This window comes from Spirillospora sp. NPDC048911, assembly GCF_043198015.1.
Classification (GTDB): Bacteria; Actinomycetota; Actinomycetes; order Streptosporangiales; family Streptosporangiaceae; genus Spirillospora.
Genome location: NZ_JBICUD010000011.1, coordinates 200378 through 258048, shown reverse-complemented (window position 1 = coordinate 258048; position 57671 = coordinate 200378). Strand labels below are relative to the sequence as shown.

At 72.9% G+C, this 57671-nt stretch carries 44 protein-coding genes (1 of these 44 cut by a window edge); 19 read left to right on the top strand and 25 right to left on the bottom strand.

Annotated elements, in window-relative coordinates; all coding sequences use genetic code 11:
• The 3 genes from ACGFNU_RS40375 to ACGFNU_RS40365 all read right to left on the bottom strand — a co-directional run.
• Positions 1-1100 carry the beginning of a DUF6493 family protein gene (locus ACGFNU_RS40375; RefSeq protein ID WP_392601897.1) on the bottom strand. Its footprint begins 1456 nt before the window's first position, so 1100 of the gene's 2556 nt are visible here — the first part of the coding sequence; the start codon lies at positions 1098-1100; its stop codon lies off the left edge, out of view.
• The gene (locus tag ACGFNU_RS40370; protein WP_392601896.1) at positions 1097-2458 is read right to left on the bottom strand and encodes an SWIM zinc finger family protein; all 1362 of its coding nucleotides are present in this window, start codon (positions 2456-2458) and stop codon (positions 1097-1099) included. Before ACGFNU_RS40370 ends, ACGFNU_RS40375 begins: the two co-directional genes overlap by 4 nt.
• A 64-nt stretch (positions 2459-2522) precedes the next feature.
• Entirely contained in the window at positions 2523-3749 is a 1227-nt protein-coding gene (locus ACGFNU_RS40365; protein WP_392601895.1) for a LeuA family protein, read from the bottom strand.
• A gap of 84 nt (positions 3750-3833) precedes the next feature.
• On the opposite strand from ACGFNU_RS40365, the gene ACGFNU_RS40360 reads away from it, so the two are divergent.
• From ACGFNU_RS40360 to ACGFNU_RS40345, 4 genes are all read left to right on the top strand, one after another.
• Positions 3834-5090, top strand: coding sequence for a citrate/2-methylcitrate synthase (locus ACGFNU_RS40360; protein WP_392601894.1), 1257 nt, complete (start codon positions 3834-3836; stop codon positions 5088-5090).
• A gap of 48 nt (positions 5091-5138) precedes the next feature.
• Entirely contained in the window at positions 5139-5501 is a 363-nt protein-coding gene (locus ACGFNU_RS40355) for a hypothetical protein (RefSeq protein WP_392601893.1), read from the top strand.
• Between the two features lie 35 nt (positions 5502-5536).
• The gene (locus ACGFNU_RS40350; protein ID WP_392601892.1) at positions 5537-5848 is read left to right on the top strand and encodes a DUF3817 domain-containing protein; all 312 of its coding nucleotides are present in this window, start codon (positions 5537-5539) and stop codon (positions 5846-5848) included.
• A 77-nt stretch (positions 5849-5925) separates the two neighbouring features.
• Entirely contained in the window at positions 5926-6861 is a 936-nt protein-coding gene (locus tag ACGFNU_RS40345; protein ID WP_392601891.1) for a GNAT family N-acetyltransferase, read from the top strand.
• 138 nt (positions 6862-6999) lie between these two features.
• Here the strand turns inward: ACGFNU_RS40345 and ACGFNU_RS40340 are convergent, their stop codons facing one another.
• The 9 genes from ACGFNU_RS40340 to ACGFNU_RS40300 form a co-directional block, all read right to left on the bottom strand.
• Positions 7000-8076 (bottom strand): chaplin family protein, encoded by a 1077-nt coding sequence (locus ACGFNU_RS40340; RefSeq protein ID WP_392601890.1) that lies wholly within the window; start codon positions 8074-8076, stop codon positions 7000-7002.
• Positions 8077-8157: 81 nt separating this feature from the next.
• Entirely contained in the window at positions 8158-8529 is a 372-nt protein-coding gene (locus tag ACGFNU_RS40335) for a hypothetical protein (protein WP_392601889.1), read from the bottom strand.
• A 233-nt stretch (positions 8530-8762) separates the two neighbouring features.
• Positions 8763-9515, bottom strand: a complete 753-nt coding sequence (locus tag ACGFNU_RS40330) for a hypothetical protein (RefSeq protein WP_392601888.1) — start codon at positions 9513-9515, stop codon at positions 8763-8765.
• 98 nt (positions 9516-9613) lie between these two features.
• A complete protein-coding gene (locus tag ACGFNU_RS40325) occupies positions 9614-9928 on the bottom strand; it encodes a hypothetical protein (RefSeq protein WP_392601887.1) in 315 nt (104 codons plus the stop codon).
• A gap of 39 nt (positions 9929-9967) precedes the next feature.
• On the bottom strand, positions 9968-11035 hold the full coding sequence (locus ACGFNU_RS40320; RefSeq protein WP_392601886.1) for an ABC transporter permease: 1068 nt from the start codon (positions 11033-11035) through the stop codon (positions 9968-9970).
• Positions 11032-11916 (bottom strand): ABC transporter ATP-binding protein, encoded by an 885-nt coding sequence (locus ACGFNU_RS40315; RefSeq protein WP_392601885.1) that lies wholly within the window; start codon positions 11914-11916, stop codon positions 11032-11034. The genes ACGFNU_RS40320 and ACGFNU_RS40315 overlap by 4 nt, the downstream gene beginning before the upstream one ends.
• Positions 11913-12305: a GntR family transcriptional regulator gene (locus ACGFNU_RS40310; protein WP_392601884.1), complete on the bottom strand. Its 393-nt coding sequence runs from the start codon at positions 12303-12305 to the stop codon at positions 11913-11915. The genes ACGFNU_RS40315 and ACGFNU_RS40310 overlap by 4 nt, the downstream gene beginning before the upstream one ends.
• Positions 12306-12377: 72 nt before the next feature.
• Complete coding sequence (locus ACGFNU_RS40305) at positions 12378-13172, bottom strand: phosphatidate cytidylyltransferase (RefSeq protein WP_392601883.1); 795 nt, start codon at positions 13170-13172, stop codon at positions 12378-12380.
• Positions 13169-14833: an aminotransferase class I/II-fold pyridoxal phosphate-dependent enzyme gene (locus tag ACGFNU_RS40300; RefSeq protein WP_392601882.1), complete on the bottom strand. Its 1665-nt coding sequence runs from the start codon at positions 14831-14833 to the stop codon at positions 13169-13171. The genes ACGFNU_RS40305 and ACGFNU_RS40300 overlap by 4 nt, the downstream gene beginning before the upstream one ends.
• A gap of 196 nt (positions 14834-15029) precedes the next feature.
• Here ACGFNU_RS40300 and lon point away from each other — a divergent pair, with 196 nt between their 5' ends.
• Both lon and ACGFNU_RS40290 read left to right on the top strand, forming a co-directional pair.
• Entirely contained in the window at positions 15030-17426 is a 2397-nt protein-coding gene (lon, locus tag ACGFNU_RS40295; protein ID WP_392601881.1) for an endopeptidase La, read from the top strand.
• A gap of 379 nt (positions 17427-17805) precedes the next feature.
• On the top strand, positions 17806-20682 hold the full coding sequence (locus ACGFNU_RS40290; protein ID WP_392601880.1) for a BTAD domain-containing putative transcriptional regulator: 2877 nt from the start codon (positions 17806-17808) through the stop codon (positions 20680-20682).
• A gap of 7 nt (positions 20683-20689) precedes the next feature.
• On the opposite strand, the gene ACGFNU_RS40285 is transcribed toward ACGFNU_RS40290, so the two are convergent.
• Both ACGFNU_RS40285 and ACGFNU_RS40280 read right to left on the bottom strand, forming a co-directional pair.
• On the bottom strand, positions 20690-21178 hold the full coding sequence (locus tag ACGFNU_RS40285; RefSeq protein ID WP_392601879.1) for a nitroreductase family deazaflavin-dependent oxidoreductase: 489 nt from the start codon (positions 21176-21178) through the stop codon (positions 20690-20692).
• Positions 21179-21240: 62 nt separating this feature from the next.
• Positions 21241-22266 carry an NAD-dependent epimerase/dehydratase family protein gene (locus tag ACGFNU_RS40280; protein ID WP_392601878.1) on the bottom strand — a complete coding sequence of 342 codons (1026 nt, stop codon included), beginning with the start codon at positions 22264-22266 and terminating at the stop codon, positions 21241-21243.
• A gap of 158 nt (positions 22267-22424) precedes the next feature.
• Here ACGFNU_RS40280 and ACGFNU_RS40275 point away from each other — a divergent pair, with 158 nt between their 5' ends.
• Genes ACGFNU_RS40275 through ACGFNU_RS40240 form a run of 8 tightly spaced genes read left to right on the top strand, consistent with a single transcriptional unit; the run spans position 22425 to position 30939 of the window.
• The gene (locus ACGFNU_RS40275) at positions 22425-23435 is read left to right on the top strand and encodes a Gfo/Idh/MocA family oxidoreductase (RefSeq protein ID WP_392601877.1); all 1011 of its coding nucleotides are present in this window, start codon (positions 22425-22427) and stop codon (positions 23433-23435) included.
• Positions 23432-24319, top strand: coding sequence for a TIM barrel protein (locus ACGFNU_RS40270; protein ID WP_392601876.1), 888 nt, complete (start codon positions 23432-23434; stop codon positions 24317-24319). The genes ACGFNU_RS40275 and ACGFNU_RS40270 overlap by 4 nt, the downstream gene beginning before the upstream one ends.
• 26 nt (positions 24320-24345) lie before the next feature.
• The gene (gene iolC / locus ACGFNU_RS40265) at positions 24346-25263 is read left to right on the top strand and encodes a 5-dehydro-2-deoxygluconokinase (RefSeq protein WP_392602068.1); all 918 of its coding nucleotides are present in this window, start codon (positions 24346-24348) and stop codon (positions 25261-25263) included.
• Positions 25260-26105: a 5-deoxy-glucuronate isomerase gene (gene iolB, locus ACGFNU_RS40260; RefSeq protein ID WP_392601875.1), complete on the top strand. Its 846-nt coding sequence runs from the start codon at positions 25260-25262 to the stop codon at positions 26103-26105. The genes iolC and iolB overlap by 4 nt, the downstream gene beginning before the upstream one ends.
• Positions 26102-27991, top strand: a complete 1890-nt coding sequence (locus tag ACGFNU_RS40255; RefSeq protein WP_392601874.1) for a 3D-(3,5/4)-trihydroxycyclohexane-1,2-dione acylhydrolase (decyclizing) — start codon at positions 26102-26104, stop codon at positions 27989-27991. The genes iolB and ACGFNU_RS40255 overlap by 4 nt, the downstream gene beginning before the upstream one ends.
• Positions 27992-28044: 53 nt before the next feature.
• Positions 28045-29034 (top strand): sugar ABC transporter substrate-binding protein, encoded by a 990-nt coding sequence (locus ACGFNU_RS40250; RefSeq protein WP_392601873.1) that lies wholly within the window; start codon positions 28045-28047, stop codon positions 29032-29034.
• Positions 29034-30086, top strand: coding sequence for an ABC transporter permease (locus ACGFNU_RS40245; protein ID WP_392601872.1), 1053 nt, complete (start codon positions 29034-29036; stop codon positions 30084-30086). The genes ACGFNU_RS40250 and ACGFNU_RS40245 overlap by 1 nt, the downstream gene beginning before the upstream one ends.
• 25 nt (positions 30087-30111) lie before the next feature.
• Positions 30112-30939, top strand: coding sequence for an ATP-binding cassette domain-containing protein (locus ACGFNU_RS40240; RefSeq protein WP_392601871.1), 828 nt, complete (start codon positions 30112-30114; stop codon positions 30937-30939).
• Here ACGFNU_RS40240 and ACGFNU_RS40235 read toward each other — a convergent pair.
• The 10 genes from ACGFNU_RS40235 to ACGFNU_RS40190 form a co-directional block, all read right to left on the bottom strand.
• Positions 30936-32585: a serine/threonine-protein kinase gene (locus ACGFNU_RS40235; RefSeq protein ID WP_392601870.1), complete on the bottom strand. Its 1650-nt coding sequence runs from the start codon at positions 32583-32585 to the stop codon at positions 30936-30938. The genes ACGFNU_RS40240 and ACGFNU_RS40235 overlap by 4 nt on opposite strands.
• A 42-nt stretch (positions 32586-32627) precedes the next feature.
• The gene (locus ACGFNU_RS40230; RefSeq protein ID WP_392601869.1) at positions 32628-34289 is read right to left on the bottom strand and encodes a serine/threonine-protein kinase; all 1662 of its coding nucleotides are present in this window, start codon (positions 34287-34289) and stop codon (positions 32628-32630) included.
• 51 nt (positions 34290-34340) lie between these two features.
• Entirely contained in the window at positions 34341-37649 is a 3309-nt protein-coding gene (locus ACGFNU_RS40225; protein ID WP_392601868.1) for a hypothetical protein, read from the bottom strand.
• 62 nt (positions 37650-37711) lie between these two features.
• Positions 37712-38287: a Uma2 family endonuclease gene (locus ACGFNU_RS40220; protein WP_392601867.1), complete on the bottom strand. Its 576-nt coding sequence runs from the start codon at positions 38285-38287 to the stop codon at positions 37712-37714.
• Between the two features lie 9 nt (positions 38288-38296).
• Positions 38297-41383: a chromosome partitioning protein ParA gene (locus ACGFNU_RS40215; protein WP_392601866.1), complete on the bottom strand. Its 3087-nt coding sequence runs from the start codon at positions 41381-41383 to the stop codon at positions 38297-38299.
• The gene (locus tag ACGFNU_RS40210) at positions 41380-42027 is read right to left on the bottom strand and encodes a hypothetical protein (protein ID WP_392601865.1); all 648 of its coding nucleotides are present in this window, start codon (positions 42025-42027) and stop codon (positions 41380-41382) included. The genes ACGFNU_RS40215 and ACGFNU_RS40210 overlap by 4 nt, the downstream gene beginning before the upstream one ends.
• Entirely contained in the window at positions 42020-42547 is a 528-nt protein-coding gene (locus ACGFNU_RS40205) for a hypothetical protein (protein WP_392601864.1), read from the bottom strand. Before ACGFNU_RS40205 ends, ACGFNU_RS40210 begins: the two co-directional genes overlap by 8 nt.
• Positions 42544-43770, bottom strand: coding sequence for a hypothetical protein (locus ACGFNU_RS40200; RefSeq protein ID WP_392601863.1), 1227 nt, complete (start codon positions 43768-43770; stop codon positions 42544-42546). Before ACGFNU_RS40200 ends, ACGFNU_RS40205 begins: the two co-directional genes overlap by 4 nt.
• 85 nt (positions 43771-43855) lie before the next feature.
• The gene (locus ACGFNU_RS40195) at positions 43856-45406 is read right to left on the bottom strand and encodes a serine/threonine-protein kinase (protein ID WP_392601862.1); all 1551 of its coding nucleotides are present in this window, start codon (positions 45404-45406) and stop codon (positions 43856-43858) included.
• 82 nt (positions 45407-45488) lie between these two features.
• A complete protein-coding gene (locus ACGFNU_RS40190) occupies positions 45489-47342 on the bottom strand; it encodes an N-6 DNA methylase (protein WP_392601861.1) in 1854 nt (617 codons plus the stop codon).
• A 176-nt stretch (positions 47343-47518) separates the two neighbouring features.
• Here ACGFNU_RS40190 and ACGFNU_RS40185 point away from each other — a divergent pair, with 176 nt between their 5' ends.
• The 4 genes from ACGFNU_RS40185 to ACGFNU_RS40170 all read left to right on the top strand — a co-directional run bounded on the left by ACGFNU_RS40185 (position 47519) and on the right by ACGFNU_RS40170 (position 53416).
• Entirely contained in the window at positions 47519-48079 is a 561-nt protein-coding gene (locus ACGFNU_RS40185; RefSeq protein WP_392601860.1) for a DUF4352 domain-containing protein, read from the top strand.
• 153 nt (positions 48080-48232) lie between these two features.
• On the top strand, positions 48233-50785 hold the full coding sequence (locus ACGFNU_RS40180) for a LuxR C-terminal-related transcriptional regulator (protein ID WP_392601859.1): 2553 nt from the start codon (positions 48233-48235) through the stop codon (positions 50783-50785).
• A gap of 109 nt (positions 50786-50894) precedes the next feature.
• Positions 50895-52394 (top strand): AMP-binding protein, encoded by a 1500-nt coding sequence (locus ACGFNU_RS40175; protein ID WP_392601858.1) that lies wholly within the window; start codon positions 50895-50897, stop codon positions 52392-52394.
• Between the two features lie 65 nt (positions 52395-52459).
• Positions 52460-53416 carry an AMP-binding protein gene (locus tag ACGFNU_RS40170; protein ID WP_392601857.1) on the top strand — a complete coding sequence of 319 codons (957 nt, stop codon included), beginning with the start codon at positions 52460-52462 and terminating at the stop codon, positions 53414-53416.
• A gap of 99 nt (positions 53417-53515) precedes the next feature.
• On the opposite strand, the gene ACGFNU_RS40165 is transcribed toward ACGFNU_RS40170, so the two are convergent.
• Positions 53516-55777 (bottom strand): SpoIIE family protein phosphatase, encoded by a 2262-nt coding sequence (locus tag ACGFNU_RS40165; protein ID WP_392601856.1) that lies wholly within the window; start codon positions 55775-55777, stop codon positions 53516-53518.
• A 101-nt stretch (positions 55778-55878) separates the two neighbouring features.
• Here ACGFNU_RS40165 and ACGFNU_RS40160 point away from each other — a divergent pair.
• Positions 55879-57671, top strand: a 1793-nt coding sequence (locus ACGFNU_RS40160) for a HAMP domain-containing protein (protein ID WP_392601855.1), incomplete at its 3' end; no start/stop codon positions are given.

The following is a 57671-nucleotide window of genomic DNA, read 5'->3' as shown; positions in this document are numbered from 1 at the left end:
GCCCGCGTCTCGGCGCTCGCCTTCGGGCCGTGCTTGGCCGCCATCTTCGCCGCGCGTTCGCGCAGGTCCAGATCGTCGGCGTCGAGCAGCACGGTGACGGCGCGCAGGGTGGCGTCGACACGATCACGCTTGCGGGCCGTCCGGTCGAGCCAGATGAGCGCGGCGCGGACGAGCTTCTTCTCCGGGCGGAAGAGCACCGCGTCCGCGACCTCGGCGAAGACGTCCGCGGCCAGCGGCTCCGTCTCGTCCACCCGGCGGATCTCCCGCAGCGCCAGCTCGGCGACCGGGGCGGGGGCGGCGGGAAGCACGCGGACGAGGTCGCGGAGCCGGGCCGCCGCCTCGTTGACCGCCGGTTCGAGCGACTCGTACAGCCGGACGAACCAGCGCAGGTCGGCGGCCTGGCCGCCGCGCAGGAAGCGGGCGACGCAGCCGTCCAGCAGCGCCTCGCGTTTGATCCGTCCCTCCCGCGCCAGCGTGACGAGCGTGCCGTGGAACGAGAGTTCGGACCCGAGCCCGTCGACCTCGAACAGCCGGGGCAGCAGGGTGTCCAGGAACGGGTCGCGCTCCAGCGGGACGCGCCACTGGCTGTCCCGGGCCCAGGAGAGCACGAACGCGTCGTCCGTGGGCGGCTCCTCGCCGAGCTCGCGGATCAGCTCGGCCGCCAGCGCCCAATACGCGTACTCGCGCCAGCGTGTGCCGTTGACCCGCAGCCGCGCGGCGACGCGCCGGGCGAAATCGGACCGCCAGGCGTCCGGCCGGTCCGCGACGGCGTCGCGGATCAGCGCCCCCGGGGTCCGCAGGTCGCGCGGCCCCCAGGCCGCCGACTGCAGCTCGGTGCGCCACACCCAGGCGGCGGCGCCCGCCGCGCCGCCGATCGTCGCCGCGCCGGCGACCAGCAGCGGCGTGGTCACGTCGTCCCCCAGCCACCGCCACTCGGCCGCGTCGCGGCGTTCCCGCAGGTACCGGGGCAGGTCGAGGGCGACGGCGCGGCGGCCGGCCGGAGCGAGGGCGCGGGCGCGGCGGATCACCTCGGCCGGATCGCCGAGCGCGACCCACTCGTCCAGGGTCTCCCGCGCGTTCATGGTCTCCTGAGCGTTCACCGCGCCGTCTCTCCCGCCGCTTCGAGGGTCTTGGCGCGGACGATGCGGGCGGCGAGGACGTGCTTGCACGGCCCGCGCCCGCCGCGATGGTCGGCCCACCAGGGGCAGGTGCACGAGACGCGGTCGCCGTCGAAGCGAACCTGGCGCGGCCTGCCGTCGACCGTGACGACGGCGAGGCCGTCGGCGGTGAAGTCGACGGCGCCCTCGTCCACCAGGGCGTGCGCCGACCGCAGGCGCGGGTTCATCGCGGCCACGCGATCGGGGTCGTACGGCAGTTCGCGGTGGAAGTGCGCGGCCTCGGCGGTGTCGTAGCCGACGCGGCCCGACGTGCCCAGCTGCGTCAGCGCCGCCTTGACCCGCGCCCGGTCGACGCCCGCGCGTTCGGCCAGCAGGTCGGGCTCGACGCGCGGCTCGAACGCCAGCAGCGCGCCGATCAGGTCGGCGTCGCCCGCCGCCTCGTCGGTGATGAGCGCGTCCAGGACCGCGCCCTCCCCGGAGAAGCCGCGCCGCACCTCGGGGGAGAGCGTCAGCACGTACCGCATGCCGGGCAGCTCCAGCTCCCACGCGCTCGCGACCGGCCCGCTGCCGCCCGCGACGGCCGGGCCGTACGTGCGCAGCGCCCGCGCGAATCGCAGCAGCGGAAGCATCGTCCGCAACCGCTCGGGCCCGGGCAGGCAGACCGAACCCGGCGACGGACGGGACGACAGCCGCAGCCCCCGCCCGGCGGGAGTCGCCCACAGGACGTCCCGCGCCCCGCGCGGCAGCGACCGCAGGAACCGGATCGCCTCCGGGCCCGTCAGCTCGGCCCGCAGATCGAACCCGGCGGCGATGACCTGCACCTCGGCGAAGCCGCGCAGCCAGCGCTCGGGCAGCGGCACCTTCTTCTCGACCACCGCGCCGTCGAGCGTGGTGACCGCGAGCCCGTCGTCGCCGACCGCCAGATGCAGCGGATCGGCGCCGCCGACGCGGGCGAGCGCCTCGCGCAGCGGGCCGTTCACGTCCACGTTGGTGGTGCCGAGCGCGACGACGTCCCCGTCCAGCGCGCCTTCGAGGACGTCGAGCCGCGCGTAGACGCCGCAGCAGGCCGAGAACGACTCCATCCGGAGCCGGTCGCCGTTGCACGTCACCACCGGGTCGCGCATCGCGGTGAGCTGCGGCTGGTAGTAGCGGGCCTGCGCGACGTCGGCGAGGCCGATCAGCGCGGCGGCGGCCGGCGCGGCCTGGGTGAGCAGGCCGCTGAAGAAGTGGGGGTGGGCGTCGGGCCCGGCGGCGGTCGTGCCGCCGGAGGTCGACAGGCCCAGGGCGTCTCCGGCGAGGGCGGAGGGGCGCGTGTAGGCGTATGCCTGTGCGGTAGCCATGCCCCCGGAAGGTAGACCTGTCGACCGACATTTCCGGACGTTTCAAGGATCTTGGCCGGCCGGCTCAGCCGAGGAGATCGGGGAAGAGCGGCTCCAGCTCGCGGGGGTACGCGCCGATCAGCCGCAGTTCGTCGTCGGTGAGCGGCCGGCCGGTCATCGCGTTGCACAGCTGGACGAGCTTGAACGAGAGCTCCCCGTCCACCGGCTCGATCCCGAGGCCGTCCATGACGTGCCGGAACCCGGCCTTGCCGCCGTACTCCCCGGTGAGCACCACCCGTCCCGGCCGCGCGTGCCAGTCGTCGGGGAAGGGGCCGAGCGTCGCCTCGTCGTACAGCTCGTAGTTGCCGTGGTCCTTGAGCGCGCCGTCGGCGTGGATGCCCGACTCGTGCGCGAAGGCGTTGCGGCCCGCGCCGACCTGGTTGTACGGCAGCGGCTGGCCGAGGGCGTACGAGGCCCACAACGCGAACCGCCGGGCCCACGACAGGTCGATCGGGTCGCCGATCCGCGCCCCGTGCTCGTCCAGCCCGAAGCCGTGGCGGAAGGCGAGGATCGTGGAGAGCAGGTCGGCGTTGCCCGCGCGTTCGCCGACGCCGTTGATACAGGTGTTGATCCACGCGTCCTGCCCGGCCTCGAGGTCGCCCAGCGCGCCGGAGACCGAGTTGGCCACCGCGAGACCGAGATCGTTGTGGCAGTGGGTCTCGACGGGCATCGCCACGGCGGCGGCGAGCTTGGCGAAGCGCTCGCGGATCCGGTCCGGGGTGTCGCCGCCGATGGTGTCGCAGTAGCGGACCCGGTCGGCGCCCGCCTCCTTGGCCGCGAGGGCGAACTCGGTGAGGAACTCGTCGTCGGTGCGCGACCCGTCCTCGGCGTTGACCCCGACCGTGGCCGCGCCGCCCGCCTTGGCGGCCCGGACGGCGGCGGTCATCTCCCGGATGATCGTGTCCCGGTCGAGCCGGCCCCGGAACTTGTTGGCGATCATGTAGTCCGAGGTCGAGATCGACAGGTTGTAGTGCGCGAGCCTGAGCGGCAGCGCCTTCTCCACGTCCTGCGCGACGCCGCGGCACCAGCCCGACAGCCGGAGCTCGCCGAACGCCCCCGCCTCGGCCAGCGCGACCTGCGCGCGGACGTAGGGCACCTCGTGGAACAGGAACGGGAAGCCGATCTCCGACTGGGCCACGCCGAGCTTGCCCAAGTAGAAGTTCACCATCGTCTTGCCGAACTTCGACAGCCCGGTCCGGGCCGTCTGCACGCCGTCACGGTTGGTGACGTCAAGGAAATGAATCTGAGGCATGCGCCCAGATTGACACCTGCCTCAACATGTATCAATATTGACTAAAATCAATGTTAGGGCTGGTCTGAGACAAAGGAACGCCCGGTGGGGGAGTGGATCGACGCCGCGGTGGCGGCGGAGCGGCTCGGTGTGAAGCCCGCCACGTTGTACGCGTACGTGAGCCGTGGCGTGTTGCAGCGGCGGCGCGACGCGGACGGGCGGCGCAGCCTGTTCGACTCCGACGAGATCGAGGAACTGGCCCGGCGGGGACGGCCGCGCCGCCCGCCGAGCCCGACCGAGCTGGCGATCGAGTCGGCGGTCACCGCGCTCGGCCCGGACCGGCACTACTACCGGGGGCGGGACGCCACCGAACTCGCCGCCACGAGCACGTTCGAAGAGGTCGCGAACTGGCTCTGGTCGAGCGGGCAAGAGCCGGGCGGGCATGAGGCGGGCGGGCATGAGGCGGGCGGGGGCTGGCGGGCGCCCGAGGACGGGCTCACCGCCGCGGTCGCCGCGCAGTCGGGGCTGCCAGGCGACGTGCTGCCGCTCGACCGGCTCCAGGTGATCACGATGGCGCTGGCCGCGACCGACCCGCTCCGGTTCCAGCTCGACCGGGAGGGGGTCGTCACCACGGCCCGCGCGCTCATCGCCGGTCTCGTCGACGCCCTGCCCGCCGCGGACGAGGGTGTCGGCGAGGAAGGCGGCGACACGATCGCCGGGCGGCTGTGGGGACGCTTCAGCCCGCGCCCACCGGAGCCGGGCCTGCTGCGGGCGGCCGAGGCGGCGATGGTGCTGCTCGCCGATCACGAACTGGCCGCCTCCACGCTGGCCGCCCGCGTCGCCGCGTCCGTCCGGGCCGACCCGTACGCCGTGGTCGCCGTCGGGCTCGGCACGGTCGGCGGCCCGCTGCACGGCGGCGCCTCGTTCGGCGCGGAACGCCTGTTCGCCGAGATCGGCGAGCCGGGCCGGGCGAGCCGCGTGATCGGCGAACGGCTGCGCGCCGGGCAGCGCATCCCCGGCTTCGGGCACTCGGTCTACAAGTCCGGCGACCGGCGCTTCACCGTGCTCTTCGACCTGATCGGCGACGTGGCGGCGGACCATCCGCGGCTGGCGGTCGCGCACGCCGTCCGCGCCGAGGCGGCACGCCGGCGCCTCCCCGAGCCGAACGTCGATCTCGCCCTCGCCACCCTGACCTCGGTCGCCGGGATGCCGCCGGGGTCGGGCGAGGTGTTCTTCGCCGTCGCCCGCACCGCGGGCTGGATCGCGCACGCCCTCGAAGAGTACGAACGTGCGAGCCCGCTGCGTCCCAGGGCCGTCTACACCGGCCCGCCGCCGCCGGCGGCGAAGGGACGGGCACGGTAACCCGGGGTTGTGCGTGGATCGCCGGAGACCGGCGGTAGTCTCGGTGACGTGCGAAGGTTCCTCACCCCCGGCTGGCTCGGTCTGCATGCGGTGGCGATCGTGCTGTGCGCCTCGTTCCTCGGGTTCGGGTGGTGGCAGTACGACCGTGCCCAGGCGGGCAACGACCGCAGCTGGGCCTACACCTTCGAGTGGCCGATCTTCGCCATCTTCGTGGTCGTGATGTGGATCAAGATGATCCGGGACGATCTGAGCGGCGACGAGACCCGGCAGGCGCCCAAGGTGATCGAGGAGCCCGCCGCGGCCGCGGTCAAGCGCGAGATCATCGCGCGGCAGGAGGAAGAGGACCCGGCCCTGGCGGCCTACAACCGCTACCTGGCCCGCCTCAACTCCGAGAGCCACCGGCGCGACTGACCCCGCGCCGTCCTCCCCTGCGAAAGGTGTGATCTGTGGAAGCGGCCATCGGCCGGTACCGCCTCATGGCCATCGTCGTCGGCGTGATGCTGCTGCTCGTGGTCTTCGTGGGCATGCCGGTCCGCTACATCGGCGGCAACGGGACCCCGTCGGCGATCATCTCGCCGATCCACGGCGCGCTCTACATCGTCTACCTGGCGATCGCGTACGACCTGTGGCGCAAGACCGGCTGGCCGCTGAAGCAGATGGCCCTCATGGTCTCCGCGGGCCTGATCCCGTTCCTCGCCTTCTTCATCGAGCGGAAGATCGTCCGCGAGGCGCGCGAGCTCGCCGCCGTCCGCGCCTGATCACCGCGCTTCCTGGACCGCGGTCCCCCTCCGGCGTTATGTTTGACTGAGTCAAACAAATCGCGAGGAGGTGAGCCGTGGACGCCATCGCGGGCGAGATCGCCACGGTCCGGTCGTTCAACCGCTTCTACACCGGTGTGATCGGAGTGCTCGGCGAGGGCCTGCTGGAGACGCCGTACTCCCTCACCGAGGCGAGGGTGATCTTCGAGCTGGCCCAGCGCGACGCGACCGAGGTGCTGGCGCTGCGCCGCGCGCTCGACCTGGACGCCGGTTACCTGAGCCGCATGCTGGCGCGGTTCGAGAGCGACGGCGTCGTCGCGCGGGAGCGGTCGGTGGCCGACGCGCGCCGCCAGGTCGTCCGGCTCACCCCGCGAGGCCGCGAGGTCTTCGCGATGCTGGACGACCGTTCCGCCGGCAGCGTCCAGGCGATGCTGGAACGGCTGCCCGGCGAGCACCGGCGCCGGCTGGTGACGGCCATGGACACGATCCGGGGCGTGCTGGACGAGGCGCCGCCGTCCCGCGCGGCCCCCGTCCTGCGCCCGCTGCGGCCCGGCGACCTCGGCTGGGTCGTGCAGCGGAACGGCGCGCTGTACGCCGAGGAGGTCGGCTGGGACCGCACGTACGAGGCGCTCGTCGCGAAGATCGTCGCCGGGTACGGGGAAGGCCACGACCCCGCGCGCGAGAACGCCTGGATCGCCGAGGTGGACGGCGAGCCGGTGGGCGGCGTCTTCTGTATGAAGAAGGACGAGACGGTCGCCCAGCTGCGGCTGCTGCACGTCGAGCCGCACGCTCGCGGGCTCGGCGTCGGCGCCGCCCTGGTCGGGGAGTGCCTGCGCTTCGCGGCGGCGGCGGGCTACGCGGAGATCATGCTCTGGACGACCGCGCTCCAGCGGCCCGCGCACCGGATCTACCGCGCCACCGGGTTCGAACTCGAACTGGAGGAGGAGCCGGTCGAGCGGTTCGGCGACGTCATTCACGGACAGTACTGGCGCAAGAAGTTCCCGACGTCCTGACGCCGGGCCTGCCTCGCGCCGTCGCCACGGCCCGTGGTGGCGGCGTGCCTCCACGGGCCGGGCGTCGCAGCGGTGCTCATCGTCGACGGGACGGACCGGGACGGGGTCGGGACAGATCCGGCCCGCCCGTCGGACCGATCAGCTCTCGTTCCCACCCCCCTTCGCGAGCGGCCCGGTCACGGGGCCTCCGTGACCGGTCTGCCGGTTCCGGCGCCGGCCGGCGAGCAGCAGGCCGGCGCCGAGCGTGAGGGCCGCCCCCGCGGACGCGCCGAGCAGCCAGAGGGGAGCGCCGGTGCGGGGAAGCCAGGCGGGCCCGCCGGTCTGGTATCCGGCGGCGAGCCGAACCGGGGCGGCGCCGTTCCCCGAGCCCGGACCGCCGTTGCCGGTCAGCACGACCCGGCTGTCGTGGCGCGACGCGTGCTTGGTGGTCTTCGGCTTGGCCTTCCCGTGCTTCCTGGGCTTGCCGTGTTCCTTGGGCTTGCCGTGCTTCTTGGTCTTGACCGTGACGCTGCCGGTCGCACCGCCCCCGCCTGACGAGGCCGCCACGCCGGCTTTGCAGCCCGCTTCGGCGACGCCCGGCACGCCGACCGCGTTGCCGCAGGCGGTGATCGGCGCCGTGATCGGTGCGAGGACCTGGTTGCCGCTGAGAACCCCGCCCCTGCCGGACGTCCTCGGAGCATGCCCGCCGCCGGACGAGGCGTTGACGTTGGCCTTGCAACCGGCCCTGCCGACGCCGAGGATCGCGACGGCGTTGCCGCAGGCGGTGATCGGGGCGGTGATCGGTGCGAGGACCTGGTTGCCGCTGAGCACTCCGCCCGCGCCGGACGTCCTTGGCCCCGCGCCGTCGCGCACGACCACGTCCGTGCGCGTGATCTTGACCTTGTGCACGCCCTTCCGGGGCTTGTGCGCGCCCGGGCGGCCCTGCCGCGGGTGCGCGGCCTTGGTCGTCGTTTTCCTGATCACCTTCGGCGCGCCCGTGCCCGCGTGGGACACGGACCTGACATCGGACTCCGCCTCGGCGTTGCCGGCGGCCGCCACCGCGTTCCCGGTCAGGTCGACCGGCAGGTTGATCGGGAGGACGACCTGGTTGCCGCTGAGGACCCCGCCCTCGCCGTCGGTGTCGGCCGTGGCCATCCCGTTGCAGGCGGGCATCAGGCCGGCGGTGACCGCCGCGGCGACCGCCAGGGCGCGTGTGGTGAGCGTGCGTGCGTGCATGGGAAGATCCCCCGCTTTCTCATGATCTTTATCGGGAACTCGGTGTGCGGCCGGATGGGGGAGCCGGCCGCGGGCCGCCGGTCAGCCGGGACGCGGCGGCCGGGTGGCCGGGCCGGCGGCACTGCTCGAAGGCGCCGCCGGCCCGGCGGTGGGGAACGCCGGCGCCGCGGGGGCGTACGGCATCGACGTCCGGTGGTGGTCGGTCCGGCCGGCCGCCGCCGGTGCCGGCCGGCGACCTGCCGCCACTCCGCGCTCGCGTGGCGGCAGGCCGGTCGGCTCCGCACCGGCCGCCGCGCGCGGTACCGGACGGAGTGCGGGGGCCGGTCCGGAACGGCCGAGGACCCGAGGTGTGTCGCCCGGCGCGCCGGGCACATCCTCGGCCGTTCGGACCGGGCCATGCGGAGAGTCGTCGGTGAGATCGTCGACACGGCCGCCCGCTGTCCAGCACCGCATGTGCCCCCCTCGATCGGCTGAGTTCAGGAGCCGGACCTTGACCGGTCCGGGAGGTTCTCCTTTACTCTGTGTCACGATCTCGTTGCGGTAAGTACCCGCACGTCATGGGCCCGTAAACCCAGGTCAACGAAGAATTGACGGACGGGGGTCCAAGGTCACGCGACGGAGGGTGAGCGCGCGAAAGGCCGGTGCCGCGCTCCGGCGGCACCGGCCTTTCGCGTCGCGTTCAGGCGTCAGTGTCTCCGTGTCACCACGGTGGAGTTGAACGGGAGGACCAGAAGCGGCCCGGTGACCACCACGCGGTCGGTGCCGGGGCCCCACTTGAGGTCGGCGGTCTGGTGGCAGGTGCCCCGGTCCTCGATCCAGTGCCGGGCGTTCGCGCCGTCCGCCCCGGACTTGAAGCGGCCGAGGAGCGAGATGCGGTCGCGCACCTTGCCCTTGCCGTCCACGATCAGCCCGTGGATCGGGTACGTTCCGCGGAACCCGCCGTTCCTCGTCTTGGCCTCGTATCCGAGGTCGGAGACGAGGACGCGCAGCGTCTCACCGGCGGCGTCGGTCACCGTCGCGTCGATCTCGCCGAGGAACGGCGTCACGAAACCGGGGAAGGCGGTCTGGAACTGCTCGGGGTAGATCGGAGGCCGCCGCTCCAGCGCCGAGAACCGCCAGACCCGCTTGAACGTCCCGGCCTTGATCGTGTACGTCCCGTTCTCGCACACGAACGGCCGCAGGGTGCGCCCGGCGAAGTCGATCACCTGCCGGACGATCGGGTTGCCGGTGCCCGGATCACCGAACTCGTCCTCGTTCACCCGCGTGACGAGGCCGTCCCTGGTCAGCTTCAGCGTGAAGCCCGGCCCGAACGCCTTGAGCCCTCTCCTGCTCTCCTTCACCACGATGTCGTGCCGGACACCGCCGCCCGCCGCGTGGGCGACGGGAACGGACACCAGGCCCGCGGCCATCGCCACGCCGGTCACGGCGGCGAATCGCATTCCAACCTTCACAGAACCTCCAGTACCGCGCACCTCGTCGTACGGAGGACCATGATCACCTAAAAGCCGCGAAGCGCCCAGACCCCGGCCGTGATCGGTCAGCCCCCGATGAGGCGCAGCCGTACCTCCTGGAGCAGCCGCTGGCGCTGGAGCTCCTCCCGCCGGTCCCGCGGCTGGAACATCACCAGGCCTTCCTCCAGCACCTGCCAGTACTGCGGGTGGGGCGTCACCATGCCCTGCCGCAGGAGGCCGTGGATCTCGGCGAGCTCCAGCCGGCCGACCTCGGCCGCCACCCGCCGCTGCGCCCGCAGCTGACCCTGTTCCTGCTTGATCGCCGTGATCACCGCCGCCACGCCGAAGAGCGCGACCGCCACCACGGTGACGATCGTGTGCGACGCCAGTCCAAGATCCATAATGCCGACCCTAACGCCGCCGTCCCGCCCGCGACAGGCCTAGGAGAGCCGGCGGCGGACCAGCCATGTGCAGAGCCCGGCCAATCCCAGCGAGAGGACGAGGTAGAGGGCGGTCTCGTACCACTGGAGGGTCCAGAAGCGGCTGGCGGGCTGGTAGGTCAGCTCCTGCCGGTAACCGAGGCGCTTCAGCTCGTTCATGCACGGCGACATCATCCGCTCGGGCCGCTCGCCGGCGCGCGGGGGTCCCGGCGGCGCGCAGGGTCCGGACGACGTCGGCACGGGGACGGACCCCGTGACGGTCTTTCCCGAGGGGCCGACGAGCCGGCTGGACAGGACCCAGGCGCCCGGATCGGTGGGCACCAGCGGTTCCAGGGTCACGGTCAGCGGCCCGCCGGCACCCCGGATGCCCAGCATGTCGATCTTCGCCTCGGTCAGCTGGACGGTCCTGTCGACCGGTGCGATGAGGTGGGGCCTGACCAGCAGCGGCACGGCGATCTGGACGGCGATGAACACGGTCAGGGTGAGGGCCATGGCGGGCAGGGTGCGGCGGACGAGGATGCCGAGGGTCACCCCGAGGGCGAAGGCGAACGCCGCGTATCCGATGGGCACGACGCCGCGGGCGTCGAACAGCAGCGGCGTCATGCGCGGCAGGCTGGGGGAGTTGCCCGCGGCCGCCTTGTCGAGGGGGCCGGCCCACCACGTCACCGTCAGGCTGCCCAGCCCGGCGGCGGCCATGGCCGCCAGGCCGACGAGCCCGAGCTTGGCCGTCAGCCAGCGGGTGCGGGTGATGCTCTGGTTCCACACCAGCCGGTGCGTGCCGGCCTCCAGCTCCCGGGTGATCAGCGGCGCTCCCCAGAACAGCCCGATGAGCGCCGGCAGGACCAGCACGGCGGAGCTGAAGGCGAGGAAGGTCACCTGGTGCTCGTGGAAGAACGATTCGAGGTATTTGGAGCAGCCGCCGGGCTGAGCGGCGCAGGAGGCGATGCCGGACGTGTAGTCGTCCGCCATGCCCGGGCCGGTCAGCGCCAGCACGGCGGCGAGCGCGGCGAGGGCGGCGGCCATCATCGTGGCCGCGGCGCGGAACTGCCGCCAGGTCAGCCAGATCATCGCTGGACCTCCAGGGTGGGCCGGTGGCCGGTCTCGGTGCGCTCGTCCATGTAGGCCAGGACGAGGTCTTCCAGGTTGAGCCGCGTGACCGTCCAGGCCGGGTCGTGGATCGGGCCCTCGGTGCGGACGATGAAGGTGCTCTGGCGTTCGGTGTGGCTGGCGGTGACCACGTGCTGGCCGGCCGGGAGCCGGTCGCGTCGCGGCCCCGCGAGCCGGTGGTGCGTGGCCAGCAACTCGTCGACCTCGCCCGCCACCCGGACCCGGGAGCCGACGAGGACGATCAGGTAGTCGCAGACCCGTTCGAGGTCGGACACCAGGTGGGAGGAGAGCAGCACGCTGAGCTCCTGCTCGGCGGCGGCCTCCATCAGCCCCTGGAGGAACTCCCGCCGCGCGAGCGGGTCGAGCGCGGCGACCGGCTCGTCCAGGATCAGCAGCTCGGGCCGCTTGGCGATGCCCAGGGTCAGCGCCAGCTGCGCGCGCTGCCCGCCCGACAGCTTGCCCGCCTTCTGGGCGAAGTCCAGGCCGAGCCGCTCGATGCGCCGGCGCGCAAGGCCGTCGTCCCAGCCGGGGTTGAGCCGCGCGCCCAGCCGCAGATGGTCGGCGATGCTCAGCCCCGCGTACGTCGGGGTGTCCTGGGCGACGAACCCGACCTTGGCCAGTTGCGCCGGACCGGACCCGGGCCTCTCTCCGAGCACCGTGATCTCGCCCGCCGTGGGGGTCAGCTGCCCGACGGTCAGGTTGAGCAGGGTGGTCTTGCCGGCGCCATTGGGGCCGACGAGGCCGACCACATGCCCGGCCGGGATGTCGAGGTCGCAGTCCCGGAGCGCCCAGCGGTTCCCGTACTTCTTGCCCAGCGCCTGGGCTCGCACGACGGCGGTCATGCTATGTCCTCCTCAGCGGCGGCCCGAAAGGTCGTCATGAACAGGGCCTCGATGCTCTCCTCGTCCAGCCCGGCCAGCCGGGCCTTGGCCAGCCAGCGCCGCAGGTCCTGCCGCAACGGCCCGTGCGCGGCCAGCGAGGCGTCGGTCAGCGTCGCGGTCACGAACGTGCCGACCCCCGGCCGCGCCGCCACCAGCCCCTCGTGCTCCAGCTCGCGGTAGGCCTTCAGGACCGTGTTGGGGTTGATCGCCAGCTTGGCCACGACCTCCTTGACCGTGGGCAGCTGGTCACCCTCCCGGACGAGCCCGAGCCGGAGCGCCTGCCGTACCTGGCGGACCAGCTGCAGGTACGGCGACAGCCCCGACCGCTCGTCCAGATGAAACTCGATCATGTGCACTCCATTTATCTAGCTACCTAGTACTCTAAGAGTCTAGGTATCAGGAGTGTCAACCCCCGGCGCGGCTCAGTGACCGAGCACCAGGGCGATCAGGAGGGAGAGCAGAAGGGAGTCGAGCCGGTCGAGCAGCCCGCCCGCGCCGGCCAGCCAGGAGGCGGAGTCCTTGGCCTTGACGCCCCGCTTGACCATGGACTCCAGGAGGTCGCCCAGTGGGGCGCCGGCCGCGACCGCGATGGCCAAGGCGGGAGTGAACGCCCCCAGGACGGCCAGCGTGCCCAGACCCGCGACCGTCCCTGCAAGCAGGCCGCTCCAGTGCTTGGCCGGCGACAGCGGGGAGAGGGACGGCCCGCCGAGGAGCCGGCCGCCGAACGAGGCGGTGATGTCGGCGATCGACACCGCGGCGAACAACGCCAGGACCGCCGGGCCGAGCAGGACCACCCCGGCCAGCGGCGCGAACCAGATCACTCCCAGCATCCCGAAGCACAGCCTGGACAGCCCGCCGGTGGCGTCACCGGCCAAGACCGGCACCAGTGCGACCGCGACAAGGGCGAGGATGAGAACCTGGGGCAACTGAGCGGGTGCCACCCAAGCCGTCACCGGGACCATGGGCACGGCGACGGTGAGGACGGCGCGATCAACCCAGGGAAGGCGGGTCAGCCCGCCGTACTCCAGGGCGCAGGCCACTCCCGCCGCTCCCGCGAGGACGGCCGCACCGCCGGGACCTGCCCGGAGGGCGGCGAGCACGACCGGCACGCCCACCGCCCAGGCGCACCACCGCAGCACGTACTCCCGCCGCCTGGACAGTCCGGCCGCGACGCCGCCGGCGAGCAGCACACCGGCGATGATGGCGACGTCGGTCACGCGACGTGCAGCGCTTCGGCGACGGCCTCGACCACACGGGCGTTGGCCTTGGCGTCGCGTACCGCGATCCGCACCGTTCTGCCCTCGAACGCCGGGGACAGCGGTGACAGGTCTCGCAGGAACACCCCCTGCCGCCGGCACCGGTCGACAAGCCGGGCCGCCCCCTGCGGCAGCGTGAGCAGGACGAAGTTCGCCACCGCCTCATCGACCTGCAACTCCTCATGGATCCCAGCCAGCCCCGCGGCCAACTCGGCGCGCAGCGCCACCGTCTGCGCCCAGCGGGCGGCGTAATACTCCGGATCACGCAGCGCGTTCACCGCCGCGATCTGGGCGGGCAGGCTCACCGCCCACGGCGGGGTCCAGCGCCGCAGTTCGGCCGCGATCGCCTCCGGCGCGGTGAGATAGGCCGCCCGCAGACCCGACAGGGCGTACATCTTGGACAGCGATGTGCAGATGACGGCGTTGTCGGCAGGTTCCAGCGACCGCCCGGCATAACCGGCGTACGCCTCGTCGATCCAGAACCGCGTGCCCGGAGCTCCCGCCATCACCTCCCGCAACTGATCCGCGTCGAGATGCACCCCCGTCGGATTGTTGGGATTGACAATGACCACCAGGTCATAACCGGCTCGCAGAGCACCCGCCAGGCGTTCGGGATCGATCCGCCACCCCTCCTCGCGCCGCAGCGGGAACCGGTCGGCCCGGCAGCCGATCACCCGCTCGACCACGTGCGCGTACTCGCCGTAGCAGGGATCGATCAGGAGCACCCGGCTGGACGCGTCCAGCCAGCTGCGGAACGCACGAAAAATGAGATCGGAAGAGCCCGCGCCGAGAACAACGGCTGCCTCGGGCACACCCCGGCGAAGCGCGATCTCCTCGATGAGCCCACCGCCCTGCGCCGGGGGCGAGGTCCGTGCGATCCAGTCCTGCCCGTCGAGAGCCGCGACCGCACCGGGAGCCGGCGGAAACCAGGCGTCGAGCACGTCCGCTGGAACAACATCCCAGCGCGCGTCCAAAGTCTCGAACCCGCGTCCCAGCGCCCCGATGGAAGCGCCCCCATGCCCGCACTCGTCCGCAGGAAGAAACGAGACCTCCAACTCCCAGCGCACCGTCCCCCGGAGTTCACGCAGCACCGCGCCGTACCGCTCCAAGACCCCATCGGTGAGCTCGGCCACGTCCCCGGTCAGAAGCTCATACTCAACGGCCCCCGACCGCACCGCCACGTCACCAGGCGTCAGCCCCAGCTCCAGGTACATCGGCAAAAGCTCGGCGCGGCCCAAGGCCACGATGCTCCTGCCCCCGTGCGCCATCACCCAGCGAAGCGCCGCGTACATGAGCAGCTTGCCGAGCAGCTCCCCCCGCCGCTCCAGGTCGACGGCCAGAATCCGGATCTCGAAGAGCCCGTCCCCCAACCCCGGATGCTCGTCCCTCCGCAGGTACTTGTCGATCGAGTAACGGCCCGCCCAGGGAGGCGTCACGCTGATGAACCCCGCCGGTTCGCCATCGCGAATCGCCACGATGTAGACCCCGTCAAGGTCATCGCTGAGAACCCCGGCGGCATTGGGGACGTGCTGGCCGAGCTCTCGCGCGTACACCTCATGCCTGAGCCGATGGATCCACTCAAGGTCCGTCTCCGACGACAGACGTAGTTCCAGTTGTCGCATCCCGCAACCCTGCCCGCGCCTTCGAGCGCCCGCCTGAGTACCAGTACTCACCAACCCGGGCCCCCGTACTCAGCGTCACCCGGGTGGGTGATCGCTGAGAGCGAACGTTGCTGAGGAAACAAACTCGTGCTCCGTTTTCTTGAGTGAGTATGACTCAACCTTCGGGTGGGGTTCCTACGAGACTTTGGAGCTGAGCATGAGCGAGACCCTGACGCTGCCGGTGCTGCCCCTGGACGACGGGGTCGTGCTGCCGGGCATGGTCGTTCCGCTGGACCTGTCGGAGAGCTCGGAGGTGCGGGCGGCCATCGAGGCGGCTCGGGCCGTGGCGCAGTCGAAGGGGCCGGGCATCCGGTCCGCCGTCAAGCCGCGGGTGCTGCTGGTGCCCCGGCTCAACGGGCAGTACGCCGCGGTCGGGACGCTGGGCGTGATCGAGCAGGAGGGGCGGCTGCCCGGGGGTGAGCCCGGGGCGGTCGTCCGAGGTGTCTCCCGCGTGCAGATCGGCACCGGGACCACGGGGCCGGGCGCGGCGCTGTGGGTCGAGGGCACCGAGATCGAGGTGCGCGGTGGCGGTGCCGAGGAGCTCGCCAAGGAGTACAAGGGCCTGGTGAGCGCGATCCTGCAGAAGCGGGGCGCCTGGCAGGTCGTCGATGTCGTTCAGCAGATCGATGATCCTTCTGCTCTGGCGGACAACTCGGGGTACGCGCCCTACCTGTCGATCGAGCAGAAGATCGAGGTGCTCGAGACGCCGGACGTGGTGGAGCGGCTCGAACTCGTCATCGGGTGGGCCCGGGATCACCTCGCTGAGCTGGACGTCGCGGAGACGATCCGCAAGGACGTCCAGGAGGGGATGGAGAAGACCCAGCGGGAGTTCCTGCTGCGGCAGCAGTTGGAGGCCGTCCGCAAGGAGCTGGCCGAGCTGAACGGCGACCCTGCCGACGAGGAGGACGACTACCGGGCCCGGATCGAGGCCGCGGACCTTCCGGAGAAGGTGCGCGAGGCCGCGCTCAAGGAGGTCGACAAGCTGGAGCGCTCGTCGGACGCCTCGCCCGAGGGCGGGTGGATCCGGACGTGGCTCGACACGGTGCTCGATATTCCGTGGAACGAGCGGACTGAGGACTCCTACGACATCGCGGGCGCCAGAGAAATTCTGGACGCCGACCACGCTGGGCTTGGCGATGTGAAGGAGCGCATCATCGAGTACCTCGCCGTCAGGAAGCGGCGTGCGGATCGCGGGCTTGGCGTTGTTGGCGGGCGCAGGTCCGGTGCTGTTCTGGCACTGGCCGGGCCTCCTGGAGTCGGCAAGACCTCCCTTGGCGAGTCCGTGGCGCGGGCCATGGGGCGCAAGTTCGTGCGCGTCGCCTTGGGCGGTGTGCGAGATGAGGCCGAGATCCGTGGACACCGGCGTACGTACGTGGGTGCTCTGCCGGGACGGATCGTGCGGGCCATCCGCGAGGCCGGGTCGATGAATCCCGTGGTCTTGCTGGATGAGGTCGACAAGGTCGGCGCCGACTACCGGGGCGACCCCACGGCGGCGCTGCTCGAAGTCCTGGACCCCGAGCAGAACCACACGTTCCGCGACCACTACCTGGAGGTCGAGCTCGACCTCAGCGACGTGCTCTTCCTGGCGACGGCGAACGTGATCGAGGCGATTCCCGGGCCGCTCCTGGACCGCATGGAGCTGGTCCAGCTGGACGGCTACACCGAGGACGAGAAGGTCACGATCGCCCGCGACCACCTGCTGCCGCGCCAGCTGGAGAAGGCCGGGCTGGAGGCCGCCGAGGTCGTGTTCGAGGACGGCGCGCTGCGGCTGCTGGCGGGCGAGTACACCCGCGAGGCCGGCGTGCGGTCGCTGGACCGGTCGATCGCCCGCGTCCTGCGCAAGGTCGCGGCGAACGTGGCGCTGGAGAAGGCCGAACTGCCGATCACGGTCGGTGCCGAGGACCTGAAGGACTACCTGGGACGGCCGCGGTTCACGCCGGAGGTCGAGCTCAGCAAGTCCGAACGGCGGACGGGCGTTCCGGGGGTCGCGACGGGCCTGGCGGTCACCGGCGCGGGCGGCGACGTGCTCTACATCGAGGCGTCGCTGGCCGACAAGGAGACCGGCGACACCGGGGTCACCCTGACGGGCCAGCTCGGCGACGTCATGAAGGAGTCGGCCCGGATCGCGCTCAGCTACCTGCGCTCGCGGGGCGCCGAGCTCGAACTGCCGGTCGGCGACCTGAAGGACCGCGGCGTGCACGTCCACGTGCCCGCCGGCGCGATCCCGAAGGACGGGCCGAGCGCGGGCATCACGATGACCACGGCGCTGGCGTCGCTCCTGTCGGGGCGGCCGGTCCGGTCGGACGTCGCGATGACCGGTGAGGTCTCCCTGACCGGGCGGGTGCTGCCGATCGGCGGGCTCAAGCAGAAGCTGCTCGCGGCCAGCCGCCTCGGCATCACGACCGCGATCGTGCCCAAGCGGAACGAGCCGGACCTGGAGGAGGTGCCGGCGGAGGTGCTGGAGAACATGACGGTCTTCGCCGTCAGCGACGTCCGTGAGGTGCTGGACCTGGCCCTGGAGCCGGCCACCACCGACACCCCCGTCACCGTCTGATCGTTCGACGAACGGAACGCCCGTGCCGAGGCACGGGCGTTCTGTCGTTGTCGGCGGATTGTGGCGCTTAGCGGATTGTTAGCGGCCCGCGAGATGCTCTGTGCGCACGGCAAGACGGGGCGTCTTCGCGGGGGCGGGGTCACGTTGCGGGTGCGCGTCACCGGAGGGGTCCGGTGCGCATCCGGGTCGCGAAGACGCCCGATCGTTCGCGGGGACGTCCACGTTCTGGCCACGGCCCCGCCTCGTACGGCGGCCGAGGCGGGGGCAGGAGAGAGGTGAAGATCACCGGCGCGTAGGCAGAACTCCGGCATAGCGGGAGCGGAGCGGTTACAGTGGGCGCCTCCGCGCCCCTTTTCCGCATGCCGTGAGGTCGACGCCGATGCCCGGTGGGCTGTACTTCCGCGTCCTCGGCCCAGTGGTCGCCGAGCGCGACGGCGTGCCGCTGGACGTGGGCGGCCCCCAGCCGCGCGCCGTGCTCGGCCTGCTCCTGCTGGAGGCCGGCCGGGTCGTGTCGATGGACCGGCTCGCGCGGGCGCTGTGGGAGGACGAGCCGCCCAACTCGTGGCGGGTGCAGCTCCAGGGCATGGTCTCCCGCCTGCGCCGCAACCTGGGCGCGGGCGGCGAACGCACGTCCGCGCCGATCGACACGATCCCGCCCGGATACCGGTTGCGGCTGTCGGACGACCAGCTGGACCTCTCGGTCTTCCGGCGCGAGGTCGAGCGGGCGAGGCGGCACATGGCGGCGGGGGAGCACCTGCTCGCCGCCGGGCTCCTGCACGCGGCGACGGCCCGGTGGCGCGGTCCGGTGTGCGCCGACGTGGCCTCGCCCTACGTACGGCGCGCCGCGCTGGACTGGGAGGATCTCCGGCCGGCCGCGCTGGAGGACCGGATCGACGCCGACATCGCCCAGGGCCGGCACGACGAGCTCGTCGCCGAACTGCACGCGCTCGTCCGGGAGCATCCGCTCCGGGAGCGCTTCAGCGGCCAGCTCATGACCGTCCTCTCCCGCGCGGGCCGGCCCGCCGACGCCCTCGCGGTGTTCCGGGACGCCCGCGAGCGCATGGTGAGCGAGCTGGGGATCGAGCCGTCCACCAGGCTCCAGCAGCTCCACCGGGCGATCCTGACGGGTGTGCACGGCGCGGAGAACGCCGACGCCGTGCGCGGCCTGCCCTACGTCGTGCCGCGCCAGCTCCCGGCCGACGTCGCCGATCATGTGGGCCGGGAAGACCTGCTGGCGGAGCTGGACGCCGTCCTGGCGTCGGGCGGGCCCCGGGCGGCCCCGCCGCGCATCGCGATCACCGGGCCGGGCGGCATCGGCAAGACCGCGCTCGCCCTGCGCCTCGCCCACCGCAACCGGCAGGTCTACGCCGACGGCCAGCTCTACGCGCGGCTCGGCACGGCCGACGCCGCCGACGTGCTGGCGGCCTTCCTGCACGCGCTCGGCGTGCCGCCGGCGGGCGTGCCGCAGGCGGCCGACGAACGCGGCTCGCTGTTCCGCGAGCTGCTGGCCACCCGCCGCGTCCTCCTCGTCCTGGACGACGTGACGGACGAGGAGCAGCTGCGCCCGCTGGTGCCCGCCGAGCCGCGCTGCGCGGTGCTGATCACGAGCCGCCGGCGGCTGGCGGGCGAGGGCGCGCTGCGGGCCGTGCCGCTCGACGCGCTGCCCGCCGACGAGGGCCTGCGGCTGTTCGGGGCCATCGCGGGCCCAGGCCGTGTCACGGCCGAGCCGGCCGCGGCGGCCGAGATCGTCCGGCTGTGCGGCGGGCTGCCGCTGGCCGTCCGGATCGCGGCCGCGCGCCTGCGCACCCGGCCCGACCTGACGGTCGCGGACCTGGCCCGGCGCCTGGTCTCCCAGCGTGACCGGCTCGACTGGTTAAAGCAGGGCGACGCCGGCGTCCGGGCGAGCTTCCAGGACTCCTACGCCGCGCTGAGCCCCGATCAGCGGCGCCTCTTCCGCCGGCTCGGGGCGTTGGAGATCCCAGAGTTTCCTTCGTGGGTGCCCGCCGCCCTGCTGGCCGACGTCGGCGCGGACGCGGGCGCCGCCGAAGGCCTCCTGGACGACCTCGTGGACGTTCACCTGGTCGAGCCCGCCGGACGCGGCGTGACCGGGCCGCGCTACCGCGTGCACGACCTGATCCACCTCTTGGCCGCCGAGCTCACAGACTCGGCCGACCGGATTCCCGCGCTCCGCCGTGTGCTCGGCGGATGGCAAGACCTGGCCGCCGCGGCCGACGCCGAACTCCCGCACTGGTACGGCCTCGACCCGGCCCCGCCGCCGGTCTGGCGCGCGCCCGCCCACCTGCGCGAGGCCGTCCGGGGCGCGCCGTTCAGCTGGTTCGACGACGAACGCGTCCTGCTGTCCGGCCAGGTGCGCTCGGCCGAGGAGCATGACCTCGGCGCCGTCTGGCCGTTGGCGCAGAGCATGACCACCTACTTCGACCTGCGGGGCCGGTTCGACGAATGGAGCGCGGCCCTGCACGCCGGGCTGCGGGTGGCCGAGAAGGCCGCGGACCGGCTCGGGCAGGCCTGCATGCTCGGGCTCCTCGTCGATTGCGAGTCGAGCCGGTTCGAGCTCGGCGCGGGACTCCAGTACGCCGAACGCGCGATGACCGCCTACCAGTCACTCCCGCCGTACAAGCACGAGCCGCTGCCCACGACGCCCCTGGACGAGCATGACCGGCCGCTCATCGAGGCCAGGCAGGCCGAGGATCCCCTCGGCGTCGGCCGCTTCGCCTTCACGCTGAGCCTGCGCGGCCGCGAGGCCGGTGAACGCGGCGACTACCTGTCGCTCCTGGAGGAGGCCGCGGCGGCGTTCCAGGCCTGCGGCGCTCCCATGGCCGAGCTGTGGACGCTCAAGACCGCGTGGCTGGCCTACCTCAAGCTCGGCCGGATCGACGACGCCGTCGCCTCCCTCGAACGGGGCACAGCGATCATCATGGGGGTCGGGGACGACTTCGAGAGCACCTCGGTCGTCGGCGAGATCGGCACGCTGCTGGTCACCGCGGGCCGGCTCGGCGAAGCCGGCGAGCTGGCCCGCGAGACGCTGCGGCGCGCCCGCGCGCAGGGCCATCGGTGGGACGAGGCCGCCGCGCTCGACATCCTGGCGACGATCGCCGAGGCCTCCGGCGACCGGCACGCCGCCGTCGATGCCCGGCTGCGGGCCCTCGCGCTGTGGCGGCGGCTGAACGTCGCCGCCCGCGTCTCCGACACCATGGCGAGGCTCGCCGCCGACCTCGGCGTCAGCACCCTTCCGTAGAACCGCGTCAGCCCTTGGGCGTCAGCCGGAAGATACGCAGCTGACGGTCCACGCGCTCGACGTAACGGTCGTACACCGGCCAGACCTTGAGGAGGTTCGGCCACACTTCGGCGCGCTCGGCGTCGTCGAGCAGGTGCGCGGTGACGGTCACCGTCTTGCCGCGGAAGCTGATCTCGGCGTCGGGGTTCTTGAGCAGGTTGCCGGTCCAGGCCGGGTGCTTCTCGCGGCCGAAGTTGGAGCCGACGATCACCCAGGTGCCGCCCGGCTCGGGCATGCACGCCAGCGGCGCCTGCCGGGGCTTGCCGCTGACCGCGCCCGTGGTGGTGAGGACGAGGCTGGGCACGAGCGCCTGGCCGAGCAGGAAGCGGCCGCCGGTGGCCTTGTGCAGGGCGCGGTCCAGCGGCGGCACGATCTTCGGGGCGACCTTGGCGAACGCGGGGGAGCCGGAGACGCGCTGCATGATGGGGCCCATCGTGCGCTGGATGAGGGTGGGCATCTACTGCTCCTTGGCGATGTTCGAGGGGGGTTCGAGGGGTCCGGGGGGAATGTCGGGGGAGGTCAGTCGCCGTTCGGGGCGAGCCGTCCGGCCTTGCGCGGATCGAGGTGGCCCTCGGCGGCCAGCCAGCGGAGACCGTCCTGGACAGACTCCCGGACGGGCCGCAGGGTGAGGCCGAGGGCGTCGAGGGCGGGCCGGTCGTCGGTCGGCACGAGCCTGACCATGAACTCGGCGGCGTCCCGGGTCAGCGGGTAGTCGAACGTCCTGACGCGTTTGGCCAGGTCGATCAACGAGCCGAGGCCGAGCATGACCGAGTCGGGCACGGTGAGGCGGCGGCACTTCACGCCGGTCAGGTCGTCGCAGAGGTCGGCGTACTCCGGCCAGGTCAGGTAGTGACCGCCGAGCAGCCAGCGTTCGCCGCTCCGCTTGGCGGTCACCGTGCGCGCGACGGCCTCCGCCAGGTCGCGCACGTCGATGACCGAGCAGCCTCCGCGGGGCATCGGCCACGCCTTGCCGAGGGCCCCGGCGAGCCCCTCCATCAGGGCGTCGAGCGTCGGCTGGTGGGGGCCGCAGACGCCGCCGGGATAGAGGATCGTGACGGGCGCGCCCTCGTCCTGCAGACCGCGGACGTAACGTTCGGCCGCCAGCTTGGACTTGCCGTAGTCGGTCCGGGGTGAGGCGAACGGGTCGTCGGCGGTGATGACCGGCCCGGACGGCGGGACGAACACGGCGATGGTCGAGATGTGCACCACGGGGTCGAGCCCGCGGGCCACGGCACCGCCGATGATGTTGCGCGTCCCGTCGACGTTGGTCGTGACGATGTTTGCCTCGGTGCCGGTGACGCCGATCGCGGCGGCGGTGTGGATCGCGGCATCGCAGCCGTCCATGCCCTCGGCGACGGCGGCCTCGTCGAGCATGTCGCCGGGGACGAGCTCGACGTTCTCGGCGGGGACGCCGATGGTGTTGAGGACCTTGGCGGCCTTGCCCGGGTCGCGGACGAGAGCGCGCGGGCGGTGCCCGGCCGCGAGCAGTGCGGCGACGGTGTACGACCCGACGAAGCCGGACGCGCCGGTGAGGAAGACCCGCATGCGATCAAACTAGCGTTTGGTCGGGTGGGGAGCAATCGGGCGGATCTCCCCGATTTCGGTCTTCATCTTTTGCCGTCAATGTGGCCCCTGGCCGTTGACGGCCCTGGAACGCTCCATCACACTCGGGACCCACCCAACCGCTGACCGGGAGGGGAATCATGAGAATCGCACTGGCCGGCGCGGGGCGCATCGGGGCCCGCCACGCCGCCGCGCTGAGCGCACTGCCCGAGATCGAGTCCGTGCTGGTGGCCGACGCCGATCCGCGGCGGGCCCGCGAGCTGGCCGCCAGGGTGCGGGGCGCGCGGGCCGTCGACACCGTCGGGAAGCTGTTCACCGAAGGGGCCGACGGCCTGGTGGTGACCGCCGCGACCGACGCGCACGCCGCGCTCGTCGGCGCGAGCGTGACCGCCGGGATGCCGGTGTTCTGCGAGAAGCCGCTGGCCTCCACTGTGAATGGAACGTTCCAAACCGTCGCCGCCGCACGGGCCGCGGGAGTGCCCGTGCAGGTCGGCTTCCAGCGCCGCTTCGACGCGGGCTACCTCGTGGCGCGCGACGCGGTCGCCTCCGGGCGGCTCGGCTGGCTGCACACCGTCCGGTCGTGCAGCTTCGACCCGGCGCCGCCGCCCGCCGGCTACATCCCGACGTCCGGCGGCCTCTTCCGCGACTGCGTGATCCACGATCTCGACTCGATCCGGTTCGTCACCGGCCGCGAGGTGGTCCGGGTCATGGCGGCAGGCGGCAACAAGGGCGACGAGGTCTTCCGGGAGTCCGGCGACGTCGACACCGGCACCGCCCTGGTCACGCTCGACGACGGCACGCTGTGCACGGCGTCGGCCACCCGCTACAACGCCGCCGGATACGACGTCCGCCTGGAGGTCTTCGGCTCCAAGGACAGCGTCGTCGCCGGGCTGGACGACCAGACCCCCGTCACCCCGCTGCCGGAACGGGACCGGCCGGCCTGGCCCGCCGCCGAGTCCTACAGCGGCTTCCTCGAACGCTTCGCCGCCGCCTACGACGCCGAGCTGCGCGCGTTCACCGATCTGGTCGCCGGGCGGCGCCGCAACCCGTGCCCGCCCGAGGAGGCGCTGGAGGCCTGCTACCTGGCCGAGGCGTGCGAGCTCTCGCGGCACGAGGGCCGGGTCGTCGAGATCGAGGAGGTGCGCCGATGAGGATCGCCGGGGCACCGATCTCGTGGGGCGTGTGCGAGGTGCCGGGCTGGGGCCACCAGCTGGCGCCGGACCGGGTGCTGGCCGAGATGCGCGACCTCGGCATCACCGCGACCGAGCTCGGCCCCGCCGGGTTCCTGCCTGCCGGTCGGGACGAACGCCGCGAGCTGCTCGGCTCCTACGGGCTGGAGCTGGTCGGCGGGTTCGTGCCCGTCGTCCTGCACGATCCCGCCCACGACCCGATGGCCGACGCCGAGCGCGCCCTCGACGAGCTGGGGACCGGCGCGACGCTGGTGCTCGCGGCGGTCACCGGGCTCCCCGGTTACGACCGGCGGCCGGTCCTGGACACCAAGGGCTGGAGCACCCTGCTGACCAATCTCGACGCCATCTGCGACCTGGCCGCCGATCGCGGGCGATGCGCCGTCCTGCATCCGCACGTCGGCACGATGGTCGAACGCCGCGCCGAGGTCGAGCTGGTCCTCGGCGAGTGCGGCATCCCGCTCTGCCTCGACACCGGGCATCTCCTCGTCGGCGGCACCGACCCGTACTGGCTGGCCCGCACCGCCGCCCACCGGATCGCGCACGTGCACCTCAAGGACGTGGACGCGCGGCTCGCCGAGAGCGTCCGCACTGAGAAGGCCGGCTACACCGAGGCGGTCGGCGCCGGAATGTACCGGCCGCTCGGCCGCGGGGACATTGACATCGGCGGGATCGTCCGCAGTCTGGAGAACGCCGGTTACGAAGGCTGGTACGTCATGGAGCAGGACGCCGTGCTCACCGCCGAGCCCCCGCCGGGCGGCGGACCCCGCGACGACGTCCGGGCGAGCCTCGCCTACCTGGCCGAGGGCGACCCGGCCCAGGGGCACCCGGCCGAGGGGGCGTCGTGACGACGGGCCGGTACGACCTGATCACCATGGGCCGGGTCAGCGTGGACGTCTACCCGCACCAGGTGGGCGTCCCGCTGGAGGACGTCGACACGTTCGGCAAGTACCTCGGCGGCAGCCCGACCAACGTGGCGGTGGCCGCCGCCCGGCTCGGCCGCCGCGCCGCGGTGATCACCCGGACCGGCGACGACCCGTTCGGCCGGTTCGTGCACCGGGCGCTCAAGGGGTACGGGGTGGACGACCGCTTCGTCACGGCGGTGCCGGGGCTGCCGACCCCGCTGGCGTTCTGCGAGATCTTCCCGCCGGACGACTTCCCGCTCTACTTCTACCGCTACCCGAAGGCCCCCGACCTGGAGATCCGGCCGGACGAGCTGGACCTGGACGCGATCCGGTCGGCGCGGGTGGTCTGGGGCACGGTGACCGGCCTGTCCCAGGAGCCGAGCCGCGGGGCCACCCTGACCGCGCTCGCCGAGCACACCGGGCGCACCGTGCTCGACCTCGACTACCGGCCGATGCTCTGGCCCGCGCCCGAGAACGCGCGGCGCTGGGCGCAGTCGGCGCTGGAGCACGCGACCGTGGCGGTCGGCAACCTGGAGGAGTGCGAGGTCGCGGTGGGGGAGCGGGAACCGCACGCCGCCGCCCGCGCCCTCATCGACCGCGGCGTCGAGCTCGCCGTCGTGAAGCGCGGCCCGGCGGGCGTCCTCGCCGCGACCGCGGACCAGATGGTGGAGGTCCCGCCCGTACCGGTGAAGGTCGTGAACGGGCTCGGCGCGGGGGACGCGTTCGGCGGCGCGCTGTGCCATGGCCTGCTCGCCGGATGGGACCTCGAACGCGTCATCACCTTCGCGGGGGCCGCCGGCGCGATCGTGGCCTCGCAGCTGGCGTGCTCCGACGCCATGCCGACCGAGGCCGAAGTGGACGAACTCCTATGGGAGGCCGCGAGATGAAGCATCACCTGCCCGCCGGGACGACCGCCGGCGAGCCGTACAGCCTGGTCGTCACGCCCGAGACGGCCGGCTGGGAGCACACCGCGCTGCGGGTGCTCGAACTGCCGGCCGGCGGGGCGCACACGTTCGGCACGGGCGAGTTCGAGATGATCGTGCTGCCGCTCTCCGGGTCCTGCCGCGTCACCTGCGACGGCGAGGTCCTGGAGCTGCGCGGCCGCCGCACCGTCTTCACCCGCGTCACCGACTTCGCCTACGTGCCGCGCGACGCGCACGTCACCATCACCGGGCGCGGGCGGTTCGCCCTGGCGGGGGCACGGTGCCGCGAACGGCTCGTGCCGCGCTACGGCCCGGCGGGACGGGTGCCCGTCGAGCTGCGCGGCGCCGGGCCGGCCAGCCGCCAGGTCAACAACTTCGGCACGCCCGGCGGGTTCCCGTACGCCGAGAAGCTCATCGCGTGCGAGGTCCTGACGCCGGGCGGGTGCTGGTCGTCGTTCCCGCCGCACAAGCACGACGAGGAGACGCCGGCGGAGTCGGTCCTCGAAGAGATCTACTACTTCGAGGTCGAGGGGCCGTCCGGCATGGCCTACCAGCGGGTCTACGGCTCGACCGACGTCCTCGAAGAGGTCCGCACCGGTGACGTCGTGCTGATCCCGCACGGCTGGCACGGCCCGTCGATGGCGGTGCCGGGACACGATCTCTACTACCTGAACGTGATGGCCGGGCCCTCGGACGAGCGCGCCTGGCGGATCCGCGACGACCCGGCCCACACCTGGGTCCGCGAGACGTGGGCCGGGCAGGCCGTCGATCCCAGGCTCCCGCTGACTTCGGTGGAGGAACGATGACCAGGCTCACCGTCGCGCAGGCGGCCGTCCGTTTCCTGGGGCGGCAGTGGTCGGAACGCGACGGCGAACGTCACCATTTGATCTCGGGATGCTTCGGAATCTTCGGACACGGGAATGTGGCGGGGATCGGGCAGGCACTGCTGGAGGAGGGCTTCCCCTATCACATGGCCCGCAACGAGCAGGCAATGGTCCACACGGCCGTCGGGTACGCGCGCCAGCACGACCGGCTGCGCGCGTACGCCTGTACGACGTCGATCGGTCCCGGCGCGACCAACCTGGTCACGGGTGCCGCGCTGGCCACGGTCAACCGCCTGCCGGTGCTGCTGCTTCCGGGCGACGTCTTCGCGACGCGCAGCGCCAATCCCGTCCTCCAGGAGCTGGAGGACGCCCGTTCGTACGACGTGTCGGTCAACGACTGCCTCAAGCCCGTGTCGAAGTACTGGGACCGGATCAACCGGCCGGAGCAGCTCCCGGCCGCGCTGCTGGCGGCGATGCGCGTGCTGACCGACCCGGCCGAGACCGGCGCGGTGACGCTCGCGCTGCCGCAGGACGTCCAGGCCGAGGCGCACGACTGGCCGGACGAACTGTTCGAGGAGCGCGTCTGGCACGTGGGCCGGCCGGTGCCGGAGCCCGCCGCGCTCGCGCGGGCGGCGGCGCTCCTCACGGCGGCGGAACGGCCGCTGATCGTCGCGGGCGGCGGCGTCATCTACTCGGGCGCGACGGACGAGCTGCGCGCGTTCGCCGAGCAGACCGGCGTGCCCGTGGCCGAGACGCAGGCGGGCAAGGGCTCGCTCGCCTGGGACCACCCCTGTGCCGCGGGCGCGATCGGCGCCACCGGATCGACCGCCGCCAACGCGCTCGCCCGCGAGGCCGACGTCGTGCTCGGCATCGGGACCCGCTACAGCGACTTCACGACCGCCTCCCGCAGCCTCTTCGCGCGGCCGGGCGTGCGGTTCGTCAATCTCAACATCGCGGCCTTCGACGCCGCCAAAATACCGGCGGAGCCGGCTCGGGGGGCGTGGGGGGTCGTCCCCCCTCGGGCAATAGAGCACGCAGGGGAGTCGCTCGTCGCCGACGCTCGCGCCGGTCTCGCCGCCTTGCGCGACGCCATCGGTGACTGGACCGTCCCGGACTCCTACCGGGAGGAGACCCGCGTCCTCACCGCACGCTGGAACGCGACCGTCGACCACGCCTACGCCCTCGGTAATTCGCCGCTTCCGGCCCAGTCGGAGATCCTCGGCATCGTCAACGAGGTCAGCGAGCCGCGCGACGTGGTCGTGTGCGCCGCCGGTTCGATGCCGGGCGACCTGCACAAGCTGTGGCGCGCCCGCGACCCCAAGGGCTACCACGTCGAGTACGGCTACTCCTGCATGGGCTACGAGATCGCGGGCGGGCTGGGCGTCAAGCTCGCCGCGCCCGACCGGGACGTGTTCGTGCTCGTCGGGGACGGCTCGTACCTGATGATGGCGCAGGAGCTGGTCACCGCCGTCGCCGAAGGGGTCAAGCTCATCGTCGTCCTCGTGAACAACCACGGCTACGCCTCGATCGGCGGCCTCTCGGAGTCGGTCGGCTCGCAGCGCCTCGGCACCGCCTACCGCGACCACGACGGCGGCGCGCTCCCGGTCGACCTCGCCGCCAACGCCGCCAGCCTCGGCGCCGACGTCGAGCGGGCGGGCACGGTCGCCGAGTTCCGCGCCGCGCTCCAGCGGGCGAAGGAGTCCCCGCGCACGACCGTCGTCCATGTCGAGACCGATCCGCTCGTGTCCGCGCCGGGCAGCGAGGCCTGGTGGGACGTCCCCGTCGCCGAGGTGTCGGCGCTGGAGACGACCCGGCAGGCCCGCGCCCGCTACGACAAGGAGCGGCACGCGCGGCGCTCCCACCTGTGACCTCTCTTCGCTTTTTCCTAGCCCACCCCCTCGGGGAGATCGGAGAACGCCTGATGAAGCGCATACGGAGGTCCGGCCTCGCGGCCCTGGCGACGGCCGGCGTCCTGTCCCTGGCGCTCGGCGCGTGCAGCGAGTCGGGCGGCAAGGAGTCGGAGAAGACGCCGGGCGTGGACGGTGCCGGGCCGCGGCTCAAGGTCGCGATGGTCACGCACTCGGGGCCGGGCGACACGTTCTGGGACATCGTCCAGAAGGGCGCCAAGGCCGCCGCCGCCAAGGACAACGTCGAGTTCCTCTACTCGGCCGACCCGGACGGCGGCAAGCAGGCACAGCTCGTGCAGGCGGCCATCGACAAGAAGGTGGACGGCATCATCGTCACCTTCGCCAAGCCCGACGCGCTCAAGGACGTCGTCGCGCGCGCCACCGCGGCCAAGATCCCGGTCGTGTCGATCAACTCGGGCGCCGACGTGTCCGCGCAGTACGGCGCGATCGCGCACTTCGGGCAGGACGAGACCGTGGCGGGCGAGGCCGCCGGCCGGGAGCTCGCCAAGTCCGGCGCGAAGAAGGCACTGTGCGTCATCCACGAGCAGGGCAACGTCGGCCTTGAGGATCGCTGCGCCGGCGCGAAGAAGACGTTCGGCGGCTCGATGCAGAACCTCTTCGTCCAGGGCACCAACATGCCGCAGGTCAAGTCGTCCATCACCGCCAAGCTGCAGGCCGACAAGTCCATCGACGGCATCCTGACCCTGAACGCCGCGATCGCCGCCACCGCCGTCGACTCGGCCAAGGGCGCGGGCAGCCAGGCCAAGGTCGCCACGTTCGACATGAACAAGGACCTGGTCGCCTCGCTCAAGGCGGGCACCATCGCGTTCGCCGTCGACCAGCAGCCCTACCTGCAGGGATACGGCGCGGTGGACGAGATCTGGCTGCTCAAGAACAACGGCAACGTCATCGGCGGCGGCAAGCCGGTGCTCACCGGACCGGCCATCGTCACCAAGGACACGGCGGCCTCGATCGAGAAGTTCGCCAACCAGGGCACGCGCTGATGGGTCAGGCAGTCGTCCAGCCGCCGGCGGTCAAGGCCGACGAACGGGTCACCCGGCAGTCGCCCCTGCGGCGGCTGCTGGGCCGCCCGGAGCTCGGCGCGCTGATCGGCGCCGTGGCGGTGTTCGTCTTCTTCTCCGTCGTCGCCGACGCGTTCTTGCAGGCCAGCTCGTTCTCGACGGTGCTGTACGCGGGCTCGACGTTCGGCATCATGGCGGTCGGCGTCTCGCTGCTGATGATCGGCGGCGAGTTCGACCTGTCCGCCGGGGTGATGGTGACGACGTCGGCGCTGATCGCCGCGCTGTTCAGCTACCAGCTCACGCTGAACGTGTGGGCGGGCGTGGTGATCTCGCTCATCCTCACGCTCGTGCTGGGATTCCTCAACGGGCTGCTGTACGTCAAGACGGGGCTGCCCAGCTTCATCATCACGCTCGCGACGTTCTTCATGCTGGCCGGCGCCAACCTCGGCGTCACCAAGGCCGTCACCGGCAACGTCGCCAGCGACTCGATCCGCGACATGGACGGGTTCAAGACCGCCCGCAGCGTGTTCGCGTCCGACGTGGAGATCGGCGGCGTCAACGTCAACATCACGGTCTTCTGGTGGCTGCTGCTCGTCGCCGTGGCCACCTGGATCCTGCTGCGCACGCGCACCGGCAACTGGATCTTCGCGTCCGGCGGCGCGGCCGCCAGCGCCCGGGCGGTCGGCGTCCCGGTCGCCCGGACCAAGATCGGCCTCTTCATGGGGGTCGCGTTCTGCGCGTGGTTCTCCGGGATGCACCTGCTGTTCGCGTTCGCCTCGGTGCAGTCCGGCGAGGGCGTCGGCAACGAGTTCTTCTACATCATCTGCGCGGTGATCGGCGGCTGCCTGCTGACCGGCGGCTACGGGTCGGCGATCGGCGCCGCCATCGGCGCGTTCATCTTCGGCATGGTCAACAAGGGCATCGTGTACGCCGAGTGGAACCCGGACTGGTTCAAGTTCTTCCTCGGCGCGATGTTGCTCATCGCCACCGTCGTCAACCTCATCGTGCGCCGCCGAGTGGAGCAGTCGAGATGACCGAGGGCACCGAGGAGACTGCGAGATGACTGAAGAGACACAGCCCTTGGTCAGGCTCGACGACGTCGGCAAGAACTACGGCAACATCATCGCCCTGCGCGAGGTGTCCCTAGAGGTGTCGCCGGGCGAGGTCACCTGCGTGCTCGGCGACAACGGCGCCGGCAAGTCGACCCTCATCAAGATCGTGGCGGGCCTGCACCGCCACGACACCGGCAGGTACCACATCGAGGGCGAGGCGGTCTCCCTCGCCTCGCCCCGCGAGGCCCTCGACCACGGCATCGCCACCGTCTACCAGGACCTCGCCGTCGTCCCGCTCATGCCGGTCTGGCGCAACTTCTTCCTCGGCTCGGAGAAGCGGAAGACGTTCGGGCTCATGGACATCGAGTTCATGCGCCGGACGACCAAGAGCGAGCTCCTCGCCATGGGCATCGACCTGCGCGACGTCGACCAGCCCATCGGCACGCTCTCGGGCGGCGAACGGCAGTGCGTCGCGATCGCCCGCGCCGTCTACTTCGGCGCCAAGGTCCTCGTGCTGGACGAGCCCACCGCGGCTCTCGGCGTCAAGCAGGCGGGCGTCGTCCTCCGCTACATCGTCCAGGCCCGTGAACGCGGGCTCGGCGTCATCTTCATCACCCACAACCCGCACCACGCCTACCCGGTCGGCGACCGCTTCCTGATCCTCAAGCGCGGCCGCAGCATCGGCTATCACAGCAAGGACGACATCACCCTGGACGAGCTCACCGCCCTCATGGCGGGCGGCTCCGAACTCGAAGAACTCGCCCACGAGCTGCAAGGCGTCACCGCGGGCAAGGAGCTGACGAAGGAGGCCAAGAAGCTCGGCCTGACTGATTAGAGCCAGGTGGCTTTGGCGAGCACCTGCTCAAGGCCCGGAACGCCCCACTCGTCCACGATGAGGATCTTCGAGGTGGGGAGGTACCAGAGCCGCTGGGTGAACGCGACGGTGCCCTTGTTCTTGCCGGAATAGTCCATGCAGACCAGGCGCCACTCGCGGTACTCGGCCGTGCTGGATCCGACCTGGGCGAACCGGCGTACCGCCGGCTTCTCGGACCGCAGGCGGCGGACGCCGTTGTACTTGTCCGGATCGGGCGGGCAGAAGTGCGACGGGTCGGTCCCCGGGTGGAAGGGACCGCTGGGGGTGTACGGGTTGATGAAGTTCTCGGACGTCGGGTAGATCCATCGACCGGTGAGCAACGCGAAGCCGGGGCAGCGGGTGGCGTACGCGGTCTTCTGTATATCCCTCTCCATCTCCGGTGTTCCAGGAGTGCCCGTGCACCGGCCCGGCACGTTGACCCGATAGCTGCCGCCGCCGACGTTCAGCACCCCTCCGGTGAGCCGGGTGAACCGCCACGTGAGCGGTGCCGCGATGCGGATCTTCCCGAGCGTCATCGCTTGGGTGGGTGGTGCGGCAGGGGAGGACTTGGCGGCGACCGGGCGCGGCTTCGGCTCGGGTTTGGTGGCCTGATAGACGCCTATGCCCCCGGCAGTGGCACCGACGACGGCGGTGCCCGCGATGGCGACGGTGGTCTTGGTGCCGAGGGCGGTGAGCACGCCGGTCGAGCTCGCGGTGGACGCCCCGGCCCCGGCCGCCGCCGCGGACGCGCCCGGGGCGAGTCCGGCGGCGGCGAGCGGGAACAGCGCGGCAAGCGCGAGGGCCGTCCCGGCGAGGGCACGGACGCCGCGCGACTCCCAGTCCGGCCCGTACGTGCCGCGGGCGACCTCTTCGAGCTCCCCGACGAAGACGGCCGCGCTGGCGGGGCGTTCACCCGGCTCCTTGGCCATGCCCTTGGCGACGAGCGGGCGCAGCGCGGTAGGAAGGTCGTCCAGTGGCACGGGCTCGTTGAGGTGCCCGTTCATGAGCGAGGCCTGGTCGCCGCCCTCGTACGGACGGCGGCCGGTGATGCTCTCGAAGAAGACGCAGGTGGCCGCGTAGACGTCGGTCGCCGGGGATGCCGGGCCGCCCCGCCACTGCTCGGGGGCCATGTAGCGGGGTGTTCCGGCCGACGACGACGCGCCCTCGGGGGTGGCGATCCCGAAGTCGATGAGCTTGCTGCGCCCGTCGGCCGGGACGACCACGTTCGCCGGTTTGTAGTCGCGGTGGACGACTCCCGCCGTGTGCGCTGCGGCCAGCCCCAGCAGCGACCCCTTGAGGACGGTCAGCGCCGCCTCGGGCTCCAGCGTCCCGTACCGCTCCAGGATCGTCTTGAACGGGACGCCCTCGACGGCCTCCATGATGATCGCGACGCCCTGGTCCGTCTCGACCAGCCGGTAGAGGCGGGCGACATGCGGGTTGTCGATCTGCCCGAGCATGCGCGCCTCATGGCGGAACCGTTCCTGGGCGCCCAGATCCGCGTCGGCGGGCAGATACTTGATCGCCACCGGCGTGCCCTTCTCGGTGTGCCGTGCCAGCACGACCCGCCCCTGGGCGCCCCGGCCCAGCTCCCGCACCTCTTCGAAGCCCGAGACGTTCCAGTCCGTCAACGTTCGCTCCTCAATGACCCGGAAGTGATGGTGCCGGGCGGATCAGCTCCAGGTGGCCTTTTCCAGGATCTTGGCCAGACCCGGCGTGTTCCACTCGTCGACGATGAGCACCTTGGACTGGGGCAGGTACCAGATGCGCTGGATGAAGCTCACGTTCCTCTTCTCGTACTTGGGAATCATGACGGAGCAGCCGATCTTCCATTCGCGGTATTCGGCCTTGCGGCCACCGATGGGGGCCAGACCCCGGCGGACGATCCCGTTCTTCTCGACGCCCTGGAGCTCGGTGTTGGGCGGGCAGACGTGGAAGGCTTCGGTCTCCGGCGCGAAGGTGCCCGAGATGCTGAACTTGTCCCAGCCCTTCTCGCCGTCGTTGCGGTAGGGCGTCTGGATCACCGCGAAGCTCGGGCAGAAGTTGTTGTAGTCCTTGACGTCCTCGGGCTTGACCCCCCGGGACTCGTTGTTCTTCTGGACGATCTTGGGTACGCGGCAGGGGCCCGGGAAGTTGACCCGCCAGTTGGACGGCAGAACGGCCTGGGTGCGCACGTCCTTCATCGGCATTTCGACGGACTTCCAGTCGAGCGGAAGCCGCAGGGAGAGCTTGCCGAACGTCAGGTTCTTGCCCGGAGCGAGTGAACTGACCACCGCGGCAGGCCGGCGCGTGTCGTCGGGTTGTGCGTACTCGTAGACGCCGAAGACGCCCGCGGTGGTGCCGACCACAGCGGTGCCCGCGATCGCCACGGTCGCCTTCGTGCCCAGCGCGCCGATCACGCCGGACGATCCTGCGGCGGAGGAGCCCGCACCCGCCGCGCCCGCCGCGGCGGCGCCCGCCGGAGCGATCCCGGCGGCCGCGAGCGGGAACAGCGCGGCGAACGCCAGCGCGGCGCCGCCCAGGATCCGCACGCCGCGCGACTCCCAGTCGGGCCCGTAGGCCTTGCGCGCGGTCTCCTCCAGCTCGGCGACGAACGCGGCGGCGCTCGATGGACGCTGCGCCGCCTCCTTGGCCATGCCGCGTGCCACGAGATGGCGCAGCGGCTGGTCGACTTCTTCGAGGGGAACGGGGGTGTTGAGGTGCCCGTTCATGAGCGCGGCCTGGTTAGCGCCTTCGTACGGGCGGCGCCCGGTGACGCACTCGAAGAACACGCAGGCCGCCGCGTAGACGTCGGTCGCTGGCGACGCCGGGCCACCCTGCCACTGCTCGGGCGCCATGTAGACGGGCGTCCCGGAGGCTGAGGCGCTCCCGGCGAACGTGGCGATGCCGAAGTCGATGAGCTTGCTCAGCCCGTCGGCTCGCACGACGACGTTCGCGGGCTTGTAGTCGCGGTGGACCACGCCCACCGCGTGGGCGGCGGCGAGCCCCAGCAGCGAACCCTTGAGGACGGTGAGGGCGGCCTCGGGTTCGAGCGTTCCATAACGTTCGAGGATCGTCTTGAACGGGACGCCCTCGACGGCCTCCATGATGATGGCGACGCCCTCATCGGTCTCGACGAGCCGGTAGAGCTGGGCGACGTGCGGGTTGCGCACCTGCCCGAGCATCCGTGCCTCGTAGCGGAAGCGCTCCTGCGCCCCGGCGTCCGCGTCGGCCGGCAGATATTTGATGGCCACGGGAGTGCCCTTGACGGCGTGCCTGGCGAGGACCACACGGCCCTGCGCGCCTCGGCCCAGCTCCCGGAGCTCTTCGAATTCAGAGACATTCCAATCAGTCACGCCCATGTGACTCCCCATGTGCCCGAAAAGTTGGCGTTCGTCCCACGAGTGTCACTCCTCCGCAGTGGTGATGTGACGTGCGGTGTAGGTGACATCGGGGTGCGGGTGGGTGCGGAGGAGGCGCAGCGGCGCGCGCCACTCCTCCGGCCAGCCCGCCCGCGGCCCGTGGCGATCGATCAGAGCGCAGGCGAAGAGGCCGCCGGTCAGGTCGCCGCGCCCGGCGAGCCGCGCAGCGTGTGGCAGGACCTCGGCCGGTTCGGGCAGCAGGCCGCTGGGCGACCAGGACGTCACGCCGCCGGAGGCCAGCGCGTGGGCGACCTCGGCGATCGCCAGGACGCCGCCGATGGGCCGGTCGGCGAGCACGTCGATCTCGGTGGCGACGTCAGGGGAGTCCCAGCGGATCGCAGCCGCGAGCAGAAGCGTCGCCCAGGGTTCGGGCAGCCGACCGTCAAGGGCACGCAGCGCGGGCTCGGTGGCGTCGCGGGCGTGCACCGCCTTGCCTCGGACGGCCTCGACGAGGGCGCGGAGCCGCTGGAACGCGGGCCGGTCGCGGTCGGCGGCGGCGTCGGGCTCGGCGGGAGAGGCCCCGAGAGTCTCGGCCGCCGCCGCCAGCTCGGCGGTGCCCGTGCCGCTCGTCGCGCAGCCGACCAGCGCGTTGAGCCCGGCCTGCCAGCCGGTCACGGTCAGGTCGGTGAGGACGGCGGCGGCGACGGCGGGCGCGTCGGGGGCCCACGGTGCCCAGGCGGGGAGCGCGGGCAGCGCCGCGGAACGCGTCTCGGGATCGGTGGAACGGGCGATGCGGACCACGAGCCGCGCGTAGGCGGCCCGGTGCCGGTCCTCGACCTGGAGCGGCGACGTGCCGAGAACCTGGCGTGCCAGGTCGCGCGGCCCGTTCGCGGCCTCGGTCAGGATCCGCATCGCGACGGGGTCGTCCAGGCGTGCCCGGACGGCCGAGGCGATCGCCGCCCGGACGTCGCGATGCTGACCGGGATCGTCCCAGGCGGCCTCGATCAGGGCCATGGCCCCGGGCACCTCGTTGTGCAGGAGGATGCGCAGGGCCTCCTTGCGGGAGGTGATCTTCCCGGCACGGAGCGCCGGGCCGAGGTGACCCGCCAGGGCGCTCGGCGGCACGAAGCGTGCCGCCCGTGCCGCCGCGTAGACCGCGACGTGCGCGTCGTCGCCCGATGCGTGCTCCAGCAGGACGGGCAGCATCTCCTGAGGCGTCGAGATCCACGGCGCGGCCGTCAGCGCGGCGCGGCGCAGCAGCGCGTCCGGATGGCCGAGGTAGGGAAGGAGCCCCTCGGCCCCCATACCGGGCACCGCACCGATGTCGCGGACGGCCTCCGCGCGGTGTGCGGCGGGCGTGCCCTCGTCCTGGGCCAGCAGATGCTTCAGCTCCAGATACCGGGCGCGCTGCCCGGCGGTCCAGCGGCGCAGCCAGGAGCGCGTCGCGGAGGGCACATGAATGACGCCTGGTGTCGCGAAACGACCGGCCTGGAGGTCACCTGACAAAGCGGTGTCCAGCAGGTCGGTACGGCCGGCGGCGATGACGGCGAACACCCTTCCGACGGTCACCGCGGACGGCTCTCTCGCCAGAAGACGGCCGACCCGTTCCCCACTGGTACGCGGCGGCGCGAGCCACAACCTGATCGCTTCCTTGGCCACAGCGGTCTCGGACGCGTCCACGGCCTTCTCCAGCGCATCCTGAAGCCGCGGCACATCGTGGCCGCGCCGCCCCAGGGACCTGGCCAGCGTGAGCGGCAACCCGTGGTCGCCTCGCCGCTGCGACTCCGCCATACGCGCCGCCAACCCGCGGACGAGATCGTGTTCGGCGCCACGGGGAAGCATCATGTCCAGCCGGCCGAAACCCGCCTCGCCCTGGTGATCGGTGAGCTTCCCGAACAGCTCCAGCCCTGCGGCCACCAGGGCCTCGTTCCCCTGTCGGCAGAGCACCCGGGCGAGCGCGGCGATCGCCGCGCGCGTGTCGTACGAGCAGTCGCGCGCGTTGAGCGCGTCGTCGGCGAGCCGGGCGAACGCGGCGGCGTGCTCGCTCCGGAAAGAACCGGGCGGGACACTGGCGAGCGTCCGCAGCGCCTGCGACCGGACCGGATCCTGCTCGTTGCGCAACCGCCCGAGAACGTCCAGGAGCCCCGCGAGCACCTCGGGGTCGCGGGCGCGCCCGGCGCAGCCGATGAGCAGCCGGTAGCCGGTCGCGCGCTCGTCGGCGTCCGGCCGTTCCGCAAGCGCCTTCAGGATCGGGAACGCCTCGTCGTACGGAAGGTAAGAGACGAACTCCCTGTACCTGGCCGGCGTCTCCGCCACCCGCCGCAGCCGCAGCATGCGCCGGGCCTCCCGGATGCGTGCCGCCGCGGGCAGCACGTCGAGCAGACCGGGGTCCAGCTCCACCGCACCACGATCCACACTTGCCATGGCCAGCTCGAAGACGTGCTCGCGCCGACTTGGCGGAAACTCATCCAGCAGCAACCGCAGCACGTACCCGTCGGACCGGACCGCACGCGCCACGGCCGCGAGGTCGTCATCGCCGAGCCCGGTCATCCGCCGTCGGACGAACGGGTACCGCAGCAACCCGGCGAGCTGGTCGCGATGCGACAGCAACACCCTCATCATCCGGTCGCCATCGGCGTCCAGGAGCACGCCGAGCCGGGAGATCAACTCCCCGGGCATCCGCCCGTCGAGCCAGTGGTCTTCGAGGAGACCGATGACCCGGCCGGGCGCGTGCTCCACGGCCGCCGCGACACCGGACCCGGGCCCCCACCACCAGTGGCGCCGCGTCGCCTGGGGAAGAGCGGCCAGGGACTCCTCGGCGTGGTCGAGCATCAGGCCGGGATGGGCGCGGCCGAACGACGCCCAGTTGGGCACCGACTGGGGGAGCGCGCCGAGCCGTTCGCGTGCGACGGACTCTCCGCAAACAGCGAGCAGGGCACCGGCGTCGCCCGGGCCCCACCGGGCCGCCACACGTTCGATCAGCGCCTCGGCCAGATCCGTGCGCCGCCACCGCCGGATCGCCTGGTAGGCGGTCGCGCGAAGGGCCATGGGCGCGTCGTCGAGCAGCGTGGCGAACGCCTCCGCGCCCACCCCGAGCCGCGCCGACCACCCGATGGCAGCCTCCGCCAGATCGACGGCGGGATCCCGCATGGCCCCCGCCAGATGCTCCAGCCCCGCCGCATCGCGCGCGGCGGCCGCCATGAAGATCGCCAGCGACCGTTCATAATGATCGCCGCGCCCGAGCTCCTCCAGCACCTCGGCCGCGGCCCCCTCACGGGCGAGCTCCGCCAGCCGGCGGCAGCGCTCACGATGGGTCAGGGGCTCGATCTCGTCCAGCAGCTCAGCGACGCGCATGAAGCGCATCCTCCCGGATCACGAAGAAACGTTCACCTCGATATCCGGAGCGTGGACGTCGGTCACCGCCGCATCAGATCTTCGACCGGCATGGTGACGGGGAACGGGTATTCGAGCTCGATCTCGGCCCCGCCGTGGAGTGTGGTCAGCCGGTATTCCCGGGCTGCGGCATCGAGGTGGAACTCCCGGACCTGTTCGATCTCACTCTTGTCGTCCAGCTCGATCACGAGATAGAGCGGAATGCCCGCGGCGGCATACTGTGCCTTCTTATCGATCAGGTCGGCCCGGACAGTGGTCGGGGAGGCCACCTCGACCACCATCATCACGTCGGACGCCTCCAGCCTCGATGTCAGGTCGGGCTGGCAGCGGTAGACCGTCACGTCGGGGCGACGGAACGTGTACTTCGGCACTCGCCACAAGACGACATCGACGTCCGTATCGATCTCAATGCACGGCTGAGACGGGCGAGCACTCTCCAGGGCGTCGGCCATCCTCTTGGCGAGCTTGTTGTGGCCACGCGTCGGGGATTCACACAAGATCACGTTGCCGTGCACGACCTCGATGGTCCGTGCGATCTCCTCGGGCAAGGCCAGGTATTCGGCCTCGCTCATGAGGATCGGCAATGGCTGCTCGCTCATGGTCGCAGTCTACGGGCGGGTGGCGGAGATCTGGGCGGACAGGAGGCGGACGCGGGGTTCGTGCTCGTCGTAGCCGACGACGACCGGGGGCTCGTTGTAGGGCATGGTGTCGGACGAGCGGCGCAGCTTCACGTACTGGCCGCAGGCGTCGATGGCGTAGGGCTCCATGTCGTCCTGGAGGGCGCCGATGACCGTGATGCCGTGCGTCTCGCCGATCTTGCGGAAGAGGGCGACGGCCTCCTTGCGGTGCTCCTTGCCCAGGTTGCGGCCGAGCTCGTCGAGGACGAGGACGAGGCGGCCGCCGCCCGAGCTGGCGAGGGCGGCGGCGCAGACGAGCTTGACGGCCTTCTCGTCCATGAGGGCGGTGTTGGCGCGCCGGTTGTACGGGACGTACCGCTGGCCGTCCGAGCGCCGCCACTTGGGGGTCACGCGCCAGCGCCACTCCTGCTCGGGGTCGCCGGGCTGTTCCGGGGTCGGGAATTCGAGGGTCGCGCCATAGCCGCCGTAGGCCACGTCGAGTTTCTCGAACTCCTCCGAGACGCGCTGGAGGCGTGCCCGGATCGCGGCGGTGAGGGCGGTGCGGTGGGCCTCGGCGGCGCCGGCCGCCTCGCCGGCGCCCTTCTGCGCCTTGTCCAGGTCGGCCCGGCGGCCGGAGAGCTGGACCTCGATCTGGCGGCGCTGGTGGCGTTCGTAGTCCTCCTGCTGGCGGAGGTAGGCCTCAAGGGCCCTGACCAGGCGCGGGAACGTGGCCTGCTCACGTTCGGACCGGCGGCCCTCGCCCTCGGCGCGCTCGTTGAGGAGGAAACGCATCTCCTCCGGCATGTCCTCGTCGGACGGGCCGTCGGGGAACACCCGGCGCATCCCCTCGGACAGGTGCTTCTCGGCGCTGTGCCACCACTCGTCGGGCGTCCAGGTCTTCTGGTCGGCGTCGAGGGCCGCGAGCCATTCGGCGGCGTCGTCGCGGGACCCGCCCCAGTCTTTCTCGAGGTCGTCCAGATTCAGGGCGGTTCTTTTGCCGGCCAAGTCCGACTGCTTGGCGCGGACCTGGTCACGGTCGCGTTCGTGGGCATCGCGGCGGCCCCGCAGGCGGTCCACTTCGAGGGCGCGGGTGTCGGCCTTGGCCTGGAGGCGCCGGAGCGTCTGCTCGGCCGAACCCAGGCGCGGCCCGAGCTTGGCCTCGCTGCCCGCGAGGTCTTCGAGCTGCTCGCGGAGGCCGGTCATCTTCTCGCGGACGAGTTCCAGCTCGGCGGCGGCCTGGGCGCCGGTGAGACGGCGGGCCGCGAGGGCGACGTCGGCGGCGGCGTCCGAGGTGTGCTGCCGGGCGTGTTCGAGGGCGTCGCGGGCCGTCCGCACCGCTTCCCTGGCGGCCTGGACGCGGGCGACGCGGCCGGTCACCGGCTCGGGGAAGCCGCCGACGATGACGACGCCGGTCCCGTCGCCCGATTCCAGGGCGGTGAAGAAGGCGCGCAGGGGGAGGGCGGAGTTCACGCCTTCGAGATCGTCGCCCGGGTCGCCGTCGGCCGGGACGATCATCGAGCCGGGGAGGTCGCGCAGGGCGGCGGTCGCGGCGTCGAGGTCGGAGGCGCCGACGACGACGGCCTCGCGGTAGGGCCAGAGCGCCGCTTCCCAGCGTTCCCGGACGTCCTCGGCGAGCTCGACCGCGTCCAGGAGACCGACGGCCGTGATCCCGGCCGCGGCCAGGGCACGGATCTGTGCGGGGGCGCTGCTCTCACCGGCCTCGGCCTCGGCCAGCTCGCGCTCGGCGCGCGCCACCGCGCCCTTGGCCATGCCGAACTCCTGCTGCGCCTCGTCGCGGCGCGCCTCGGCCTCGGCCAGCTCCCGCTGCGCGGTCTCGGCGTCGCGGCCGTCGGCCTCGCGCTGCCGGTCTTCCAGCGCCGAGACCTGGCGCCGGAGCTCCTCCATGCGGTTGCGCGCGACGGCCTTGTCCGCGCCGATCTTCTCGGTCCGGCCCTTGAGATCGGCGAGGGCGGTGCCCGCCTCCGACAGCTGCGCGTCGAGCGCGCCGCCGGTGAGCTGCTCGACCTCCTTCGCGGCGGCGGCGATCGCCGCGGTGATCTCCTCGTTCTCCGCGTGCAGTCGGTCCTGCTCGGCGGCGTGCGCGGCGTCGGCCGCGGCGGCGTCGACCAGGAGCCGCGCCTGCCGGGTGCGCCAGCAACGCTGGGCGGAGGCCACCTCGTCGCGGGCCCGGTCGCGCCGGTCGAACGTCTTCAGCAGCGAGGCCGCCTCGTTCTCCCACTCGGCCAGCCGCTCGCCCGCCTCGATCGCCTTGGCGCGCTCGCGGTGCTCCTCCGCGCGGGACTTGCGCTCGGCCTCCAGCTCCCGGTCGAGCCCGGTGAGCGCCGCGATCGCGCTGAAGATGCGCTCCGGGCTGATCTCGTTGAGGGGCTGGGAGAGCAGGTTGGTCGCGACCTTGGACCGCACGGACGTGGACAGGAACGACACGCAGCGAACCTGGCCCCCGTACAGGGTCTTGCTCAGGTCCTTGGCCAGCAGGTCGCGGCGCCCGGCGCTGCGGGGGAGCGACGTCCACGTCCGGTCGGCCGCCGCGACGCGTTCGGCCTCGGAAGGCGCCGCGGCGAGGTGCACGCCCTGCCGCCAGCGGATCTCCAGGTGCGGCGCGTCCGCGTTGACCCGCAGCCAGACCGTCACCGCCGTGCTCTCGACGATGTCGTCGTTGTCCTCGACCTCGGCGTCCTCAGGAAAATCGAAGACGCCCACGATGTAACCGTGGTCGGCGCTCGCCCACTGGGCGTCGCCCTGCGCCGCGAGCTCGGCGTTGAACAGCAGCTCGGCGACCGCCCGCGCGCCCGACGCGAACCGCCACTGCTCGTCGCCCAGCAGCGCCGTGATCGCCGCGATGAACGACGACTTGCCCGCGCCGTTGGAGTCCTTGGGGCCCTGGCCCGCGACGACGATGAGCGTGCCGGGCACGGTCGGCACCGGGTGCGTGGACAGCCGCGAGATGTTGACCGCCTGGACGGCGATCAGCGTCCGGGCGCCCACGACGTTCTCGTTGTCCATGCCCGCGCGGGCGGACCCCGCCTCCGGCATCAGCGGTTCGAGGACGGCGGTCATGGGTTCCCTCCGGCTTGGTTGCGGCGGCGCGCCCGGATGGCCGCCGCGAGAGGCGAGTCAGGCCCCGCCGCGAGAATGAGCTCCTCTTGCAGACGGCGCCGCGCCGCGTCGGTGAGCCGGTGGAACTGCGGCCCGGGAACGAACCCGCCCGCCTCGTCCGACCCCGCCTTCACCTGGGACACCAGCCCCGCCGTGCGGAGCCGCCGCAGCGCGCTCTCCAGCTCCCCGATCGGCAGCTGCGACCGGCGGCGCAGCTCCTCCAGCGGCGTCGGGTACGTCGACATCCACGAGTCGTCGCCCAGCAGCCCGGCCGCCCGCGGGATCGCCACCGAGTGGATCAGGACGAGCACCAGCACCGCCCGGTCGCCGGCGGCGGGCACGCACGCGGGGTCGCCCGCCAGCTCGGCGGCGACGTCGTCGCGGTAACCGGAGATCCACTCGTGCTGGCCCGAGCGCACGAGGGTGCGGCCGGTCAGCCCGAGCATGCCCTCGACCGTGCGCCGCAACGCCGGCTCCCGCAGCGCCGTGAAGCGCACCTCGGGCACCGGCTCGGCGGCGTGCTCGACCGCCATGTAGGCGGCGACCAGCTCCGACCGCCGCTTCTCGTCGTAGGACCGCAGCAGCGGTTCGAACAGCTCACTCACCCGGCGCCTCCGGCGGCTGGGGGAGACGCCGCAGCAGATCGCGCAGGGAGGCCAGCGACTCCTCCGGCCACATCGCGACCCGGGGCCCGGGCCGTACTGTTCCAGCGTCCTCGTCGAGCAGCAGCCAGCCCGTGTCGGCCAGCCGGCGCAGCTCACCGGTCGCCCACCGCCGCGCCAGCTCCCTGTCGCCGCGCGACATGCCGGCGTACACCTCCAGCACGCCCGCGACGGGCGCCTGGTCACCCGGCCACGGAGCGTCGTCCAGCCGGGGCCAGCAGCAGCGCAACGCCGCGGCCAGCACGCGCCGCGCCTGCCCCGGCCGGTCCAGCGGCATCGGCGCGGTCTGGTACTCCTCCAGCAGCGCCGGCGTGGCCCCGTCCGGCCAGGACGGCAGCAGCCACACCCGCGCCCCGTCGGCGGCGGCCGTCAGGCCCGCCGGCACCGGCTCGGACGCCGGGATCGAGAGGGCGCCCAGCACGCGCGCCCGTGCCCGCGCGAGCACCTCCGGCTCGACGCTCACGAGCCGGTCCTTTCGAACGTGCCGGGGGAGAGCCAGGTGGGCGAGCCGCCTTCGCGGACGGTCATGCCGTCCGACCACACCAGGCGGTAGGGAAGCTCGGGGTGCAGATGGGCCGCTGAGAGATCGGCCAGCATCCGGCGCGCCGTCACCCAGTCGTCGCCGAGCACCTCCTCGATCGCGACACGATCCTTGCCCCGGAGCACCTGCTCGGCGACCGTGCGCAGCCGTCCGGCGGCGGCGTCGCCCGAGCCGGTGTCGCCCGACAGGCCGGGGTCGGGCACGGACGGCCGCGGCGGCGCCGGCCGGGGCGGCGTGGCGCGCGGCCCGTCCTCCACCGCCGTGACCACCGCGGACGGTTCGTGCCAGGGCGCCGCCGCGTCGAACACGAACCCGTCCAGAACGGCCGCCAGGTCGTCCCGCGAGGCCGTGCGGGCGAACGTCCGCCACGCCTCCGGCGGCAGCAGGGTGAGGTTGCGCGTCGTCCCCGCCGAGTCGGTCAGCCGCGCCGCCGCCCGCCGGGACGCGTCGCCATAGGCGTAGATGGCCGCCCGCAGCTCCGTGCACGTGCGATCGAGCTGTGGCCAGCGCCGCAGGATCGCGCCGTGCAGCCGCTCGGCCCGCACCAGGATCTCCTCGGTGCCCCACAGCTTGGGCGCCTGCTCGCGCAGCTCCTCGATCGTTCCATTCGTGAGGGTCAGCAGCTCGACGCTCCAGAGCCGGAACGCGCGCGCGAGCCCCTCGGCCCCGTCGCGGGCCTGCTCGGGCGTCATCCGCGGGTCGGCCACGTTCAGCTGTTCCAGGGCCAGCAGCCGGTGCATCTCGCTCTGGCCGCCGTCCAGCATCATCCGCCGGACGAACATCAGCCCGACCACGCTGGTGAACGAGGCGCGGTAGCGGAGCTGGTTGGGCTTGGGGAAGACCTCCCGGATCGCGCCGAGCCCCTTCAGCACCCGCAGCCGGTTCTCGAAGACCTCGGCCGGATACCGCCGGCAGACGTAGCGCATCTGCTCGCGGCTCAGCCCGTCCTCGCCCGCGTCCGCGAACGCGGCCAGCAGCGTCTCGGCCACGTCGACCAGATCGGGATCGTCGACGACCGCGCCGCTGTCGCGGGCCAGCGCGGCGAACATCTGCCGGTAGACACCCAGCACCGCCTCGCCGACCAGCGCGTCGTCCAGGCTGGGGACGGCGGGGTCGTGGATCACGTTCTCGGGGGTGGGTGACACGGCGAACTACGGTAAGGCCACCAGGCCCCCAACGTGGAATCGGCACCCGCCGAACGGCGTGTTCACAGAGCCCGCGCGCGCCTGCTCACCATGGCGGGGCGGGCGCGGTGGGTCTCGGCGGAGAGGCCGCCGGGACCGGGCCGGCGGCGTGCGGCGGCGGGCTCACCGGCGGCCCGGCCGGTGGCCGGTTCGGTGTCCAGGCGGGTGCGGAGGCCGCACGGAGCGCGGCCTCCCGGGCACGGACCTTGAGGCGCGCGGGAATGGTGAGCGTGGCGTGCAGCGGCGCGCCGAAGGTGAGGAGGAGCAGTGGCACGGCGAACCACAGCGAGTTGTCGTTCGTGACCTCCATCATCGTGATCGTGAAGGCCAGCAGGAACGCGTAGAGACCGCCGTAGCCGAGCCACCTCCAGTGCCGGTGCCGGATCCCGACGTAGGCGAACGAGATCCACGACGTGAAGCCGAGTGAGAACGTCGGCACGACCCAGAGGCTGTGCAGCACCAGCCAGCCGAACGAGTGGCTCTTCGTCAAGGGGATGCCGAGGTCGGCGTCCGGGATGTTGTTCCGCCCGGCGTTCGAGGCGCCGTGCCGCCAGGAGTCCTGGAGCCCGTGCCGAGTGGCGCCCGGGACGTCGTGGTCCGGGGTGGCCGGGTCCATTGCCGTCGTCCTCGCCCGGTACGGCGGTGCCGGCGCCGTTTGCCTTTGCCGGGCCGCCGGCACGGCGAGGCGGACGAGGGCCTGGGCGTAGAGGTGCTGGCCGCTGAGCGTGGCGGGGGAGAGGACGATGCCGCCGATCGGTGTCGCGGGGCCGATGTGCCCGAGGAGCCGCTCGTACACTTCGCGGGCGTCGCTGGGCCGCTCGTGCGGCTCCTTGGCGAGCAGCCGCCGGACCAGCCACTCCAGTTGCGGCGGGACGTCGGGCCGGTCGATCGGGGCCGGAGCCTCCTGCATGTGCTTGTAGCTGAGGGCGTGCGGGGACGTGGCCTCGAAGACCGGGCGGCCCGCGAGCATCTCGTACAGCACGCACCCGATCGCGTACAGGTCGCTGAGCGGCGTGACGCGTTCGCCGCGCAGCTGCTCGGGCGCCATGTAGGCGGGCGTGCCGACGGTGTCGCCGGTCTTGGTGATCCGCGGCACCCCGGCCGCGTCCAGCACGGTCGCCACGCCGAAGTCGAGGACCTTGGCCGAGCCGTCGCCGGTGACCATGAGGTTCTGCGGCTTGAGGTCGCGGTGCACGAGCCCCCGGCCGTGGGCGAGCGTCAGCACCGAGCACACCTGGGCCATGATCGCCGCGACCCAGGGAACCGGCAGCGGGCCCTCCTCGGCGATCAGGTCGCCGACCGTGTGCCCCTCGATGAGCTCCATCACCAGGTAGAGACCACCGCCGTAGGCGCCCGCGTCGTACACGGCGGGCACACCCGGGTGCTGCAGCCGGGCGGTGAACGCGGCCTCCCGGGCGAAGCGCTGGACCAGCTCCTCCGGGTCCGTCCGGGCCGTGATGAGGTCGTTCGTGAGCAGCTTGACCGCCACCCTGCGGTTGCCGAGCTGCCGGTCGGCGCCCTCCCAGACCTGCCCCATGCCGCCGCGTCCGAGCGGTGCGCTCAGGTCGTAGCGGCCTGCCAGAAGCCCCGGTGCCATCGTGTCCCCTTCACCGCCACCGCCCCCGAAGTGGCACACATTGTGGCCCATGGGCGGGGCCGCCGGGGCGGCTTGGCGATCTTCAGCCCTCTGCTGGCAGAAGGTGGCCTTGCGCGACGCCGTCCGCCAGCAGCTGGGCCATCTCGCTGCCCAGCGCGACGCTGCCGCGCAACGCGTACTCCAGGTCCTGGACGCGGCGGAAGACCTCGCCCAGGCGGCGCTGCTCGTCCAGGGGCGGGCGCGGCACCTGGGCACGCCGCGGGTCGACCCGGCTGCCGGTCGTGGCCCCCGACGACGACCGCACGTTGGCGGTGCTGCGCAGGATGCCCGCGAGATAGTGCGGGTCGAGCGCGGCGGGATCCACCCGGACGAGCCACAGGTGCGGGCCGAGCAGCGCGCCGTCCTGGTCCACGACGCGGGCCGCGAAGTGGCGGGCGGCCGCCGTCACCACCACGTCCCCGCTCCGCGTGATGATCCAGGGTTCGGCGGGGTCGGCGGCCACCACCCTGCCGGACGGCCGCCGCCCTTCGATGACGTCTTCGGTGGTGAGCAGCGGCCGGCCGGACGCGACCGGATCGGGCTCCCGCCCGGCAGGGCTCTGGTGCAGGGACAGCGCCCCGATGCGGGCGAGCTCGGCGATCGACGTCACGGGCAGCTCGCGCGGCTCCGGCCGGGGCTCCACGCCGGGGATGAGCTCGCCGAGCCCGCGGACGAGCGCCGCCAGCCGGTCGCGGGTCTGCACATAACGCTCGGCCGTCTGTGCCCCGCCCCCCGCGGCCAGGTGCCGGCCCGGCGTGAGGTCGACCTCGTCGTCCAGCAGGTCGATGACCGGGACGACCCGGCCGAGGCCCGGCTCGTCGAGGTCGGGCTCGTGCTGGAAGTCGCGCCAGAGCCGCGTGACACCTTCGGCATCAGCGCCTTCCACCATCAGCACGCCGTTGGGGGACGCGGCGGTGCCCGGGTGGCGCAGCAGCCAGAGATGGTAGGAGCCGGAGAGCGCGACGACGGCGCGCAACGCGCCGCGGCGCAGGAGCTGGGCCCGGATCCGGCGGCCGGACCGGCGCCCCGCGGCGGCGGGCGGCATCAGGACCACCGCCAGGCCGCCCGGGCCGAGATGGGCGAGGGCGTGCTGCACCCACGCCAGCTCCGGCTCCATCCGCGGCGGCAGCCCGTACTCCCAGCGCGGGTCGGCGGTGAGCTCCTCGTGGCCCCAGTGCCGGTGGTGGAACGGCGGGTCGCACAGGACCGCGTCGGCGGTGGTCCCGCGGAACGCGTCGTGCCGCAGCGAGTCGCCCGGCCGGATCTCGACCCCCTGCGTTCCGGGGAACGCCAGCCGGGCGCCGGCGATGTGCGCGAGACCGGCGTCCTGCTCCTGCCCGAGCAGCCACCGCGCGGACCGCGCCTCACGGAGTAGGGCCCCCGTCCCGCAGGCGGGGTCGAGCACGGAGCCGGTGCCCGGATCGAGGAGCCCCGCCATCAGCGCCGCGATCTCGGGAGGCGTCGTCTCGCCGCGCCGCGCGTGCACCTCCAGGTGGCGGCCCACCAGGAACTCGAACGCCTCTTGCGCGCCCCAGGACTCGGCCAGCTCCCGGAGCCCTTCGACCGTCACGGGCCGCGCCCCCCGCAGCTGGTCGCCCGCCTCGCCGATGACCACGCCGAGGTGGGCCTCGTCGATCGCCATCGCGCGCAGCCGCTGCCAGACGTCCTCTTCGAGCGGGACGTCGTTCAGCTTGCCCTGCGTCTGGAGCCAGGCCGTGATCTCGGCGAGGGAGAACGTGGGGCTGGCCATCGTCCCGCCCACCGGCCGCGGGAAGTCGGGATGCCGACGCCGCCAGTTGCTCACCGCCGCCCGGCCCACCCCGGCCAGCCGTGCGATGTCGGCCGCGGTCACCGTGGCGTCGTCGGGCACGTCGGTCTCCTCTCGCTGAACGAGCACGCTACACGACACTCACCGACACACCAGGCACGGCTGTAAACACGACTCACACCGAAACAGTCTGAGTCACCAAATCATCTTGTGAACTCGATTCACTCGTGCTCTAATCGTGCCGTCCGAAACGCCCGGACCCCGCAGGCGTTCGTCCGTTCCGAGAGAGACCCCCTGGAGTACCCATGTCCGCACGCCGCCTCATCGCCTGCCTGGCGCTCGCCTCCCTCGCCCTCACCGGCACCGCCTGCGAAGGCGGGTCGGGCTCCGGAAAGACGTCCAAGTCCTCCAAGGGCAAGACCGGCAAGAAGAGCAAGACCGGCAAGGCCACCAAGGCCGCGAAGGCCGTGAGGGTCGGCCAGGAGGCCAGGGACGGCAAGTTCGCCTTCACGATCACCAAGGTGAGGCCCGGTGTCCGCAAGGTCGGGTCGGGCATCCTGGCCCAGAAGCCGCAGGGCGAGTTCGTCCTCGTCGCGGTCACCGTCAGGAACATCGGCGACGAGGCCCAGATGTTCATCGACACCGAGCAGAAGGCCGCCGACTCCGGCGGCAAGGAGTTCACGCCCTCCACCGAGGCCGCCGTCGTCCTCAACCAGAAGACCGGCGCCTTCCTCTCCGACATCAACCCCGGCAACTCCGTCAAGGGCCTGCTCGCCTTCGACGTCCCCACCGGCACCAGGCTCGCCTCCCTGGAACTCCACGACTCGGCGTTCTCCGACGGCGTCAAGGTCACCCTCACCCCCTGACGGAATCGCCACCGCCGGGCGGGGCGGCGCCCGGCGGTAAAGCGCAGGAAGATAGTCAAGAGCCGTAAACGGGGGACGGCCGACGAAAGCGATGTCAAACTCGCAGGTGACCGCGTGGGACGTACGGGCCTGACGACCAGGATTTGTGGGCGCATGACATCGCTTAACTCACCTGCGAAAACGTATGCGAAGACGAATCTGCCCGAGGAGCCCAACGACTTCATCGGCCGCGAGCGGGACGTGGCCGACCTGCGCCGGCTGCTGGAGACGATGCGGGCCGTGACGCTGTGCGGGCCGGGCGGCATCGGCAAGACGCGGCTGGCGCTGCACGTGTCCCATTCGCTCCTGGACGCCTACCCGGACGGGATCTGGTTCGTGGAGCTGGCCGAGGTCTCGCTGGACGGGCCACCGGACCAGGTGACGCGCAAAACGGCGACCGTGCTCGGCGTGGCGGAGGAGGACAGCAGGCCGCTGGCCGCCACGCTGGCCGACGCGCTGCGGCCGGCCGGGGCGCTGCTGCTGCTCGACAACTGCGAGCACCTGGTGGACGAGTGCGCGGATCTGACGCGGGTGCTGATGGCGCGATGCCCGCGGTTGCGGGTGCTGGCCACCAGCCGCGAGCCGCTGCGGATGGCGGGGGAGAACGTGTGGCGCGTCCCGCCGCTGGAGCCCGCCGAGGCGGCGCGGCTGTTCCTGGCGCGGGCGGGCGCGGTGCGGCCCGGATTCCCCGACGGCGAGGGGACGGCGGTCGCCGAGATCACCCGGGCGCTGGACGGCGTGCCGCTGGCCCTGGAGCTCGCCGCCGCGCGGATCCGCGTCCTGTCGGTGGACCAGATCGCGAGCCGGCTGGCCGACCGGTTCCGGCTGCTCAGCGCGGGCGACCGGACCGCGCCGCCGCGGCAGCGCACGCTGCGCGCGGCGATCGACTGGAGCCACGAGCTGCTGAACGAGCCCGAACGGGTGCTGCTGCGGCGGCTCTCGGTCTTCCAGGGCTGGACGCTCGAGCAGGCCGAGCTGGTCTGCGCGGACGACGATCTGGACGTGGGCTCCATCCTCGACCTGCTGACCGCGCTGGTGGACAAGTCGCTGGTCGTGGTCGCCGGGGAGACGGCCGGTGAGGTGCGGTTCCGGCTGCTGGACAGCATCCGGCAGTACGCCGCGGAACGGCTCGCCGCGGCCGGGGAGACCGCGATGCTGCGCGGCCGGCACCGGGACGCGGTGCTGGAGGCCGCCGAGCGGCACGGTGAGATCGCCATCGCGGAGCTGCCCGCACGGTGGCGGGAGCGGGCGGCGCTGTTCTTCCGGTACGACGCGGAGCTCCCCAACGTGCACGCGGCGCTCGCCTGGTCGCTGGAGCAGGACGAGATAGAGGAAGGGCTGCGGATCTGCACCGCGGGACGCACCTACTGGATCGTGCGGGGGCGCGTCACGCAGTGGTCGGACTGGTCCGACCGGTTCCTGGCGCGGGCCGCCGGCCTGCCGCCGTCCGTGCTCGGGCCCGCGCTCGCCGCCCGCGCGCAGCTGGCCGTGGGCAGCCGCGACTTCGCCCAGGCGGGCGAGTTCGCGCGGGAGGCGCTCGAACACTGCCGCAAGGCGGGCGACGACTTCATGACGGCCGCCGCGCTGATCGTGCTGGCCGAGGCCCACACCAGGGCCGGGCGCGTCACCGAGGCCATGGAATGCCTGGACGAGGCCGACGTGATCGCCGCACTGCCGGGCCAGGAGTGGAACCGGGCGTACGCGCTGACCGTCCGCGGCTACCTCCAGACCCGCCGCGGCAGGCTGCGGGAGGCGCGGGAACTGCTGGAGACCGGGGTGCAGATCATGCGCGACATCGGCCAGCTGTGGGGGGCGAGCCACGCGCTGATCGGCCTCGGCCGGCTCGCCGAGCTGCGCGGCGACCTGGGCGCCGCCCGGGACCGCTACGCCGAGGCACAGCCGATCCTCCGGGAGATCGAGGCACGGCCCGAACTGGCGCGGGCGCTCGCCGGGCTGGGCCGGGTCGCCCTCGAACAGGGGGATCCGCGGTCGGCCCGCGAGTCGCTCGCGGCGAGCCTGCGCCTGAGCCGCACCACCGGCATCAGGCTGGACGTCGCCCGCGCGCTGGAGGCGTTCGCCGCCCTGGTCGCGGCCGAGGGCGACGACCACGGGTCCGTGCGGCTCGGCGGCGCGGCGGCCGCGCTGCGGGAGGCGGCGGGCGGCCCGGCGGGCACCGGCTCCCGGCTCGAACGCACGCTGGAGCCCATCCGCAAGCGGCTCGGGGAGCCGCTGGTCGCCCAGCTCTGGGGAGAGGGCCGCGTGACCTCGCCCGACGAGGCCGTCGCCCAGGCGCTGCGCGCGCCCGCCGCCGACGCCGTCCCCGTACCCCGCGAACCCGAACCGCCCACGAACGAATCGGCACCCTCCACGCCCGGATCCGAGCCCAGGCTCGCGTCCGAGCCCGCAGCCGCGCCCACGCCCGCAGTCGCGCCCGCACCGGCGCGCCCGCTCGCGGCGCCGGTGACGCCGCCGACCACCCTCACCACCCGCGAACGCGAGATCGCCCGGCTCGTCGCGCGCGGCCTGACCAACCGCGGCATCGCCGACGAGCTCGTCATCAGCCCGGCCACCGTCGCCCGGCACGTCACCAACATCCTGACCAAGCTCGGCTTCGCGTCCCGCGCGCAGGTCGCCGCCTGGGCGGTCGAGAACATCCCCGCCGAGTAGCGCCCGGCATATGTACGCATAGGCGTACGCGGGAGGGCGCCGCGGACTACGACTCCGGATGCACAGTCCGGCGCATGTGCCCGCGGCACCCGGCCCGTACGGTCGGGCCATGATCTCCACAGGTCCGGATCCGGCGGCGTCGCTCCCCCCGATGACCGTGACCCAGGCGGTCTTCGGCGTGACCGGCCCCGTGCCGGAACGAGGCGCCAAGACCGCCCTCGTCGCCGCGACCTCGGGTCGCAGCCTGTCCTACGACGAGCTCGCCCGGGCGGTCGCCTCCATCGCCACCGGCCTGATCCGCGCGGGCCTCGGGGCCGGCACCGTGATCGCGCTGCACCTGCCCGACAGCCCGGAGTTCGCCGTCGCCCTGCACGCGGTCCTCGCCGCCGGCGCCGTGCCGTTCCCGGTGCGGGCCACCGTGACCGCGGCCGAGCTGGCGCGGCTGCTGGCCGAGGCCGGCGCGCGGGCCCTGGTGACCTGGCCCGTCGTGCTCGACATCGCGCAGGAGGCCGGCAAGTCCGTTGAGCTCGAACGCCTCTTCTGCTTCGGCGCCGAGCCCGACGTCGAACCGTTCAGCGACCTGACGACCGGCGCCGCGACCCTGCCGGAGACGGCCGTGGACCCCGCCGCCGACCTCGCCCTTCACGCCTGCACGCGCGCCGTCGCCGGGCGCGCCCGTACCGTCCCGCTCACCCACGCCGACGTGACCGCGGGTCTGATCCGGCTCGCCGGGGCGGGGATGATCGGCGCCTCCGACCGGGTGCTGTCCGCGCTGCCGCTGGCGGACGTGCTCGGGCTGAACGGCCTGCTCAACCCGGCGCTCCGCCTCGGTGCCACGGTCGTCACGCTGTCCGGGGCGGGCCGCGACAACCTGTTGCGCGCCATCCAGGAACAGCAGGTGACCATGGCGCTGGTCACGCCCGAGATCGTCGAGATGATGGCGTTCGACCGGACGGTGGGGCGGTACCGCCTCCGGTCGCTGCGCGCCGTCGTCTCGACCGGCGGGCCCCTGGGGGCCGAGGTGGCGCGGGCCTGCGCGGCCCGGCTCGGCTGCCCGGTCCGGCAGGCGTACGGGCTGGCCGAGGCCGCCGGGCTCACCCACCTCAACCTGCGCGCCGCCGAGGAGGGCACGCTCGACTCGATCGGACGCGCGCTCTCCGGTGTGCGGTGGCGCGTCGCCGACCTCGCGACCGGCACCGAGCAGCCCGCGTACCAGGCGGGCGAGCTGTGCGTGGGCGTGGCCGGCCGCTGGATGCGCAGCGGCGACTCGGCGTTCGCCGACGAGCACGGCCGGGGCTTTGTCCTGGGCCGGCTCGGCGCGCGCCGTCCCGAGCCGCCCGCCGAGCCCGGCGCGGTGCTGGCCGCGCATCCGGCGGTGGAGGACGCCGTGGTCGCCCCCGCGCCCGATCCCGAGCTGGGCCTGGTCCCGCACGCGTTCGTCGTGCTGGCCGACCGGGTCTCGGCCGAGGACCTGCTCGCCTACGTCAACGCGCACGTGCCGTCGTACCGCGGCGTGCTGGTCGTCAACGTGGTCGAGATGATCCCCCGCTCGCCGAGCGGCCGCGTGCTGCGCCGGGCACTGCTGGAGCGGGCGGGCCTGCTGCCGTGACCTACACACCCACGTACACAGATCTTCGGATGTGGCCGCCGCGCTCCGCGCCGTACGGTCGGCGCATGCTCCACCGAGACCGTCACCCGAGCGACGACACCGACGGCCGGCTGGCCGTCGCCGAGACCACGGTCACCCGCGCCGTGCTGGAGGCCGCCCGTGAGACGGCCGTGCGGAACGGCGACCGGGCCGCGGTGGAGGGCCCGCACGAGACGCTGACCTTCTCGCGGTTCGCCGCCGTGGTGCCCGCCGCCGCGGCCGGGCTGAGCCGGCAGGGCGTGCTCCCCGGCGACGTGGGCGCCGTTCACCTCAGCCGTCCCGGCGACCTCGCCCTCGCGCTGCACGCGATCACCGCGGCCGGCGCCGTCCCGCTGCCGCTGTCGCCCGGCGGAACCGCCGGCGAGCTGGCCGCGCTGATGTCCGAGCGCCGCGCGCGTTTCCTGCTGACCGACGGGGAGCTGGCGGCGGTCTCGATGGCGGCCACCGAACGGTCGTACGTCCGCCAGGTCTTCGCCTTCGGCGAGGTGCCCGGCGCGACGGCGTTCGGCCGGCTGGTCGCGGCCGGGGCGGACGCGGAGCCCGCCGGACGGTTCGCCGGCACCCAGGTCGACCCGCTGCGCGACCTCGCGCTGCTGCTGGGCGATCCGCGCGAGGAGTTCACCCACGCCGACCGGCTCGCCGGCCTCCACCGGCTGGCCGGCGCGGTCGGGATCACCGCGTCCGACGTGCTCGCCTGCCGCGCCGGCGACCTGCCGATGCCGATCTGGATCGGGCTGATCGACCTGTGCCTCCTGCACGGCGCGACGTTCGCCGGCGTGCCAGCCCCGGGCCCGCTGCTCACGGCGGCCGGACGAAGCGCCGCCACGATCGCGATCGTGTCACCCGCCGGTCTCCACGCCCTCGCCCACGACCACGCCGCACCCCACGAAGGCCTGCGCCTGCTGGTCACGGGCGTCACCGACCCCGAGACCGTCCAAGCATGCCGAGACCGCCACGGCTGGACGATCACCCCCCTGGCCTGACGACCGGCCTTCACGCCACCCGCCGCCCGCCTCACGCCGCGCCCGTCCTCACGCCGCGCCCTCGCTCACCACGCGCGCGGTCTTGCTCTGCGCGCGGTCTTACTCCACGCGCATGGCGAGGATCGCGACGTCGTCGTCGAGGGGCGTGGTGGTGAACTGGCGGACGGCGGTCTGGATGCGCAGGGCCACGGCCCGCGCGGTCAGGCCGGTGCACTCCGACAGCAGCCGGGCCAGCCCGTCGTCGTCGTCCAGTTGCGCGTCGCCGTGCCGCCGCTCGGTGATGCCGTCGGTGACGCACAGCATCAGGTCGCCGGGGGCCAGCTCGACCATGTCGAGCCGGTACGCCGGCGCGGCGACGGCGCCCACCAGCAGCTGGGACGTCCCGATCGCCGTGACCTCGCCGTCCGGCCGCAGCCGCAGCGGCAGCGGGTGGCCCGCCGAGGTGACCGAGACCCGCAGGTTGCCCGTGGACAGCCGTTCGAGCTCGCCGTGCACGACGGTCAGGAGCCGGCTCGCCTCGTCGTCGAGCATCGCCTCGTTCAGGCTGTCGAGCGCGCGGGCCGTGCCGTGGCCCTCGCGGCTGAGCGCGCGCAGCGTGTGCCGGACCAGGCCGGTCACGGCGGCGGCCGCCGCGCCGGTGCCGCAGACGTCGCCGAGCATGAAGCGCCAGCGGTCGTCGCCCGCCGGGAACAGATCGTAGAAGTCGCCGCCCGCCTTGGCGTCGCGTCCGGCCGGCAGGTAGACGATGCTGTAGTCGACGCCGGGGATCTGCGGCAGGTGCGCGGGCAGCAGGCTGCGCTGGAGGGTCTGGCTGACGGCCACCTGCTCGCCGTAGCGGCGCGCGTTCAGCAGGGCGAGCGCGAACCGGCCGCCGAGGTCCTCGGCCAGCCGCACCAGCTCGGGCCGGAACTGACCGTCGCCGGGCCCGCCCAGCACGATGCAGCCGAACCGGTGCTCCCGGCAGATCAGCGGCAGTTCGAGCGCCTCGCCGCAGAGGCGGCGGCCGGCCGGTGCCATCGAGGCGACCGCGCCCCACTGCCGCGGCTCCCGGACCTGCTGCGAGGAGGGCGCCGGACAGCCCGCCAGCAGGTCGCGCAGCGGCCCGATGAGCTGCTCGTCGGCGTGCCAGACGTGCGAGAGCATGCCCTTGCCGCCCTGGTCGTCGAGGTAGACCGCGCACCAGGAGGCGATCCGCGGCACGAACAGCTGCGCGGCCAGGGCGAGCACCAGCGTCTCGTCCAGCGTCCCGGCGAGCAGGTCGTTGGCCTCGGCGATGAAGCCGAGCCAGCCGCGGTAGCCCTGCCGCGCGGTGGCCTGCCGCTCCCGCGACACCACCGGCGCGAGCGACTCGGCCGCGTACTCGAGCCGGGTGATGTCGGCCGGCCCGAACCGGTCGGCCGCCTCGGCGGTCACCACGACCATGCCTAGCCTCTTGCCGCTGGCCCGGAGCGGCGCGGTGGCCAGGGACTGGAACCCGCTGCCCGTCGGCGGCGGCACCACCGCCGCGTCGTCGTGCGCGGTGGCGGCCAGCCGGACGGACTCGGCGGGGCGCAGCATCTGGCTCGCGGGCCGCCGGCCGGCCACCGCGTCGCCGTCGAACCCGGCCATGCCCGCGGGATCGTCCTCGAACGCCGACGCCCGCACCCTGAGGGACTCGTCGTCGGCCCCCACCAGCACGTACGCGGCGTCGGCGCCGGTGGACGCCCGCGCCCACTGCACGACGTGGTCGAAGAGCCGCTCGGCGGGGAGCTCGCTGTCCGGCGCGCCGGGCCCGGCGGCGACCGGCTCCGCCACCCCGGGAGCGATCTCGACGCCGCCCGGGGAGAACGGCCCCGACGGGGTGGCCGCCGGCGGCACCGCCGAGGTCGTCATGAAGGGCGCGGGCGTGCGGGGCGACAGCCCCGGCTCGACGCGCTGGATGCGGACGAACTCCGGCGGCCGGCGGGGCGGCGGGGCGGCGGGCGCCCGCGCCGGGCCGGCCAGCTCGAACCAGACCGTCTTGCTGGTCTTGGTGTAGGTGACGCCCCACGAGTCGGCGAGCGAATGCGTGAGCACCAGGCCGCGATGCCCGTCCAGGCTCGCGGCCTCGGCCGGCGCGTCCACCCGGCGCATCGGCAGCAGGTCGCGCACCTCGACCCGGACGTCGCCGCCCGCCGGGTCGAGGCGGCACGTCAGCTCGATGTCGGTGCCCGCGTGCACGACGGCGTTCGTCACCAGCTCGCTGGCGATGAGGACCGCGTCCTCGACACGATCGAACGGGAGGTCCCAGGCGTCGAGCGTCTCCCGGACATGCCCCCGGGCCGCCGGTACCGTCGTGCTCTCGGGTACGTACGTGGCGCTGGACCTCCGCGAAACCGACACGATGACCCCCCTGCGGGAACATGCTGATTCGCGAGGTGAACCTCCAGTCATAGTGACAGAATGAACGGGCTCAGATACGCCGAGTTGGCAAGGTCCGTCCAATGAGTGCAGCCTCGAGCAAGCCGCAAGTCCAGCGAACCGCACCGGCGGGGGGCGCCGAGAGCCCCGCGCCACCGGATGTCGAGGCCGCCCAGCGGCCCGCGGAGAGCGAGGCCGCGCTCCGGTCCCTGCTGGAGGCGCTGCGCGCGATGCGGGACGGCGACTTCCGGCCGCGCTACAAGGCGCCGCAGGACGGCACCCTCGCCGAGATCGGCGAGGTCCTCGAGCAGATCCTCGACCGCAACCGGCACCTGTCCGACGAGCTCAGCCGGGTCTGCCGGCACGTCACCCGCGAGGGACGCCTGGACGAGCGGCTCGCCGCCGGCCCCGGCTCGGGCCGGTGGGCCGGCAGCGTCGAGTCCGCCAACACGCTCCTCGACCTCATCACCACGCCGCTCAGCAACACCGCGCGCGTGCTGGAGGCCGTCGCGGCGGGCGACCTGTCGCAGCGCGCCGACCTCGAGGTCGGCAACCGCGGCCTGCACGGCGACCTGCGGCGCGCCGGCAAGGCGACCAACCGCATGATCGACCAGCTCACGCTGTTCACCTCCGAGGTGACCCGCGTCGCCCGCGAGCTGGGCACCGAGGGCCGGCTCGGCGGCCAGTCCAAGGTCCGGGGCCTCACCGGCAGCTGGGCGCAGGTCACCGAGGCGGTCAACGACATGGCGGGCCGCCTCACCGGCCAGGTCCGCGACATCGCGGTGGTCACCACCGCGGTCGCCAAGGGCGACCTCACCCGCAAGGTCACCGTCGAGGCGACCGGCGAGATGCTGGAGCTCAAGCTCACCGTCAACACCATGGTCGACCAGCTGTCGGCGTTCGCCGACGAGGTGACCCGCGTGGCGCGCGAGGTCGGCACCGAGGGACGGCTGGGCGGCCAGGCGCAGGTGCGCGGCGTCAGCGGCACCTGGAAGGACCTCACCGAGTCGGTGAACGTCATGGCCAGCAACCTGACCTACCAGGTGCGCAACATCGCCCAGGTGGCGACGGCCGTGGCCAAGGGCGACCTGAGCCAGAAGATCACGGTCGACGTCAAGGGCGAGCTGCTGGAGCTGAAGGACACCCTCAACACGATGGTCGACCAGCTGTCGGCGTTCGCGGGCGAGGTGACCCGCGTGGCGCGCGAGGTCGGGTCCGAGGGCAACCTGGGCGGCCGCGCCGAGGTCACCGGCGTGTCCGGGGTCTGGAAGGACCTCACCGACAACGTCAACGCGATGGCCAACAACCTGACCAGCCAGGTGCGCAACATCGCGCAGATCACCAAGGCGGTCGCCGACGGCGACCTCACCAAGAAGATCGACGTGGACGCGCAGGGCGAGATCCTGGAGCTCAAGTCGACGATCAACACGATGGTCGACACGCTCTCCGCGTTCTCCTCCGAGGTGACCCGGGTCGCCCGCGAGGTCGGCACCGAGGGCCGGCTCGGCGGTCAGGCGCAGGTGCGGGGTGTGTCGGGGGTCTGGAAGGACCTGACCGACAACGTGAACTCGATGGCGAACAACCTGACCAGTCAGGTGCGCAATATCGCGCAGATCACCAAGGCGGTCGCGGACGGGGACCTGTCGAAGAAGATCACGGTGGACGCGCAGGGTGAGATCCTGGAGCTGAAGGACACCCTCAACACCATGGTCGACCAGCTCTCGGGCTTCGCCGACGAGGTGACCCGCGTCGCGCGCGAGGTCGGCACCGAGGGCGAGCTGGGCGGTCAGGCGCAGGTGCGGGGTGTGTCGGGGGTCTGGAAGGACCTGACCGACAACGTGAACTCGATGGCGAACAACCTGACCAGTCAGGTGCG

Excerpts from the sequence above, each read along its gene's own strand:
- ACGFNU_RS40340 (WP_392601890.1), bottom strand. The coding sequence starts at position 8,076 with ATGCACGCACGCACGCTCACCACACGCGCCCTGGCGGTCGCCGCGGCG.
- ACGFNU_RS40185 (WP_392601860.1), top strand. The coding sequence starts at position 47,519 with ATGTCCGCACGCCGCCTCATCGCCTGCCTGGCGCTCGCCTCCCTCGCC.
- ACGFNU_RS40365 (WP_392601895.1), bottom strand. The coding sequence starts at position 3,749 with ATGCCTCAGATTCATTTCCTTGACGTCACCAACCGTGACGGCGTGCAG.
- ACGFNU_RS40245 (WP_392601872.1), top strand. The coding sequence starts at position 29,034 with ATGGGTCAGGCAGTCGTCCAGCCGCCGGCGGTCAAGGCCGACGAACGG.
- ACGFNU_RS40300 (WP_392601882.1), bottom strand. The coding sequence starts at position 14,833 with ATGCGACAACTGGAACTACGTCTGTCGTCGGAGACGGACCTTGAGTGG.
- ACGFNU_RS40290 (WP_392601880.1), top strand. The coding sequence starts at position 17,806 with ATGCCCGGTGGGCTGTACTTCCGCGTCCTCGGCCCAGTGGTCGCCGAG.
- ACGFNU_RS40195 (WP_392601862.1), bottom strand. The coding sequence starts at position 45,406 with ATGGCACCGGGGCTTCTGGCAGGCCGCTACGACCTGAGCGCACCGCTC.
- ACGFNU_RS40270 (WP_392601876.1), top strand. The coding sequence starts at position 23,432 with ATGAGGATCGCCGGGGCACCGATCTCGTGGGGCGTGTGCGAGGTGCCG.
- lon (WP_392601881.1), top strand. The coding sequence starts at position 15,030 with ATGAGCGAGACCCTGACGCTGCCGGTGCTGCCCCTGGACGACGGGGTC.
- ACGFNU_RS40285 (WP_392601879.1), bottom strand. The coding sequence starts at position 21,178 with ATGCCCACCCTCATCCAGCGCACGATGGGCCCCATCATGCAGCGCGTC.
- ACGFNU_RS40180 (WP_392601859.1), top strand. The coding sequence starts at position 48,233 with ATGACATCGCTTAACTCACCTGCGAAAACGTATGCGAAGACGAATCTG.
- ACGFNU_RS40275 (WP_392601877.1), top strand. The coding sequence starts at position 22,425 with ATGAGAATCGCACTGGCCGGCGCGGGGCGCATCGGGGCCCGCCACGCC.
- ACGFNU_RS40315 (WP_392601885.1), bottom strand. The coding sequence starts at position 11,916 with ATGACCGCCGTCGTGCGAGCCCAGGCGCTGGGCAAGAAGTACGGGAAC.
- iolB (WP_392601875.1), top strand. The coding sequence starts at position 25,260 with ATGAAGCATCACCTGCCCGCCGGGACGACCGCCGGCGAGCCGTACAGC.
- ACGFNU_RS40215 (WP_392601866.1), bottom strand. The coding sequence starts at position 41,383 with ATGACCGCCGTCCTCGAACCGCTGATGCCGGAGGCGGGGTCCGCCCGC.
- ACGFNU_RS40255 (WP_392601874.1), top strand. The coding sequence starts at position 26,102 with ATGACCAGGCTCACCGTCGCGCAGGCGGCCGTCCGTTTCCTGGGGCGG.
- ACGFNU_RS40325 (WP_392601887.1), bottom strand. The coding sequence starts at position 9,928 with ATGGATCTTGGACTGGCGTCGCACACGATCGTCACCGTGGTGGCGGTC.
- ACGFNU_RS40225 (WP_392601868.1), bottom strand. The coding sequence starts at position 37,649 with ATGCGCGTCGCTGAGCTGCTGGACGAGATCGAGCCCCTGACCCATCGT.
- ACGFNU_RS40220 (WP_392601867.1), bottom strand. The coding sequence starts at position 38,287 with ATGAGCGAGCAGCCATTGCCGATCCTCATGAGCGAGGCCGAATACCTG.
- ACGFNU_RS40175 (WP_392601858.1), top strand. The coding sequence starts at position 50,895 with ATGATCTCCACAGGTCCGGATCCGGCGGCGTCGCTCCCCCCGATGACC.
- ACGFNU_RS40170 (WP_392601857.1), top strand. The coding sequence starts at position 52,460 with ATGCTCCACCGAGACCGTCACCCGAGCGACGACACCGACGGCCGGCTG.
- ACGFNU_RS40280 (WP_392601878.1), bottom strand. The coding sequence starts at position 22,266 with ATGCGGGTCTTCCTCACCGGCGCGTCCGGCTTCGTCGGGTCGTACACC.
- ACGFNU_RS40335 (WP_392601889.1), bottom strand. The coding sequence starts at position 8,529 with ATGCGGTGCTGGACAGCGGGCGGCCGTGTCGACGATCTCACCGACGAC.
- ACGFNU_RS40370 (WP_392601896.1), bottom strand. The coding sequence starts at position 2,458 with ATGGCTACCGCACAGGCATACGCCTACACGCGCCCCTCCGCCCTCGCC.
- ACGFNU_RS40240 (WP_392601871.1), top strand. The coding sequence starts at position 30,112 with ATGACTGAAGAGACACAGCCCTTGGTCAGGCTCGACGACGTCGGCAAG.
- ACGFNU_RS40250 (WP_392601873.1), top strand. The coding sequence starts at position 28,045 with ATGAAGCGCATACGGAGGTCCGGCCTCGCGGCCCTGGCGACGGCCGGC.
- ACGFNU_RS40320 (WP_392601886.1), bottom strand. The coding sequence starts at position 11,035 with ATGATCTGGCTGACCTGGCGGCAGTTCCGCGCCGCGGCCACGATGATG.
- iolC (WP_392602068.1), top strand. The coding sequence starts at position 24,346 with ATGGGCCGGGTCAGCGTGGACGTCTACCCGCACCAGGTGGGCGTCCCG.
- ACGFNU_RS40330 (WP_392601888.1), bottom strand. The coding sequence starts at position 9,515 with ATGCGATTCGCCGCCGTGACCGGCGTGGCGATGGCCGCGGGCCTGGTG.
- ACGFNU_RS40310 (WP_392601884.1), bottom strand. The coding sequence starts at position 12,305 with ATGATCGAGTTTCATCTGGACGAGCGGTCGGGGCTGTCGCCGTACCTG.